General features: G+C 45.5%; 50 protein-coding genes and 1 tRNA gene. 28 read left to right on the forward strand and 23 right to left on the reverse strand.

Features of this window, described 5'->3' with window-relative positions; genetic code table 11:
* Nucleotides 1–139 precede the first annotated feature (139 nt).
* The 3 genes from E7588_09745 to murC form a co-directional block, all read right to left on the reverse strand.
* Nucleotides 140–574 carry a threonine/serine exporter gene (locus E7588_09745; GenBank protein ID MBE6689534.1) on the reverse strand — a complete coding sequence of 145 codons (435 nt, stop codon included), beginning with the start codon at nucleotides 572–574 and terminating at the stop codon, nucleotides 140–142.
* On the reverse strand, nucleotides 571–1,383 hold the full coding sequence (locus tag E7588_09750; protein ID MBE6689535.1) for a threonine/serine exporter family protein: 813 nt from the start codon (nucleotides 1,381–1,383) through the stop codon (nucleotides 571–573). The genes E7588_09745 and E7588_09750 overlap by 4 nt, the downstream gene beginning before the upstream one ends.
* Before the next feature lie 274 nt (nucleotides 1,384–1,657).
* The gene (gene murC, locus E7588_09755) at nucleotides 1,658–3,043 is read right to left on the reverse strand and encodes a UDP-N-acetylmuramate--L-alanine ligase (protein MBE6689536.1); all 1,386 of its coding nucleotides are present in this window, start codon (nucleotides 3,041–3,043) and stop codon (nucleotides 1,658–1,660) included.
* A 95-nt stretch (nucleotides 3,044–3,138) separates the two neighbouring features.
* Here murC and spoVG point away from each other — a divergent pair, with 95 nt between their 5' ends.
* Together spoVG and putP are read left to right on the forward strand one after the other, a co-directional pair.
* A complete protein-coding gene (gene spoVG / locus E7588_09760) occupies nucleotides 3,139–3,435 on the forward strand; it encodes a septation regulator SpoVG (protein MBE6689537.1) in 297 nt (98 codons plus the stop codon).
* 272 nt (nucleotides 3,436–3,707) lie between these two features.
* Entirely contained in the window at nucleotides 3,708–5,270 is a 1,563-nt protein-coding gene (putP, locus tag E7588_09765) for a sodium/proline symporter PutP (GenBank protein MBE6689538.1), read from the forward strand.
* Between the two features lie 325 nt (nucleotides 5,271–5,595).
* Here the strand turns inward: putP and E7588_09770 are convergent, their stop codons facing one another.
* From E7588_09770 to E7588_09780, 3 genes are read right to left on the reverse strand one after another with little or no spacing between them, the layout of a single operon-like run.
* On the reverse strand, nucleotides 5,596–7,068 hold the full coding sequence (locus E7588_09770) for a serine hydrolase (GenBank protein MBE6689539.1): 1,473 nt from the start codon (nucleotides 7,066–7,068) through the stop codon (nucleotides 5,596–5,598).
* Complete coding sequence (locus E7588_09775; GenBank protein MBE6689540.1) at nucleotides 7,065–9,455, reverse strand: hypothetical protein; 2,391 nt, start codon at nucleotides 9,453–9,455, stop codon at nucleotides 7,065–7,067. Before E7588_09775 ends, E7588_09770 begins: the two co-directional genes overlap by 4 nt.
* Before the next feature lie 6 nt (nucleotides 9,456–9,461).
* The gene (locus E7588_09780; GenBank protein ID MBE6689541.1) at nucleotides 9,462–10,292 is read right to left on the reverse strand and encodes a helix-turn-helix transcriptional regulator; all 831 of its coding nucleotides are present in this window, start codon (nucleotides 10,290–10,292) and stop codon (nucleotides 9,462–9,464) included.
* A gap of 154 nt (nucleotides 10,293–10,446) precedes the next feature.
* Here E7588_09780 and E7588_09785 point away from each other — a divergent pair, with 154 nt between their 5' ends.
* Nucleotides 10,447–11,883, forward strand: a complete 1,437-nt coding sequence (locus E7588_09785) for a hypothetical protein (GenBank protein MBE6689542.1) — start codon at nucleotides 10,447–10,449, stop codon at nucleotides 11,881–11,883.
* A gap of 92 nt (nucleotides 11,884–11,975) precedes the next feature.
* On the opposite strand, the gene E7588_09790 is transcribed toward E7588_09785, so the two are convergent.
* From E7588_09790 to efp, 3 genes are all read right to left on the reverse strand, one after another.
* Nucleotides 11,976–14,774: a hypothetical protein gene (locus tag E7588_09790; protein ID MBE6689543.1), complete on the reverse strand. Its 2,799-nt coding sequence runs from the start codon at nucleotides 14,772–14,774 to the stop codon at nucleotides 11,976–11,978.
* Between the two features lie 341 nt (nucleotides 14,775–15,115).
* Entirely contained in the window at nucleotides 15,116–15,541 is a 426-nt protein-coding gene (locus tag E7588_09795) for a hypothetical protein (protein ID MBE6689544.1), read from the reverse strand.
* Nucleotides 15,542–15,581: 40 nt separating this feature from the next.
* Complete coding sequence (gene efp / locus E7588_09800; protein MBE6689545.1) at nucleotides 15,582–16,139, reverse strand: elongation factor P; 558 nt, start codon at nucleotides 16,137–16,139, stop codon at nucleotides 15,582–15,584.
* 218 nt (nucleotides 16,140–16,357) lie between these two features.
* On the opposite strand from efp, the gene E7588_09805 reads away from it, so the two are divergent.
* Nucleotides 16,358–17,137, forward strand: coding sequence for an RNA methyltransferase (locus E7588_09805; protein ID MBE6689546.1), 780 nt, complete (start codon nucleotides 16,358–16,360; stop codon nucleotides 17,135–17,137).
* Between the two features lie 315 nt (nucleotides 17,138–17,452).
* Here the strand turns inward: E7588_09805 and E7588_09810 are convergent, their stop codons facing one another.
* Entirely contained in the window at nucleotides 17,453–18,814 is a 1,362-nt protein-coding gene (locus tag E7588_09810) for an MATE family efflux transporter (protein ID MBE6689547.1), read from the reverse strand.
* Nucleotides 18,815–18,951: 137 nt separating this feature from the next.
* On the opposite strand from E7588_09810, the gene E7588_09815 reads away from it, so the two are divergent.
* From E7588_09815 to E7588_09845, 7 genes are all read left to right on the forward strand, one after another.
* Nucleotides 18,952–20,958: a hypothetical protein gene (locus E7588_09815; GenBank protein ID MBE6689548.1), complete on the forward strand. Its 2,007-nt coding sequence runs from the start codon at nucleotides 18,952–18,954 to the stop codon at nucleotides 20,956–20,958.
* 237 nt (nucleotides 20,959–21,195) lie between these two features.
* Nucleotides 21,196–21,561 carry a four helix bundle protein gene (locus E7588_09820; protein ID MBE6689549.1) on the forward strand — a complete coding sequence of 122 codons (366 nt, stop codon included), beginning with the start codon at nucleotides 21,196–21,198 and terminating at the stop codon, nucleotides 21,559–21,561.
* A 336-nt stretch (nucleotides 21,562–21,897) separates the two neighbouring features.
* The gene (locus E7588_09825; GenBank protein MBE6689550.1) at nucleotides 21,898–23,241 is read left to right on the forward strand and encodes an MATE family efflux transporter; all 1,344 of its coding nucleotides are present in this window, start codon (nucleotides 21,898–21,900) and stop codon (nucleotides 23,239–23,241) included.
* Nucleotides 23,242–23,607: 366 nt separating this feature from the next.
* Entirely contained in the window at nucleotides 23,608–24,684 is a 1,077-nt protein-coding gene (locus tag E7588_09830) for a sugar kinase (protein MBE6689551.1), read from the forward strand.
* A 277-nt stretch (nucleotides 24,685–24,961) separates the two neighbouring features.
* Nucleotides 24,962–25,174 (forward strand): DUF1653 domain-containing protein, encoded by a 213-nt coding sequence (locus E7588_09835; GenBank protein ID MBE6689552.1) that lies wholly within the window; start codon nucleotides 24,962–24,964, stop codon nucleotides 25,172–25,174.
* A gap of 37 nt (nucleotides 25,175–25,211) precedes the next feature.
* Nucleotides 25,212–26,432 (forward strand): Gfo/Idh/MocA family oxidoreductase, encoded by a 1,221-nt coding sequence (locus E7588_09840; GenBank protein ID MBE6689553.1) that lies wholly within the window; start codon nucleotides 25,212–25,214, stop codon nucleotides 26,430–26,432.
* 476 nt (nucleotides 26,433–26,908) lie between these two features.
* On the forward strand, nucleotides 26,909–28,150 hold the full coding sequence (locus tag E7588_09845) for a Fic family protein (protein MBE6689554.1): 1,242 nt from the start codon (nucleotides 26,909–26,911) through the stop codon (nucleotides 28,148–28,150).
* Nucleotides 28,151–28,186: 36 nt separating this feature from the next.
* Here the strand turns inward: E7588_09845 and E7588_09850 are convergent.
* Nucleotides 28,187–28,259 (reverse strand) — tRNA-Gln (locus tag E7588_09850).
* 303 nt (nucleotides 28,260–28,562) lie between these two features.
* The gene (locus E7588_09855; protein ID MBE6689555.1) at nucleotides 28,563–28,781 is read right to left on the reverse strand and encodes a helix-turn-helix transcriptional regulator; all 219 of its coding nucleotides are present in this window, start codon (nucleotides 28,779–28,781) and stop codon (nucleotides 28,563–28,565) included.
* A gap of 107 nt (nucleotides 28,782–28,888) precedes the next feature.
* Between E7588_09855 and E7588_09860 the strand changes: the two genes are divergently transcribed.
* Together E7588_09860 and E7588_09865 are read left to right on the forward strand one after the other, a co-directional pair.
* Entirely contained in the window at nucleotides 28,889–29,224 is a 336-nt protein-coding gene (locus E7588_09860; GenBank protein MBE6689556.1) for a DUF4190 domain-containing protein, read from the forward strand.
* A gap of 19 nt (nucleotides 29,225–29,243) precedes the next feature.
* On the forward strand, nucleotides 29,244–29,576 hold the full coding sequence (locus E7588_09865; protein MBE6689557.1) for a zinc-ribbon domain-containing protein: 333 nt from the start codon (nucleotides 29,244–29,246) through the stop codon (nucleotides 29,574–29,576).
* 118 nt (nucleotides 29,577–29,694) lie between these two features.
* Here the strand turns inward: E7588_09865 and E7588_09870 are convergent, their stop codons facing one another.
* The 6 genes from E7588_09870 to E7588_09895 all read right to left on the reverse strand — a co-directional run bounded on the left by E7588_09870 (nucleotide 29,695) and on the right by E7588_09895 (nucleotide 34,978).
* A complete protein-coding gene (locus E7588_09870; protein MBE6689558.1) occupies nucleotides 29,695–30,675 on the reverse strand; it encodes a phosphate ABC transporter substrate-binding protein in 981 nt (326 codons plus the stop codon).
* A gap of 19 nt (nucleotides 30,676–30,694) precedes the next feature.
* Nucleotides 30,695–32,347 (reverse strand): hypothetical protein, encoded by a 1,653-nt coding sequence (locus tag E7588_09875; protein MBE6689559.1) that lies wholly within the window; start codon nucleotides 32,345–32,347, stop codon nucleotides 30,695–30,697.
* Nucleotides 32,348–32,456: 109 nt separating this feature from the next.
* Nucleotides 32,457–33,248 carry a hypothetical protein gene (locus E7588_09880; protein ID MBE6689560.1) on the reverse strand — a complete coding sequence of 264 codons (792 nt, stop codon included), beginning with the start codon at nucleotides 33,246–33,248 and terminating at the stop codon, nucleotides 32,457–32,459.
* A gap of 9 nt (nucleotides 33,249–33,257) precedes the next feature.
* On the reverse strand, nucleotides 33,258–33,623 hold the full coding sequence (locus E7588_09885; protein MBE6689561.1) for a metal-dependent transcriptional regulator: 366 nt from the start codon (nucleotides 33,621–33,623) through the stop codon (nucleotides 33,258–33,260).
* A 136-nt stretch (nucleotides 33,624–33,759) separates the two neighbouring features.
* Complete coding sequence (locus tag E7588_09890; GenBank protein MBE6689562.1) at nucleotides 33,760–34,476, reverse strand: DUF554 domain-containing protein; 717 nt, start codon at nucleotides 34,474–34,476, stop codon at nucleotides 33,760–33,762.
* A 22-nt stretch (nucleotides 34,477–34,498) separates the two neighbouring features.
* Nucleotides 34,499–34,978 carry a metallophosphoesterase gene (locus E7588_09895; GenBank protein MBE6689563.1) on the reverse strand — a complete coding sequence of 160 codons (480 nt, stop codon included), beginning with the start codon at nucleotides 34,976–34,978 and terminating at the stop codon, nucleotides 34,499–34,501.
* Nucleotides 34,979–35,060: 82 nt separating this feature from the next.
* Here E7588_09895 and E7588_09900 point away from each other — a divergent pair, with 82 nt between their 5' ends.
* Genes E7588_09900 through E7588_09910 form a run of 3 tightly spaced genes read left to right on the forward strand, consistent with a single transcriptional unit; the run spans nucleotide 35,061 to nucleotide 36,019 of the window.
* On the forward strand, nucleotides 35,061–35,303 hold the full coding sequence (locus tag E7588_09900; GenBank protein ID MBE6689564.1) for a hypothetical protein: 243 nt from the start codon (nucleotides 35,061–35,063) through the stop codon (nucleotides 35,301–35,303).
* Between the two features lie 14 nt (nucleotides 35,304–35,317).
* Nucleotides 35,318–35,674, forward strand: a complete 357-nt coding sequence (locus E7588_09905) for a hypothetical protein (GenBank protein ID MBE6689565.1) — start codon at nucleotides 35,318–35,320, stop codon at nucleotides 35,672–35,674.
* Between the two features lie 12 nt (nucleotides 35,675–35,686).
* Complete coding sequence (locus E7588_09910; protein MBE6689566.1) at nucleotides 35,687–36,019, forward strand: hypothetical protein; 333 nt, start codon at nucleotides 35,687–35,689, stop codon at nucleotides 36,017–36,019.
* A gap of 3 nt (nucleotides 36,020–36,022) precedes the next feature.
* On the opposite strand, the gene E7588_09915 is transcribed toward E7588_09910, so the two are convergent.
* Genes E7588_09915 through E7588_09930 form a run of 4 tightly spaced genes read right to left on the reverse strand, consistent with a single transcriptional unit; the run spans nucleotide 36,023 to nucleotide 40,126 of the window.
* Nucleotides 36,023–36,757: a hypothetical protein gene (locus E7588_09915; GenBank protein ID MBE6689567.1), complete on the reverse strand. Its 735-nt coding sequence runs from the start codon at nucleotides 36,755–36,757 to the stop codon at nucleotides 36,023–36,025.
* Between the two features lie 15 nt (nucleotides 36,758–36,772).
* Nucleotides 36,773–37,873 carry an undecaprenyl/decaprenyl-phosphate alpha-N-acetylglucosaminyl 1-phosphate transferase gene (locus E7588_09920; GenBank protein ID MBE6689568.1) on the reverse strand — a complete coding sequence of 367 codons (1,101 nt, stop codon included), beginning with the start codon at nucleotides 37,871–37,873 and terminating at the stop codon, nucleotides 36,773–36,775.
* Between the two features lie 33 nt (nucleotides 37,874–37,906).
* Nucleotides 37,907–38,911, reverse strand: coding sequence for a tryptophan--tRNA ligase (gene trpS, locus E7588_09925; GenBank protein ID MBE6689569.1), 1,005 nt, complete (start codon nucleotides 38,909–38,911; stop codon nucleotides 37,907–37,909).
* Between the two features lie 18 nt (nucleotides 38,912–38,929).
* Nucleotides 38,930–40,126 carry a PLP-dependent aminotransferase family protein gene (locus E7588_09930; GenBank protein ID MBE6689570.1) on the reverse strand — a complete coding sequence of 399 codons (1,197 nt, stop codon included), beginning with the start codon at nucleotides 40,124–40,126 and terminating at the stop codon, nucleotides 38,930–38,932.
* A 251-nt stretch (nucleotides 40,127–40,377) separates the two neighbouring features.
* Between E7588_09930 and E7588_09935 the strand changes: the two genes are divergently transcribed.
* From E7588_09935 to E7588_09975, 9 genes are all read left to right on the forward strand, one after another.
* Complete coding sequence (locus tag E7588_09935; protein MBE6689571.1) at nucleotides 40,378–41,253, forward strand: aspartate carbamoyltransferase catalytic subunit; 876 nt, start codon at nucleotides 40,378–40,380, stop codon at nucleotides 41,251–41,253.
* Nucleotides 41,254–41,268: 15 nt separating this feature from the next.
* Nucleotides 41,269–42,537: a dihydroorotase gene (locus E7588_09940; protein MBE6689572.1), complete on the forward strand. Its 1,269-nt coding sequence runs from the start codon at nucleotides 41,269–41,271 to the stop codon at nucleotides 42,535–42,537.
* A gap of 17 nt (nucleotides 42,538–42,554) precedes the next feature.
* The gene (locus E7588_09945) at nucleotides 42,555–43,283 is read left to right on the forward strand and encodes a dihydroorotate dehydrogenase electron transfer subunit (GenBank protein ID MBE6689573.1); all 729 of its coding nucleotides are present in this window, start codon (nucleotides 42,555–42,557) and stop codon (nucleotides 43,281–43,283) included.
* Nucleotides 43,268–44,173 (forward strand): dihydroorotate dehydrogenase, encoded by a 906-nt coding sequence (locus tag E7588_09950; protein ID MBE6689574.1) that lies wholly within the window; start codon nucleotides 43,268–43,270, stop codon nucleotides 44,171–44,173. The genes E7588_09945 and E7588_09950 overlap by 16 nt, the downstream gene beginning before the upstream one ends.
* 3 nt (nucleotides 44,174–44,176) lie before the next feature.
* The gene (locus E7588_09955; protein MBE6689575.1) at nucleotides 44,177–46,921 is read left to right on the forward strand and encodes a hypothetical protein; all 2,745 of its coding nucleotides are present in this window, start codon (nucleotides 44,177–44,179) and stop codon (nucleotides 46,919–46,921) included.
* Nucleotides 46,922–46,931: 10 nt separating this feature from the next.
* On the forward strand, nucleotides 46,932–47,627 hold the full coding sequence (pyrF, locus tag E7588_09960) for an orotidine-5'-phosphate decarboxylase (GenBank protein ID MBE6689576.1): 696 nt from the start codon (nucleotides 46,932–46,934) through the stop codon (nucleotides 47,625–47,627).
* Between the two features lie 16 nt (nucleotides 47,628–47,643).
* Entirely contained in the window at nucleotides 47,644–48,276 is a 633-nt protein-coding gene (locus E7588_09965) for an orotate phosphoribosyltransferase (GenBank protein ID MBE6689577.1), read from the forward strand.
* A 172-nt stretch (nucleotides 48,277–48,448) separates the two neighbouring features.
* The gene (locus E7588_09970; GenBank protein MBE6689578.1) at nucleotides 48,449–49,225 is read left to right on the forward strand and encodes an alpha/beta hydrolase; all 777 of its coding nucleotides are present in this window, start codon (nucleotides 48,449–48,451) and stop codon (nucleotides 49,223–49,225) included.
* Between the two features lie 351 nt (nucleotides 49,226–49,576).
* Nucleotides 49,577–51,553: a hypothetical protein gene (locus E7588_09975; GenBank protein MBE6689579.1), complete on the forward strand. Its 1,977-nt coding sequence runs from the start codon at nucleotides 49,577–49,579 to the stop codon at nucleotides 51,551–51,553.
* A 409-nt stretch (nucleotides 51,554–51,962) separates the two neighbouring features.
* Here E7588_09975 and E7588_09980 read toward each other — a convergent pair whose 3' ends face one another.
* The gene (locus E7588_09980; GenBank protein ID MBE6689580.1) at nucleotides 51,963–52,352 is read right to left on the reverse strand and encodes a hypothetical protein; all 390 of its coding nucleotides are present in this window, start codon (nucleotides 52,350–52,352) and stop codon (nucleotides 51,963–51,965) included.
* 143 nt (nucleotides 52,353–52,495) lie between these two features.
* On the opposite strand from E7588_09980, the gene E7588_09985 reads away from it, so the two are divergent.
* The 3 genes from E7588_09985 (at nucleotide 52,496) to E7588_09995 (ending at nucleotide 54,288) form a co-directional block, all read left to right on the forward strand.
* Nucleotides 52,496–52,861, forward strand: coding sequence for a hypothetical protein (locus E7588_09985; protein ID MBE6689581.1), 366 nt, complete (start codon nucleotides 52,496–52,498; stop codon nucleotides 52,859–52,861).
* 158 nt (nucleotides 52,862–53,019) lie between these two features.
* Nucleotides 53,020–53,616, forward strand: a complete 597-nt coding sequence (locus tag E7588_09990; protein MBE6689582.1) for a recombinase family protein — start codon at nucleotides 53,020–53,022, stop codon at nucleotides 53,614–53,616.
* Between the two features lie 216 nt (nucleotides 53,617–53,832).
* Nucleotides 53,833–54,288: a DUF1273 family protein gene (locus E7588_09995; GenBank protein ID MBE6689583.1), complete on the forward strand. Its 456-nt coding sequence runs from the start codon at nucleotides 53,833–53,835 to the stop codon at nucleotides 54,286–54,288.
* Nucleotides 54,289–54,402: the final 114 nt, after the last annotated feature.

Genomic DNA, 54,402 nt, shown 5'->3' on the forward strand with positions numbered 1-54,402 from the left:
ACTACCCGGAAAAGAGCTTTGTTTTCTCTTCTTCGGGTAGTTTTGTCGTATACTGTTGCAAGCAGGAAATTTGTGTGCCAAATTTCGTTTATATTAAAGATAACTGTCCTTAGCAACCCTGCTCTTTCTCCTGCATTTTTTAACGTTTTCTTGTACTCACAAACACTCTGAGAAGCATTGGCGGAAGGGCGATGGCAAACGCCATTACCCCGGCGCATGCAAGGGTCTCAACGCATTTTGCAAGCCCCGCGGCAGTGTCGCCGTTAACAAAAAAGCGCATGGTATGATAAAGCCCAACTCCGGGGACAAGGGGTATAACACCGGGTGTTATATAAATGAGCGCCGGCATTTTCCTTATGCGCGCCAGTATTTCGGCACAAACACTGATAAAAAGCGTACCGAAAAAATATCCGAACATAAGAGAAATGTTCTCACAGCATATGTCATACACCACATAGCTCAGTCCGCCTATAATGCTTGAAGCGGCTATGGCTTTTACGGGAGTTCTGAAAAGAATTGCAAAAAACAGCGTTGCCATGGAGCAAATAAAGAAATCGTAAATAAGCTCTATCATAAAACTACCCCCTGCGACATGAATATTCCAAATCCTACCGCAGCGCCTGCCGCAAGGGCAATAGCCATACTCAAAGCCTCCATTACGCTGGCTGTACCGCTTACGTAGTCGCCGCTGATGGTGTCTCGGATGGCATTGGTCATGGCAAGACCCGGCAAAAGGGGCATCATCGCACCGACTATCACTGCCTCAAGATTTGTTTCAAGTCCTATCGGAGTAACGGCAAGCGACACAAGTATGGCTGCACCTGCGTCTACCAATCCGCCCAGAAGGTTATTTACAAAGCTGTATACCCCTGCCTTTTCAAAAAAGGACAGTATATAGCATATCAGCGCGCCTATCATGAAAGTAAGTGAAAAATCCCACACTCCGCCTCCCAACAGCAATGAGAAAAATGCCGAGGAAAATCCGGACGCCGCCACATTGACTATGTCGCTGTTAGCAGGCGAATTTTCTATTTTGCGAAGTGCTTCTTCCGCCTGAGCCAATGTCATTGTTCCCGATGTAAGAGCGCGGGAAACGTCATTTATACTGTTAAGCTTACTGAGATTTACACCTCTTCTTTTTATACGGAAAACGGTGCTGTAACTCTGTCCGTCTACCGACAGCGCAACCGAAAGATTGGTGCTGACGGCAGATATCTGCGCATCGTCCTCACCAAAGGCACTGCAAATACGGCAATACACATCCTCGGCACGGTTTGCACCTCCGCCGTACTGCAGAGTCATACGCGCCGCTTCGCCTGCCGTGCGCAATATCTGTGCGGGCAATTCACCGTTGTCATACCGTGATACGCCTGAAGAAGTCATATTTATGAAAATTCCTTTCTTTTTTCGTAAAGAGCAAACGAATTTGCAATTCACAATTGATGGAAGATTTTTCTTTGCAAAATCTATTGTTCTAATGCTTCGCGTGCATGATGTCTGTATTACGGCAGGCACGCGGATTGGCTCGGCGCCTACGCCGCAGGGTAAGCCCTGCACCCAATCCGCGTACCTATAACGCGGGAGTTTAAACTATAATTACCACGCGAGGTACTTTCGCGAATCGGCTCGGCGCTTACGCCGCAAGCTATGTTTTAAATCAAACCACCAGCTTATTTATGTCACCCGCGCCCATAATGAGGATTATGTCACCCTCCCGGGCAACACTGCGCAGATATGCTCCAATCTCCTCAAAGCCGCCGAGATACAGGGCATTGGGTGTTGCATCCGCAAGCATTTTGGAATTTATTCCGTAAATATCTGCCTCGCGCGCGGAATATATGTCCGCAAAAATCACCTGATGGCACCCCGCAAAGGCTTTTGTAATATCATCAAAAAGGTCTCGTGTACGGGTATAGGTGTGGGGCTGGAACACGGCGATTACGCGGTTGGAAATAGCGCACGCCGTAGAAACAGTGGCTCTTATTTCGTCGGGATGATGGGCATAGTCGTCAATAACCACTGCACCGTTTACCACACATCTGCGTTCGAAGCGTCGGTTTACTCCCCCGAACTCCGCCATTCCCTTTTCTACTGCCGAACGCGGTATACCGCAAACATACGCCGCACCCGCAACGGCAAGGGCGTTGGAAATATTGAATTTTCCGGGTATATTCAGCTTTGCGTGCGCATACACATCACCCGAAATACAAATATCAAATTCGGCATAGCCTTTATCGTACACAATGTTATCCGCATATATATCTGCCTCAGTTTGTGCTGAAAAGTACAGTATTTTACCTACATTTTCACGCGCCATGAGGGAAGCCTTAACGGCATTGGCGTTATCGCCGTTAACTATTGCCACACCGTTTTTTCCGCATTTGGAAATATAATCGGCAAAGGATTCTGTCATATCATCTATATCGGAAAAATAGTCGGTATGGTCCAGTTCAACATTAAGCACCACAGCTATATTCGGGCAGAAATCCAGAAAAGCGTCCTTATATTCGCAGGCTTCGAAAATAAAGTCTCCGCCTCTTCCGACACGGTAGCTGTCCCCCATTGCCGGAAGCTGTGCGCCTATCATTATGGTAGGATCAAGAGTGGGATCGGACAAAAATATCTGGGAAAGCATACCCGTGGAGGTGGACTTCCCGTGAGTACCCGCAATACCGATACGACGGCGGTCATTTTTCATTATTTCGCCCAAAAGCACAGGGCGGTCAATGGCGGTAATACCGTTTTCACGCGCCTTTACAAGCACATAGTGATCATCGCTGAGCGCCTTGGTATATACCACCAGCCCCACATTTTCAAACACTATGTCCTCAAATTCATAAGCAATTTCAATGCCCATAAGCTCCATTTTTTCGGTAAGCGCGGTACGCTTCATATCATAGCCCGAAACTATATAGCCATCCCTCAGAAGCATCTGGGCAAGTGCAGACATACTTATACCACCTATGCCGGCAAAAAGTACTGTTTTTGATTTGTTAACATTTTTAAGCGAAAATTTACAATTTAGCGACATTATTAAAACCATTTCTTTCTCAGTTTAGTATATAATATAAGATAGGTGTACATCGTACGTAAATTTATGTACATATGCCACAAAGTTTTTACTTTAAGGAGTTCAAAATGAAAATTACCGACATCAGAATACGTAAAGTATTCGACAACGGACCTATGAAAGCGGTAGTATCGGTCACATTTGACGACCAGTTCGCCGTCCATGACATCAAGGTAATTGACGCCGGAGGTAAAAATTTTATAGTGATGCCCAGCAGAAAGAACGCAGACGGTACCTATCGTGACGTGGCGCATCCCATCAACGCACAATTCAGAAGCGAAATCGAGCAAGCAGTTATGAGCGTTTACAACGCACAGAGCATCGAGGAAGATGCTTCCGACGGAACCGTCACCGCAGAGGAATAACTCAACTTGTCCGCAAAAGGCGGTGCCCGCTTCTATATACGGCAGCCGCTTGCAATAAGCCTTCGGTTTATCCGAGGGCTTTTTTGGTTTTTTGAGCCTTTGTTTAAGAAAAATATTACATCTTTAATATTATACACCAAAAAATCAAATAAATCAATATGCCTTTTCAAATATTATTCATGAAAATGAAACTTTATTCAACTAAAGTATTGATTTTTTTGAAAAATTATGTTACAATATGTATAATTCATATCTAAAAGGAGTTCTTTAACATGAACGGACAAATCGACATCCTGCTTTCTATGGCAGGCTATATGCTGGTAGTTATCTTTATCGGCGTATTTTTTGCAAAGCGTTCTCAGCAAAGCTCTGAGAACTACTTTCTCGGCGGTCGTTCCCTGGGTCCCTGGGTTGCGGCTATGAGTGCAGAAGCTTCCGACATGTCCGGTTGGCTTCTGATGGGTCTGCCCGGTGTTGCGTACTGGTGCGGCCTTGCTGATGCGGCATGGACCGCTATCGGTCTTGCAGTGGGTACATACGTTAACTGGCTTATCGTTTCAAGACGTTTGAGAAATTATTCTCAGGTTTCGGGCGATGCTATCACCGTTCCCGACTTTCTCAGCAATCGTTTCCACGAAAAGAAAAAGGTCATTCTGTCAATCGCTTCCATTTTCATTCTGGTGTTCTTCACCGTGTACGCGGCAAGCTGCTTTGTTACCTGCGGTAAGCTTTTTGCAGGTCTGTTCGGCACCTCGTATCACTCCATGATGATTTTGGGCGCTATCTTCGTTCTTATCTACACCCTCATCGGCGGCTTCCTTGCGGAAAGTGCCTCCGACTTCCTGCAGGCTATCGTTATGATATGCGCTCTGGTGGGTGTACTGGTGTTCGGTACCATCAACGCAGGCGGTATCGGCGCTGTTATTGAAAACGCAAAGGCTATCCCCGGATTTCTGTCGCTGGGCGAATTGGCCAACCCCGTCACCACCGAAGGCGTTCAGAATGTTGTTGACGGCATTGCACAGTTCGGCGAGGCTAAGCCCTACGCTTGGCTGACCGCTCTTTCCATGATGGCATGGGGTCTGGGTTACTTCGGTGTTCCCCAGGTTCTTCTCAGATTTATGGCTATCAAGGAAGCAAAACAGCTTAAGTCTTCCCGTCGCATTGCTACCGTTTGGGTTGTTATCTCTCTTGCCGCCGCTGTTATGATAGGTATTGTAGGCAGAGCGGTATTCCCCGTAAGCGAAGCTCTTTCCACCGCAAGCCTTGCGGAAAACGTATTTGCAGAGCTCGCAAGACTTCTGTTCCACCCCATTGTTGCAGGTATCGTAATGGCAGGTATTCTGGCGGCTACCATCAGCTCCTCCGACTCCTACCTTCTCATTGCCGCTTCCTCCGTTTCCAAGAACCTTTACCAGGGTATCATCAAGAAGGATGCTTCCGACAAGCAGGTTATGCGTCTGTCCAGAATCGTGCTTCTGGCTATTGCCGCTCTCGGCGTTGTCATTGCATGGGATGAAAACAGCGTTATTTTCAATGTAGTTTCCTTTGCATGGGCAGGCTTCGGTGCCACCTTCGGACCCGTCATACTGTTCTCGCTGTTCTGGAAGAGAGTAAACCGCGCGGGTGCAATTGCAGGTATGATTTCCGGTGCCGCAATGGTATTCTTCTGGAAGCTGGTGCTCAACCCCATGGGCGGTCTTTGGGCAATCTATGAACTGCTTCCCGCGTTCATATTCTCTTGCATTGTAATCGTAATCGTATCTCTCGCAACAGCAAAGCCATCTGCCGAAATCGAAGCCGAATTCGACAAGGTTAAGGCAATGAAGGACTAATTCCGAAAAAGATAATCAAGAATCCCTTTGTACTGATGTACAAAGGGATTCTTTCAGACTCTCGAGAAAGTCGTGATACCGCGACTTAAAAAATTATAATTCAAAAAGACGAGAATAAATAAAAAAAGAAATTAACAGCAGGTGATACATCGAATATCACCTGCTGTTTGTTGCTTTTTGCCACTTCAAGCCCTACCGTACCTTTGTACGCCGACAGGCCTGAATCAGCAAAATATCCCTGACTTTTCGAAAGCCTTGCAGTGTGTCGATAGGTTTCGACACACTGCAAAAATCCCCTTGTACGATGTACAAAGGGATTTTTATTTTACTCGGCAAGCTTTCCCAGGGCGCGTCCGTTGTATTCGTCAAGAAATGCCTCGGCGGTTTTTACCATAAGCACAGCCACACGATTATCCTTAAAGCTGAAGGTCATGCTCATGTTGCCGAAATATTTATCAATTATCTGGACTCTGATACGCAGTTTTTTCTCCTCGTCCCAGTCGGCACTGACAGCGCAATCGTACATATGACCTTCAACACCGCAGGTAGCCGTCATATCGGCATATCCCGTCTGAGGAAATTTCTGAAATTCGTTGTACCCCATACCGAAGCAAAGCTTCTTTTCACCCTGGGCATTTTCATAGGTCAATATGCCTTTTTCGCCCTCAAAATCAAATTTCACGTACTTGATGCCCATGGGATTTTCGTCAAGAATGTATTTTCTGCCGTCAAGCTCCTTTTGGAAATTGCTTGAGCTGGGTTTTAAGCTGAACAGCTTAAGACCCGAAATCCGCTTTTGCAATCTTTCATATGCATCAGGGTCGTCCGCAAGCGGCTCACCCAGCTTGTTTACAATGCAGTTTGTAAGCGCGTCGGACAGAATTTTCTCCATGGCAAGAGCGTCGCCCTGAGTGTCGGAATTTATTACAAAAATAAAATCCTTACCGGGCAGACACACAGCATACTGACTACCCATACCGTTAAAGGCAAAGCCGTCCTTTACAATCCATATCTGATAGCCGTAGCCGTAGCGCATATACTCCACAAAGCCGGAGTTGTTGTTGGATATCTGCTTGGTAGTGGCAGCGGTGAGGTACTCTTCATTCATGTATCTCACACCGTCAATAGTGCCCTTATTCATGACAAAGCGGGCAAAGGCGGCAAGGTCGCGGGTGGTACACATTACCGCAGAATCTCCGAAGGAATGTCCGCCGGGACACTTAAGGCAGTAGGAATCCGCCGAAAAGCCCGCTTTAATAAGGAATTTTTCCTTAAGGTATTCAAGAAACGGCTTGCCCGTCAGCTTTTCCACGATTACGCCCAGCATAAAGGAGCCGGGGCTGTCATAGTCAAAAACCGTTCCGGGAATTTTATTATTCTGCGTGCGGAAATACACTTCACAACGGTCTTTTGTTCCGCTGGCAAACCAGTTCACACCACCGGTGCGTGCAGTTGCCATCATGAGCATATCGCGTATGGTCTGCTCGCGAAGCAGGTCGTTGGTGTTTTCGTTCTGATATTCGGGGAAATAGTCTACCAGCTTGTCGTCAAGGCTTAAAAGCCCCTCCTCCTCGCAAAGTCCGATTGCCACACCAACAAAGGATTTTGAAACGGAATACATTCTGTGCTTGAAATCCTTGTGAAAGGGAGCATAGTAGCCCTCGGCAAAAATATCATTGCCGCGCATCATCAAAAAGCTGTGGGTGGATATACCCAGCTGCTCCAGGCGGTCAATAAAATCAATTACGCTTTGAGAAGATATACCCGCTCTTTCTGGAGTTACGGTTGAAAACATCATATTGTCCTCCGTTCAATGTATTTATTTTCAGTTTTATAAATTTTCACGCTGTTCATGAGGCCGCCGGGCAAAGCATTTTTTTCTTTTTTCTTCATGTTTTCGTGGTAAGGCCCCACATCAAGCTTATTCTGAATATTGAAAAATTCCGCGCTGTGAGTAGCATTGGCAGGAGTATCGGCAACAACTATTTTCAATTCGTCACCATCACCCGCTTGTATTTTAAGGCGGTAAGGCGGCAGTGTGGCTTCACCCTGCTTTATTCCGTTGACATAAACCTTGGCATAATGGCGAACCTCGCCCATATCCAGCATATATTCGCCGTTCTCTATGCCCTCAATGACGGCTTTATATGTAACCTCACCCGAAAAATCCTTGTCCCACTGACCGAGCGGCACGCTTTCTCCATTTTCAAAATACGTATTTACAACACCTTTGGTGGGATGAATTTCATATTTTCGGCTGATATATGAGGAGAAATCAGATATTTCCGTCACAAATTCATACTTCTCGGCTTCCACAGCATCTACGGCACTGTCGCTGAGTAATATCACCACACCCTCGCCACACAGCATTTCAAGCTCAATATATACCTTGCCATCCGCCTTTTTGTGTGGGCAACGGAAAACCTCTCCGCTTTGAAGATTTACGGTATACGGTGTCTTTATGCTGTCAAGTGCCACACTTTCATACACACCTTCGCCGTGGGTATTACAGATAAAATATACCTCGTCCCCATCGTCCGTCACAAGCTTACGCGCAAGGGTGGTTTTGTGCGTGCGCTGTATGCACGGGCTGATTTCACTTTTGCACATTTCAAGTTTTTCTTTTACATCGTCCGGCTCAAAGGCACCCGCAATGCCGAATACGTTTTCATAGGTCACAAATTCACCGCACAGACAACCGTTTTTAATTTCCGCGCTGCGCACAAATTCCTCATCGATTATATCAAAGCACACGCCTTTTTTCATAAGCATATGCCCCACTTGCTCAAATTCCTTTTCAGCTTTTTTGCCCCACTCACCCTTGGCACATATGGTGCGCTGAGGAAAATAGAGTGCAGTTTTTATTTCGCTTTTTCCGCTTTGCATTATACAGCTGAGACGGGCGGTATAGCTATTTATCTGCCCAAGGCAGTCCATGCCGGGATTTTCACCTATGAAATTTGGGCGGTACTGAAGACTTCGGGCATCACTTCGGTCATAAGAAATCACCATAAAATTAAACAGATTTATGCCCTGCACCGCCTGGAAATTAATGATAAAACGCATTTCATCCGGCACCAGGTGCGCTCCGTATACCGCAAAGCTTTCGCTCAGGCTCACAATTTTGCCCTGCTGACGTGCGGCGCTCGAGGCGAGAAGCGGGAAAAATTCAAACCCCTCAAAACAGCATTTTCCGTCCTTAGGATAGGTTATCTGGCTCCATATGGCATCTATTCCGGGAACATCGTACTCTCTCAGTGTCGCCAGCGTATTACCGTGACGGGTGATATATGGAAAATCTGACGTGTTATCTCCTCCGAGATGACCCACCGACAGCATATTATGGCGATTCAGCCAATCGCGCATTGGCTTGAAGTAATTCTCACGCACCAAATCTCCGCACAGCATAATATAATCGCTGTGTGCCTGTGCACTTTTCGGGCCGTCAATGGGTTTACCTGCGATATACGGCACAAAATCCGTTATATCGTAGCCGTATTTATCATAAAACAGCTTTTCAAATCCATCACTCCAGTTGCCCATGGAAGCCTCATCGTCAAACATCATGGTAACATCACTGCCCATCGCCTCACCGAAGCGTTTATACAGCTTTTCGTGCGTGAGGGCAAGAAAATAATCGGTGTTTTCCTTTTTTGAAATGTCGGTACGCATAGAGGTGGTGGGAGAATCGGAATCCACACATATGTACTGTGTAATTTGTGTATCATTTTCAAGAATATCGTTGTGGAAAACACGTCTTTCGCCATCAAAAGCACCGATAATTCCATCGGGAGCGTTGTACTGCTCACCTTTTTTCAGTGTTATACTTATTTTTTTAATAGTTTTAAGGGCAAGCTCGGGATGAGCATCACGAATCTGACCGCAAACCATGCCCGACGGAAATCCCCCTTCGTTATACAGCCAGGTGTACATGCCCTTACTTTTGGCATATTCATATGCAAAATACACCATATCCAGATATTCCGACGACATATAGTCGGGCTTTAAGAAAGTACGGCGCAGATTGGGACGGAAATTCTGCGGCTCTCCCAAAACGTAAAAAGCACGTATTCCGTTTTGGTACATTTCGTCTATCTGGCGAGCCGTCTCCTCTTTGGTAGCGGTACTGTTCCAGAGCCAGGTATAGGCAGGATGGTACCGGACAGGTATATTCTTGAAGTCCATAAAAGCTTAGTCCTTTCTGTTTTCCTTGCGGTAATGCGTTGGCGACATACCGTATTTTTCCTTAAAAACGCAGTAGAAGTAGTTCTCAGAACCGATATTTACACGAGCGGCAATATCGGAAATTTTCATATCCGTATTTTTAATGAGTATCTCGGCGGCATCCAGCTTTTTGGACTTGACGATTTGCGAAAGACTGCAACCGTACTCCGCAAAAATTATGCGGGAAATCTGCCGTGTGCTGAGAAAAGTGTGACGTGAAACATCGCCGAGAGTAATCTTTTCAAAAATATTGGCATTGATATATTGCTCAATAGCATTAATATGCTTTTTTTCACGTTTTATATTTTTACTTGCCGAATGGTAAAAGCCCAGCCCGTCAAGCACCTCATTGAGCACAAGTTCTATCAGAAATCGGACGTCGTTCTGCTCTTTTTCGCTGCTTTTTTCATACTTCTGAGCCGCGCGCCCGATATATTCACAGCACTCATCGGAAAGCGGAACCGCAGTTATATCCTCCGTCGTCTCGGAGCCGTTGCCCGATAACAACAGACAGTAGCAATCCCCGTCCGGCGCATAGGTATAATGTCTGACGCCCGGACGGATTATCACAGCTTTTCTTTCATAAACGGAGCTTACCGCATCGGTGGCTATTTCAAGTCTTCCGCAGGCAAAAAATATTTCATATGTAAAATGTGAATGTATGTCCTGCATGGTGTCGGGATGAGCGGCGGGAGTACGGGAATCGGTCAGCGTAAGGCTTTTTCCGGTACGGAACACCTTTATTTCCCGGTCGCGTATATTGAGCGTCAGGACATTTTTTAAGTTAGTGTTTTTCATGTTTTAAGTTTAACATAAAAAATCGGAAAAATCAATAAAAAACTACAAAAATAAGACATTTTATATTTTTTCGGTCTGTCCCGTTACTTGATTTTTGTATCGCACCGGATTATAATTAGTTCACATAAACTATATAGCATTGAAAGGAACCGAAATGGATATTCTCAAAATAGATTTAAAAGAAAAACACAGTATTTCACCGTACTTGTATATGCAATTCATGGAACCGCTGGGCGTCAGCGACGGCTCGGTTGATGCAGCATGGGATTTTATCGAAGAAGACTGGTATCCCACCGTAGTTGACGAAATCAAGCGACTGGCTCCAACCATGATACGCTTCGGCGGGGCATTTGCATCATACTACCACTGGAAAGAGGGCGTCGGACCGCAAAAAGACAGAATCCCCATGATAAACCACTGCTGGGGCGGAAAATATTTTAACCAGGTGGGCACGCATGAGGTTGCAAGTCTTTGCCGGCAAATCGGAAGTGAACCGCTTTTTGTTGTAAACATGGAGTCCGAAGGTCTGCCATTCTGGCAGTATCCCAAAAATGACACCGTCCGCAAGGGCACAGCTGAAGAAGCCGCCGAATGGGTCAGCTACTGCAATTCCCCCGACAACGTTCTTCGCCGTTACCACGGTATCCAACAGCCCTACAACATAAAATACTGGCAGGTGGGAAACGAAACCTCCTACAACGTGCTGGGTGTCTGCGGAATGACGGCTGATACCTGCTTCAAAACCACGCAGAGCTTTGCCCGTGCCATGAAAAAGGAGGACGACACTATCCGCATAATCGGCTGGGGTGACCAATCCACCTCGGGCGATAACTGGTGCAAAAAAATGAGCCGTATTGACGAAATTGATATGCTGGCTTTCCACCATCATTTCGGCTCGGGGCTTGACAATTCGCCTCTCACCACCACCGATTACCGCAAGGACACCCAAAACACCTGGGAGCATTTCATGAATGCTTACAAATCGCTGGATGAACACATTCTGAAAATGAAAGCCGACTGCAAAAGCAAGCGTCTTGCTATGACCGAGGGGCATTTTATCCCCGGCAGAGCACGCAATGAGTTTCTCTCCACCTGGGGTGCGGGTGTGGCTTATGCAAGATGCCACAACACACTTGTACGCCACAGCGATGTTATGGAAATAGCCACACTGGCGGACTTCATGGGTAATGTGTGGCAGTGCAACGCACTTATAATACAAACGCCCATGATTGAGAAAAACGATTGCTATCTCCAGCCCGTAGGCGAGGTAATGCGTTTGTTCTGTGCTCACAAAGGCGAAAAAGCGCTTGACATATCCTGCAATTCTGCAGTAGACATCACCGCTTCAAAAACAGGCAACAAAGTATTTTTGCACATGGCAAACACCTCAATGACATCCACCGCCGAAATAAAGCTTGACCTTGGTTCGCAAAGCATCAAGAATGCCGTTATGTACAGCATCACCGCCGACCCCGCCACCGAAATCACACCTGCAAATCTCGGATGTTTCAAGGAGACAGTTACACAAATTTCGGGTGACACAATCATTCTCCCCAAAGCCGCCGTCGCCGCAGTGGAAATTGAAATATAAAACAACCTGCAAAATGTCAGAATTTCATTGTAATTAGAAAAAACTGTCCTTCAGGGCACACCCCTGAAGGACAGTTTTGTTATTATGCTTTATTATTTGTTGCAATCGTCGTCGTAAACAGTTTTCTCAGACCAGCTGTTATTAACAAGGTCGTAGCTGCGCTCAATGGGGTTGGAGTAAACGTAAGTAACCTTTCCTGTTTCGGTTTCGGTAATCTTAGCATAAGCACGTGCAACAAGTGTGATGCTTTCCGAACCATCGGGAATTCCGCTTACAACAGCAGTGTAGGTGAAGGAGTTTTCGTCTGCCTCATAAATGTTGGTAGCCGCAACATCCGCAACCTCATAATCACCCATGAACCATTTTTCGCCTTCCTTAGCGATATTGATATGGTTAAGAGCCATTGCGTCAGCGTTGAATGCTTCAAGTGTGGTGCCATATGCAACAAGTGCTTGCTTGGGAGCAATCAAAGTACCGAAGGTAATGGTTCTTTCGCCGGATACAGTAATACCCAGATCTTCAAAATTGTTTGTTTCTGTGTTAATAACGCTGTCGGCAATTGCACCGCTGAGGAATACTTTTGTACCAAAGCGGATAGCGCGTTCACCGTCGTTGGCTCTCAGCTGAGCACCCAGCATTTCAGAAATAATTTCCGTACCGCCTATAAGCTGTACAACTATTTCATCAGACTCGACAAACTCACCGTTCATGAAGTTGTTGCCGAATACAACCGTAAAGGAGGTGTAGGAGTTTCTTGTGTTATTTACGGCACTTGCTGTATTGTATGCCGCATTGTAATGCTTCCTGAAAGAAATATAATAGTCCTCGCCCTCGGTGTAGCCCTCAAGAGCTTCCGCAACAAGACCTCTTACCCACGATTTAACGTCAGTGATTTCGACACCGGAAACCACGTCGGAATACTTCGCGGTATAACCGTCAAGTGCATTTACTGCCTCGATTTCATCGGCATAGCTGTCGGTTACATCGCCGTCAAGTACGGGATTTTCAATAAATTCCTTAGCTGTCTGCTCGTCGGGGAACAAACCGATGTAGTCGATATCTGCCCACTCAAAGACATTGTTAGCGCTACGCATGAGACTGAAACGAATAGCCTTAATCTGGCTCTTCCAACTCAATTTTACTATCTGTGTTGTCCAGGTGCCGTCATTTTTATCATAGTCTTTATCGCTTCCCGCCGCATTTAAACTAAACTGCTCGTAATATTTGCCGGTATAGTTTGTTTCACTTTCGGGAATATAGAACACCTGCATTGAATCAGCAAGAGCTGCTCTTGCGCGGACAACAAGCACGGGGTATTTTTCAAGGTCAATATACTTGGGAATCACACTGCCTTTGTCAAAGCACAGATTAAGCTCGTTGCTTTTGTTATCAAGCTTGCCAACGTGCATATATGCACCGCCAAGTGCATCGTTATCCTTTACAAGTCTGGCTTCCATGCTTGCATCCGTAGCACTCATTGAGCCTACAACAGCAGGGTGTCCGAAATTGAAAATTATACGCTCGGTGTTTGTAGCCGCAGGAAAATCAACGGTTATTTCGTCTGAAATATCGAAAAACTCGCCGTAGGTCGCCTTAAACTTGAAGGTAAAGGAGCCCGGGGTACCTGCATAGGTATTTTGGCCACCGGAAACAGGGGCCACAAAGGTAGTATCAATAAATTCAACTGTTGCATTACCGTTGATGGAAAGCACGGAATTGATTATATCTGCCATGCGGCTTTCAGCCTCTGCCTGAGTTTGGGAGCCTACGAGAAGCATAGGATCTATTTCCATATTTTCCAGACCTGCGATAACGTTTCCGGGAACCTTCTCGGCATCAGCAGGTGCTTCAACATCATACTCAAGCACAATCTGCTCATACAGCGCACCGCGCTGAATTACAGTGAAAATGGCGGTTCTATCGGTGTACTTTGTAAGGTCAACGGTAGTAACACCCGATTCGAGAGCCTTTCTCTTTGAGGAACGGTCGTCGCCGTATTCATAAAGGGCAACAGCTTCTCTGTCATAATTTTGAAGAGTATAAACAGTGTTGGCGTAGCCCTGATATGTTTCAGCTGCGTCGGAGGTTACGGTGAATACGGGAGCAACTGCGGTAAGCGCTGTGCCGTAAGGGAAGGTCACAGTCCATGCAGTGGGGTCGCCCGGTGTTTTCTGCACGGGAGTTGCCGCTATATCCGCACCGTCGGCGGTCTTGAAGCCGGTAAGGCTGAAGGTCCAGTTGGCACCTGCACTCTTTTCGGTTGCAACGGGATATTCACTGGCAGCCGCCTCGGTCTTGAAGAAGCCTACATCGTAGATATAGAATTCGTAGTATTCAGTTGCCTTCGCGTCGTTAGGCATATCAAAACGGTTACTGTCGACAACACCGCAGTTTGTGGCGTCATTGGTTACGGGACCTACAATAAACTGGCTCCGCGTTCCGTCAGCAACATAAGTTTTGGATATGTCATCCATAGCCTTTGCAATACCGCTTGTTTTGTGAACATTATAGTAAATTCTGGCGCTGGTATTAGTACCCGCTTTCTTTCCGTCGGGAACATTAAGCTCATCCCCGGTAACAGCGCGGTAAGTTATGCGGTAATAGGGATAGCCTTCTGCGCTTACATCCACAACCTTACCATAGTTAAAGAACACATTGGTGTCAAGTCCGCTTTCGGCACTGGTACGGGGGCTGTAAAGAATAGCGCCCTCCTCGGCGTCATACTTGTAGTTGACATCTGAGCCTGCTGTAAAGTATTTGTCAACATTTTCCTGGCTGTTGAAGCGGATATAGGGACCTATATCGCTGTCCTGGTATGCGGCGCAAACGCCCACAGCAAAAGCCACGCACATCAGTAAAGAAACAATAATAAGTGCTAAAGTTCTTTTCATGATATGTACTCCTTATAAAATTTATTTACGAAGCAAAAAACACGGTAAGCTGACATAATAGTGACTATTGTATGCAGTGTACTGCATACAAGTAAAAGTGTACACTTTTACTTCGCATTTTGTATATTGATACGTAGTTAATTATAATACTAAATTAACGATTTGTCAATAGTTTTTGCAAAATAATTAATGCTTATTACTTACATAAATTACAATGAAAAAACTGCCCACGGCAATATCACTGCGAAGCAATACCACTCGGCGCAAGCCGGATAAAACTCGCCGTCAGGCGAATAAAACTGCCGAGTGTTCCTAAGAACACTCGGCACAAATACTTAACTTCAGTCCTCGGTCTTATCGCTGAACTCTGCATGGCAGGAGGGGCAGATAACACGGGAGGGATCGATGCTGTCATCCAGGAACACGGGCTCTCCGCAGGAGGGGCAATCCACCTGGTAGAATTCGCCGATGTCGTCTTCGTCGTCGCAATCGCAGTCGCAATCACAGTCATCGTCGCAATCGCAGTCACAGTCGCAATCGCATTCATCGTCATAGAAATCGTCCTCAAGAGCACCAAGGTCCTCGTCGATTTCTTCAATATACTGGTTAAGGGTATCGGTCTCTTCTTCAAGGTCGGTTACCGAAACAGCCATATCCTCAAGAATATCAACGATATACTTGAAAATCTTGCCGTTCTTGGAGCCCTCGTCAACCTCGAGGCCTTCCATAAGTCCCTTGAGATGTGCAACCTTTTCAGTTAAAGTCATAACAATTCTCCTTTCAGAATGGGGAATTCAAGATGCAGAATTATACTCTTTCCAGGTATTCGCCTGTACGGGTATCAACCTTAACAACGTCGCCCTCGTTAACAAACAGAGGAACCTTGATCTGAACGCCTGTTTCGAGAGTAACGGGCTTGGTAGCACCGGTAGCGGTGTCACCCTTTACGCCGGGCTCAGCCTCGGTAACGGTAAGCTCCATGAACATGGGAGGCTCAACGCCGAATACATTGCCCTGGTAAGAAAGGATTTTACAAGTGGTGTTTTCCTTAACGAACTTGAAAGCATCGCCCAGGATATCGCCGTTGAGGGGGGTCTGCTCATAGGTTTCGTTATCCATGAAGTAGTAAAGCTCTCCGTCGGAATAGAGATATTCCATTTCGCGGCGCTCAATGTGTGCAGGAGGATATTTATCGGTAGGGCTGAAAGTCTTTTCAATTACCGCACCGGTTATTACATTTCTGAGTTTTGTACGAACAAACGCCGCACCTTTGCCGGGCTTTACATGCTGGAATTCGATTACCTGCATTACGCTGCCGTCCATGTCAAAAGTCACGCCGTTTCTGAAATCGCCTGCTGTTACCATTTTGGTACCTCCAAAAAAAATATACATTTTTAGTCTTTGTAAATATATTACACCATTTTCAGAAATAATTCTATATCATTTTTTGAACAAATTAAGAATTTGTACGAAATTTATTAAAAAATATACTTTTTTATGTCCAAAAATTACTTTCTCTTTACTTTTTTCCTTTTTTATTGTATACTATATTAAATAAATCACCCCCGATAAGGAGAATCGTTTTGAAAAAAGAGCAAGAGAAGCAAAAGGCTTCATCATATATAGAAGGTCATATTTCGCTGGAGGCGGTATATCAGACATCAAGCCGTAAGGTGGAAAAGGTTTTCATATCAAAGGACAAAAAGGATTTTGATACCGACCGTAAATTCCGCAGACTTCGTGAATACATAAAACAAAACCAAACACCCGCGGAGTATGTAACCGCCGATTTTTTCCAAGCCAACGCCATCGGCACCACCCACGGCGGAATAATGGCAAGTGTGGGAGAAAGAAAAATGATGTCTCTCGGAGAGCTGTTGGACGCTTCGGACGGATTTATCGCCATACTGGAGGGCATAGAGGACCCCTATAATTTCGGATATTCCGTGCGTTCGCTGTATGCGGCGGGAGCAGACGGCATGATACTGACCCCGCGCAACTGGCTGAGCGCGGCGGGAGTATGTATACGCGCCTCGGCGGGTACCAGCGAAAAAATCAACTGTGCCGTGTGCGAGGATTACGCCCTTCTGAAAGAGGAATGCCGAAAGCGCGGATATACGGTGTACTGCGCGGTAGAGCCATGCGAAGACAGCGTTTCCATATACAATGCAGATTTCAAAAAGCCCATGGTACTGATCATAGGCGGTGAAAAGCGGGGCATTTCGGAAAAGCTGATGGAATGCTGTGACAAAAAGATAACCATAGAATACGGCGGCGATTTTAAAAATGCGCTTACCACAGCGGCGGCATCGGCAGTCATCGGTTTTGAGGTGTTAAGACAGACAAAAGAAAAATACAGGTGAATTAGCGCAGTGTCCCTTGGGACACTGCGCAGCGATATAAATTCCTGCGGAATTTGATATATGTGCTTCGCACTCGATATGCCGTAAGCGGCGCGATATGTCACTTCGTGACGAGAATTTATATTATATCGCATTCGGTTTTTTAAACCGAATATATCGCATTTGCGTAAGCAAATATATCGCGTTGTCGCAAGACAACATATCACCGGATAAATAAAACCTCTGAATTCGGCTTTTCATGCCGTTTTCAGAGGTTTTTTCTTATTTAACTATCCTTTAGAACACAATACCTTTTCACCTGTATTTTTTTATTTATCATGCCTCGTACATTCTTTTCATAGCTTTCTTTTTGACCGCAAGAATAGTCACGGCGTGCATTATAACAACCACTATCCACGACAGCGGCCAGCACAAAAACAATGTACTTATGGTACGGTGAAGCGGTAAAACGGTGGCTACCCACAAAAGTCTGAATCCGCATGCACCGATAAGCGAGCTGACGGCGGTAATGGTAGAATAGCCCAGACCGCGCAGTGTACCGGTCAATACCTCCATTATTCCGCACAGAAAATACGGCAGACCCGAAATTAACATACGGCTTTTTGCAAATTCTACGGCAAGAGCATCATTTTTAATATATATACTCAAAAGCGGTCCGGAAAAAACCACCGTCAAAAGCCCCAGTGTAAAGCCTACAACAGCAACACTGACAGTGGCGACGCGGATAGTTTTGTTGATACGTTTTTCATCTTTTGCGCCGTAGTTCTGACCTACGCAGGTAAGGGTTGCCTGATAGAAGGAGTTCATGGCAGTGTACACAAAGCCCTCAATATTTGCAGCCGCGGCACAGCCTGCGATAGCACTTTCGCCGAAAGAGTTGATGCCCGACTGGATAACCGTGTTGGAAAGTCCGAACACCGTACTCTGGAGTCCTGCCGGAAGACCTATTTTCATAATATCGGCAAACTCCTCTTTATAAATTCTCAATTCCTTTATGTAAAGCTTATATACCCCGTCAGCACCCATAAGCGCATAAATAACCATAGCCATGGACATATAGGTTGCGACGGTGGTAGCAATGGCAACACCCTCTGCCCCCATACCGAAGCCTATAACAAAAACAAGATTAAGTACAACGTTTACCGCACCTGTAAAAGCAAGGATATAAAGAGGACGTCTTGTGTCACCCACCGAGCGGAGTATCGCCGCGCCGAAGTTGTAAACCATAGTTGCAGGAGCGCCCAGAAAGATAATGGTCATATACATTGAAGCGCCTTCCAGCACACTGCCCTCGGGCGTGCCCATAAGCACAAGCAGCGGTCTTGCAAACAAAAGACCGACAACCATTGCCAGGATACCGATAAAAACACTGAGAAGTACCGAGGTATGCACCGCACGATGCACTCCCGCATGGTCCATTGCACCGAATTTTTTGGATACCAGAACAGCCGTACCGATGGAAAGACCCACAAAAAGGTTGGTCAGAAGCGAATACAGCGAACCCGTGGCGCCCACAGATGCCATAGCATTATTTCCTGCCCAGTTGCTTACTACGATAAGGTCGGCGGCGTTATAGAGAAGCTGAAGAATATTTGAGAACATCAGCGGAAAAGCAAACGCCACTATATTTTTGAATATTGACCCTTTTGTCATATCCAGCTCGAATTTTGAAGCCATACCGTTACCCCCTGCATAATCGTATTATCATTGTATCACTTTTTAAAGTCAATTTCAATATGTATATTAAATAAATCTTGGAAAATTGAAGATTATTTTTATTGACAGTTATGTTTATTTATGATAAACTGTAATTAATGTACACTCATCGAAAGGGAACCATAATGAACTACACACAATATGTCGATTTATTTCACGGCTGCGGACTTATAAAGCTTCCGCGTCCGCAGGGCATTGCAAAAGGCTGGCATTTTATAAAGGCACTTTACGGCAACACACACCCCGGTGCCACACTTCCGTTCGGAAAATACTCGGTGTGTCCCTTTACTGCGGGATATGCCTCCGGCTACGGCAATAACCTTACAGACCCCGAGAAATGCGTTCCAAACGATACCTCGCTTTTGCGTCTGAGGGGATTTTCTCATTTTCAGCAAAGCGGAACGGGATTTATCGTTATTTTTTATAACTACGCAGTCACAACTCCTTTTTACGGCGAAAAGCGCCTTGACTACGGTGCAAAGGATGAATATGCCCGACCCGGTTATTACCGCGTAACACTCGAAGAAAGCGGTATTTTATGCGAGCTTACTGCCGCCGATGACGGAGTGCTGCACCGCTATACCTTTGACCGTGACGGCGGAAAGATAGCCATAGATTTTCTCAACGACGGACTTTATTTTCCGCGTACCCGCGGTGAAGCAAAGGATCTTTCCGTTAATATAAAAAGCCCCACGGAGCTTATTGCCGAGGTCACACTGAGGGGTATACGCTTTTCTTTTGCCGTAAGCTTTGAGGGTGACGGCGCTCTTGATGAAAACGGTGTATTCATGCTTAACGGTGCGGGAAGCGTTGTTATGCGCCTTTCGGCAGTGAACACGGGCGCAGAGGATGCAGTAAATGAGCTGAAAAGAAACAGTGCCGACTTTGATTCGGCATGTGCAGCCGCGCTTGATAAGTGGGAAAACGCACTGAGTGCCATCGAAATTGAAAGCGACGATGTTGTGGAAAAACAGATTTTTTACTCCAATCTGTATCACACTCTGGTAAAACCCGCAATATGGAAAAACGGCGGAGGATTTTTGTGGAGCGATGCGCCTTTCACGGTGGATTTTGCCACAATGTGGGACATTTACAAAACTCAGCTTCCTCTGATATACTCTCTTTACGGTGAGGCTTCTGAGCACATAACCTCATCCATTCTGAAAATTGCCCAAATTACAGGCAGGCTGCCCCATGCTTTTCTCATGGCGGACAACATGAATCTTGAAAGCGGGCAGGGCCGTCTGAATGCGGTTCACACACTGTATGATGCCTTTATCCGCGGTGTAAAAGGCGATTGGAACAAAGCGGCAAAAACGGTTATAAATGAAATTGACCGCGATGTGTACAGAGAATTCACCACAGACGGCGAATGTGCGCGTTCCACCCACCAGCTTGACATGTCACAGGGCTGTGCGGCGGCGGCTGATATGGCGCGTTGGGCAGGCTTGCAGGAAGATGCCGAACGTCTTGAAAAGCTGAGTGAATTGTGGATACGTGCCTTTGACCCGCAAACCGGTCTTTTGTGGGAGGACAGAGAATACTACGAGGGCAACCACTGGAATTATTCCTTCCGTCCGCTCAGGTGCATGGAAAAGCGCATTGAGCTGTGCGGAAAGGAAAAGTTCGTTCAGCTTCTGGACAGATTCTTCGGCTTTACTCATACCGATGATTTTTCGGCACGCTTTGAGGGCTTCAACAACGAAAGCGACATGGAATCCCCCTATGCCTACTTATATGTCGGTCGTCAGGACAGGCTGAGCGAAATCATAGACACGGCAGACAGATGCATATTCCGTCAGCGTGACGGCGGTACCGGCAGAGGAGGGCTTCCGGGCAACAACGACAGCGGAGGTCTTTCGGCATGCTTTATATGGAACACACTCGGACTTTTCCCCGTAACGGGTCAGGATATGATATTCATAACAAAACCAAAATTTAAAAAATCAATAATGCATCTTGCCGGCGGAAAAGACCTTGAAATACGTCGTGAGGGCGATGGAAATTACGCAAAGCGTGCCGTTTTCAACGGCAAAAGCTGTGAAAATTTCACCATAAAGGCCTCGGAAATGATGGACGGCGGAGAGATAGTAATTTATACGTGACGGGTTTTGAATTAAGTGTTCCTTACGGAACATTAAGTGCCTTACGGCATGAAGACGCTTATGCTTATGAAGTGTGCCTGCGGCACGAAAAGGAACATTTTGCTTCATTAATCCGCAAAGCGGGTTTGCTTCATGACAGCAACGCTGTCACTTCATACTTACCATCGGCAAATGCTTAATTCTCAAAGCCGCGATTTTGATAATACAAACATTTGAGAATCGGGAGATATATCCTATATGCGTAATGATAAATTATCCACACAATCCATGGAGTTTTCAATAGACATAATCAACCTTGTAAAAGAATTGAATACAAAAAAAGAAAATATTATTTCCAAACAAGTAGGTAGAAGCGGTACATCAATAGGTGCCAATATCCGCGAAGCGCAATATGCTCACAGCAGAGCAGACTTTATTGCCAAACTGCAAATTGCATTAAAAGAATCAAATGAAACCGGTTATTGGCTGGAACTGCTTTACAGAACAAATTACATAAGCGAAGCTGTGTATAAAAGCCTTGATTCAAAATGTACCGGTATTCGTGTTATGCTGATTTCTTCAATCAACACTTCCAAGCAAAATGCAGACAAACAAATTTTTTAAAAATGAAGTGTACCTGCGGCACGAAAAGGAACATTTTGCTTCATTAATCCGCAAAGCGGGTTTGCTTCATGACAGCAACGCTGTCGCTTCATATTTGCCATCGGCAAATACTTCATTTATATTTTAAGGAACATTTTGCTTCATTAATCCGCAAAGCGGGTTTGCTTCATGACAGCAACGCTGTCGCTTCATATTTGCCATCGGCAAATACTTCATTTATATTTTAAGGAACATTTTGCTTCATTAATCCGCAAAGCGGGTTTGCTTCATGACAGCAACGCTGTCGCTTCATATTTGCCATCGGCAAATACTTCATTTTTATTTCACGGAGAAAATATGTCAAAAATCACAGATATGACCTCGGGGAATCCGTTAAAGCTGATGCTGAGCTTTGCATTTCCCGTGATACTTACAAATTTCGGACAGCAGTTTTATCAGATAGCGGATGCCGCCATCGTAGGACGAGGAATCGGTGTTGATGCACTGGCGGCGGTAGGCTGTACCGACTGGCCCTGCTGGCTCATAATATGGAGTATGGGAGTCATGACAGCGGGTTTCGCCACCTTTGTTTCCAGATTCTTCGGAATGAGGGACTATGAGGACATGAACCGCTCCATAGTCATTTCGGCGGTAATATCCGGACTTATCGCTGTTATTCTGACGGTAACGGGACTTGTCATCGCCCGTCCCATGCTTATATACATGGGCACGCCCGAAAATATTCTCGGGGATGCCGTAACCTATTTTTCCACCATGGTATGCGGCACGCTGATAGTCAGCTTTTACCACCTTTCAGCCTCCGTACTGCGTGCCTTCGGCGACGGAAAAACACCCCTTGTCGCCATGGCGATAGCTGCGGTATTAAATATATTTCTTGACCTTTTGTTTGCAATAGCACTGGGCTGGGGTGTTTTCGGAGCAGCACTTGCTTCTGTAACGGCACAGCTGGTTTCGTTTGTTTTCTGCCTTATAAAAATACTCAGAATCCCCTGCGTAAAAATCGATGCATCGGCACTGAAATGGGATATGAAGCTGGCTTGGGAAATATTCCGCTTCGGGCTTCCGCTGGTAATACAGTACATTATAATCCACCTCAGCGGTATAATAGTGCAGGCAACGGTAAACACTCAGGGAAGCGGATTTATTGCGGGCTACACCGCGGTAAACAAGCTGTACGGGCTTTTGGAGTGCAGTGCCATTGCACTGGGAAACGCCTTTACCACCTTTTCCTCCCAAAACTACGGTGCAGGTAACTACAAAAGGGTTAAAAAGGGTGTAAATTATGCCATACTGCTCGCTCTGGGAGCTTCTGCTTTACTTATTGCAATCGTTCTGCCCATGAACCGTCTGCTTCCTCAGCTTTTCATGGATTCTTCACAGCAGGGCGCATCTCAGGCACTGGATGTGGCGAGCCGTTATCTTATTTACATGATACTGGGTATGCCCGTACTTTACCTTGTATATGTGCACCGCAACAATCTGCAGGCTATCGGCATCGCAAGCTGGTCTTTGATTTCGGGTATCGCAGAAGCGGCAATACGTGTAGTTATGGCAAAGCCCGTGTTTGACGCACTGGGCAGTGAGGTGCTTTACTACATCGAGCCGGCGGCATGGCTGATGGCATGGCTGTTCGTTCTTGCGCCCTACTATTGGTATCAGAAAAAGAGACTTGGTGTATAGCCGAAAAGAGTCGGATCCAGAGGTTTTCGTTTGTTTATTCGGTAATATGTTGTCTTGCGACAACGCGATATATTTGCTTACGCAAATGCGATATGATATAAATCCCCCAACGCCCCGCAGGGCATATCGCTTGACGCAGGCAAATATCGCTCCCCTCCGGGAATATCGCAAATCCGGTAATGGATTTATATCGCTGCGCAGTGTCCCAAGGGACACTGCGCTAACCATATGGCAATTTTATTATATGCTTTTACTGTTATTTCAACAAAATTATAAATTTGGCAAAAATGTATTGAATTTACCGATTATTTGTTGTATAATGTTAATTGTAAATGATTTTAACTTAATTACATTTTGGAGGTCACAATGAAAGAACTTAAAAAGAATTGCAAATACGCCCTTGTTGTTCCCACAAGTATGGGCGTGCGTATTACCCCCGAAAACGGTCAGCCCGTTGCTTCATCTTCTGTTTTCCACATGCAGGCTACCAGTGCAGAGACCAACGTTGCCAGCATCAGCTCCTATCTCGGTCTGCCCGTAAAGGTTCTTACCACCTTTGTTAAAGGCAGTCCCATCGCAAGCTTTATAAAGAGCAATCTTCTTTCCCGCGGAATGGTTTTCGAGGGCAAAGAGGTTGAGCAGGGCGGTCCCTGGGGTTACCGTCATCAGTTCAATATTGCAGACAGCGGCTACGGCACCAGAGGTCCCCGCGTTCAGAACGACCGCGCAGGCGAAGTAGGACGTACCCTTAACATCAAGGACTTTGACCTTGAAAGAATTTTTGGTGAAGAAGGCGTTCAGATTCTGCACCTTTCCGGTCTTATAGGCGCTCTTTCCCACGAAACCAGTATGTTCTGCCTTGAGCTTGCACGCGCCGCAAAGAAATACGGCACTCTCATTTCCTTCGACCTTAACTACCGCGCTTCCTTCTGGAAGGACAGAGAGGACGAGCTTCGTGAAATCTTCACCGAAATTGCTTCCGTTTCCGACATTCTCATCGGTAACGAGGAGGACTTCCAGCTTTGTCTGGGCATTCAGGGTCCCGAAGCAGGCGGCAAGGACATTGCTTCCAAGATTGACGGCTTCAAGGAAATGATTAAGCGAGTTAAAGAAAAATTCACTCAGACCTCTGTTTTCGCAACCACTCTGCGTCAGGTTGTAAGCGTTAACAGCCATCTTTGGGGCGCTATCATGCTTCAGGGCGACACCTGGCAGGTAATCGAACCCAGAGAAATCACCGTTCTTGACCGTATCGGCGGCGGCGACGGCTTTGTGGGCGGTCTCTTGTACGGTATTCTCAAGGGCTGGGAACCCGAAAAGCAGATTCAGTTCGGTTGGGCAAGCGGTGCTCTGGCTACCACCTTCCTCACCGACTATGCACAGCCTGCCGACGAGGAACAGGTTTGGAGCGTATGGAGCGGTAACGCAAGAGTTAAGAGATAAATTCAAACGAGCTGTTTTCAGGGAGTCGAGGATGAAAATCCTCGGCTTCTTTGTTTTTATATCGTTTTGATTTGTGTGTACCGCATGCCGAAATACGGTGAATAATCGAAATGTCTATGTAATATCCCACATATTTGGAAAATAGTGAATTTTTAAATCCGATTTATCCATATACGTCCGATAAATCCATTGACATTTATATAAAATGGGTTATAATGAAATCAATCCGTGAAGCGTTATATTCACAGAACATTTTTAAATTTTCAAAGGAGCACTTATGGAATATCCGAAGCCCGGAAAATACCGTCACTACAAAGGCAATGAATACCAGCTTATATGCATCGCAAACCACTCCGAAACGTTGGAAAAAATGGTAGTCTACAAGGCACTTTACGGTGACGGAGAGGTATGGGTACGCCCGCTTTCCATGTGGGAAGAGGAAGTAAATACAGGCAGCACTGCTGTAAAGCGCTTTACATATGTAGGATAAATTCTAATTTTCAAATCCGCAATAAAGGAGAAAAGTTATGAAAACAAGAGTTGCATTTCTCGGCTTCGGACCGAGAGGTCAGAGTCTCATCCCCAATCTTCTGGACATGGACGACGTGGAAATAACCGTTGTGTGCGAGTTGCGCGACGACCGCCTTGAGCTTCTGGAGAAAAAGGTTAACGAAAAATACGGTGGCTCCGTCTATGCCACAAAGGATTACCGCGATGCCATCAGTCGCAACGATGTAGATGTAGTTATTGCCCCCACCTCCTTCAACTCACACCTGCCCATTGCCATTGAAGCAATGAAAAACGGCAAATACTGCGGCTTCGAGGTAGGACCCGCGGGCACCGTTGATGACTGTATTGAGCTTGTAAAGGTACGTGAGCAAACAGGTACACCCTGCATGGTTATGGAAAACTGTTGTTACGGTCAGTACGAGCTTACGGCATTGAATGCAATCAAGAAAGGGCTTTTCGGCGAAATAGTCCATTGCCGCGGCGGATATCAGCACGATTTGCGTTGCTTTGCCACACTGGAAAGCGAATGTGAACGCTCCTACCACTATATAAACCGCAACGGCGATATATATCCCACTCACGGTCTGGGACCCGTTATGAAATACCTCAATATCAACCGCGGAAACCGCATGACCTCGCTCAGCTCAATGTCCTCAAAGTCAAGAGGCTTTCTTCTTAAGGGAATTGAAGCCGACGGCGACAACAGCATCTGCAAAAACGGCGTAAAGCTGGGCGATATTGTAACCACCATGATAAAATGCGCAGGCGGTGAAACCATACTTATCACCCACGACACCTCTCTCCCCCGTCCTTATTCCCGTTGCAATCTTGTGCAGGGCACCAAGGGCCTGTGGATGGAGGATAAGGACGCCATATACATTGAAGGTCGTTCCGAGCTCGACAAGTGGCAGCCTATGTCCGAATACATGGACGAATTCGAGCATCCTTTGTGGAAGGAGTTCAAAAAGGACGGTGTAAAGGGCGGTCACGGTGGCATGGACTGGCTTCTGCTCCGTTCGCTTATAGATGCGTTCCAAAACAAAACCGATACCCCCATTGACATATACGATTCCGCATGTATGATTGCCATGACCTGTCTTTCCGAAAAATCCATCGAGCTGGGCGGTGCGGCAGTGGAATTCCCCGATTTCACAAGCGGAAAATGGTTACGCCGTGAACCTGCTCCCAAGAGCAAATACTCTCTCGATGCGGTGCACGATGACCTGTTCAATTTATAATCTGCCGACCGCGATATTTAACTATTTTTAGAAAAATCATTGACAAAATTACGAAAATATGATATAATTGATTTGTCCTGCAAAAACAAAATTCCGCAGTGGGCGACTGCGGATGAATGAAAGGACAGATTAATGAATCAAGAACAACAGGAAATTCTCGACAGGCACACCGACGAGCTGTGCAACATGCTGTCGGACTATGCCGAGGAATTGAAATCCGCACTGCGTGCGGAAATGAGCGTAATGCTTGCCAACCTGCGCTTTGAGTATGCAAAAAAGCTCAAAGAACTCAAAAACGGAGAATAACATATTCCGACAAGAAAAGCACTTGCTTTTGCAAGTGCTTTTTATTTTGGCAATTATGCAAATTTTATGCTTATCACAAATCAACCATTTTACAATTCGGTTTACAAAACGGTTGACAAAATTAAAAAAACGGTTTATAATATATTATAACAAATACTAAAGGTGAGATAATGAACAAAGAATTTGCACAAGTTATAATGTTGCAGGATGATTACTATTCAATCGACGATTTACGATACAATCAAAAAATCGGCATAATGCTTTCCAAGGACGAATTTGAAGAATTCTTAGACATAAAAGACCAATTAATTGACGAAAAAAATGAGCTCATGGAAGAGCTGCCTTTGAAAACCTTCAATTCGAAGCATTGTTTTTTTGTTAAAGCAAATTATTTGCTGTCCGTATACAACGAGTATCTCCGCATACATTTATACGATATTGAGCTCAATCACAGTTGTCTGTTTGACAGAAATACAGAAGATATGTTGAAGTCAAGGTTGTTTTCCGAAATAGAGGGAACTTTAAACGTGGAAAATGTTCCGACAACTCACAAGCGGATAGCCGAAGTATCTAAAATGGAAAACCCCACAGAAACCAACGATATAATCATAAAAAATATGTTTGATGCGGTGAAGTTTATTGTTAAAGAAAAGCCGGAGTTCAACAAACAAAACCTCTTTAAATTATACAGCATTCTGAGCAACAACTGCTTGCCGGAGGACAAAAAACTGAAAAAAGAGTTTTATTACCGTCATGAGCCGGTATACATCGGTAAATACGAGGGTGCTGATCATGCTATTATCGACGAATGTATGAACAGCTTGTTCGAATTTGCAAATGATAAGAATAACATTAAAGTTTATGACCACTTGTTACCGTATATTTGCCATTATTATATACTGTATATACATCCGTATTTTGATTTTAACGGAAGAACTGCAAGAATGGTTTCGTTCTGGCTGAATTACGTCAATAAAATAAAAGCAGCACCTTATTTTATGAGCGAAGCCATAAATGACAGCAAAAGCGGATATTACAATGCTATTGTAAATACAAGAGAATGCAGAAATGATTTAACTTATTTTTTAGGTTATATACTTGAAACGTCAATAAAATACAGTTTTGTATACAAAAATCTGGAAGAAATAAAAAAAGAACTCTCCAAATCAGGAGAATCTTTAACCTCTGCCGAGTGGGTATATGTGAAAAAAATAATAATCCACAATCCGGAAAACTTCTTTAACTATAAAATGTTTTTGACTTATATAGGCTCCGACATGACCAAACAAGGCGCTTTGAAGGCTTTGAACAAATTTGAGTCTTACGGAATTCTGGAAAAGTCAAAAAACAAAAGGAACGAAACAATATTTAAAATGGCTTCAAATATGATAACCTACAAATACAACAAGTAATCCAAAAAAGCCAACTCTTGCGAGTTGGCTTTTTTACTGGGACGGCTGGATTCGGACCAGCGAGATGACGGAGTCAAAGTCCGTTGCCTTACCGCTTGGCTACGCCCCAATGTATTTTATTGAATTAACCTCTGCATACTTGTGTATTATATCACAATCTGTCCGATTTGTCAATAGTTTTGATAATTTTAGCCTGCCGCAACGGTAGTTTGGCTTCATTTCTCCGTATGTCATTCTGAGCGCAGTGCGAAGCACGTAGTCGAAGAATCTTTTTTCATTTTATTCACTATGCGCGTTAAAGATGTTTCGACTACGCTACGCTTCGCTCAACATGACAGTATAGATACACACATAGCTGAGAGTATTTCTTTCTCCTACAATTTTAATAAATATTTGAGAGATGGTCATGTAATCATTTATAAGATCTAATTTGATCGGTTAACCCCAAAATATAATCAACAGAAACATTGTATATCCTTGCCAACATAATTACCAATTCGCACGGGAGATCACGAAGTCCGCTTTCATATCGGAAATATTGCGGTTGTGTTGTGTAAAGCATATCTGCTATTTGTTTTTGCGTATAATTGTTATCCTCACGCAAATCCTTTAATCTTTTATAATAAGCCAATTCAAAAAACTCCTAAAATATCTATTTGGATATATTGACATTTTAACATTAGTGTGATATAATGATGTGTAATTATATCCATTTGGATATAATTAGATTCAAAAATCATGTATTTAGGAGGACAAAAAATGTATTGCAAGCAATGTGGAACTCAATTGGTTGAGAGTTCTGAGTACTGCAGTAAGTGCGGAGCAAGTGTAGACGTAGACTCTAAAAAAGAAAAAACCAACATATTAGCATTGATTGGTGTTATCCTTGCAGGTGTGTCAATTTTTTTGAATTTTTGGGGAATTGTCGGTATATCAGCCATAGTTTTATCCGTTATTGGTCTGATTCAGATTAACAATTCAAACGAAAAAGGAAAGGCGATGGCAATTACGGGGATTTCGATAGGTGCATTTTCGGTGCTTTATGCTTTTATTATGATTCTGTTGTTAATATAATTATGTAAGGAGATTTATTATGAACTACTGTCAGTATTGTGGCACAGAAATTAATGACAAGGATGCGTTTTGCGCAAATTGCGGTAATTCTGTTACCGGTCCGTCAAATAAAAAGAATTTAAAACCTAAAACTTTATTTATTATTGCCGCAGTATCATTGATTCTGTCTGCTGTTTCGGCATTAATCACAGGATATCTCAATTCCACGGCACTTTCGGGAAATGCTGCTGCCCTTTCAGGTGGAGGAAATGACAATATGCAACTTGTTTTTGCGTATGCTTTTTTATTGTTCTTGGTTTTCGGTCTGGTTGCGCTGACAATCGCTATCATTAAAAAGATTAAATCAAAATAATGTAAAACATATGCTCAAAAGTGAGTAATAACCAAACTCGGCAAGGGATATATACGATTAAACAAATAAAACCGCGGACTATGTCCGCGGTTTTATTTAACAATCAAGTTGCTTTTTATTATTCCGGCTTTACAACGTAGTTTTCGCGGCGGGCAAGCTCTTTGCCCTGCTCGGAAATTATCCAGTTATAAAGTATTCTTTCCGGGCTGTCGGGAGATGCATCCTTTCGGATAACAACGTAAAAATCGTTGACGTAAGGGTACTGTCCCTGTGCAATGGTATCATTGGTGGGAGCAACACCGTCCACCGCAAGAAGCTTAGAGGTGTCAAGCTTATCCTTTTCCATATTGGTGAGGTAGTAATAAACCGTATATCCCAGTGCATCGGCAGAGTTTTCATAATCTGCCACGGCTTCAAGAAGTCCTATCATAGAGCCTATTCTTGTTTCGGCAGGCGCTTCCATCAGCTCGTCGCCCAGATTTACAAGCTTGTCAAACAAGGTCTGGCTTCCGCTGTCCTTGTTGCGCTGATATGCGATTATATTGTGGTCTTTACCGCCCACGTCCTTCCAATTTGTGATATTGCCCTTGTATATTTCTTCAATCTGCTGTTTTGTAAGGCTTTCAACCTTGTTTTCCAGTGAGCAGATGAATACCAGCGCATCCGTGCCGATGGGAGTCATTTCCAGCTCAACCTGCTTTTCGGCGGCATATTCAACGGCTTCCTCACCCATTTCGTAGGCAAGAATTATATCAAATTCCCCGTCAACAAGCGCCTTATAGTTATCGGTGGTGGAGCCTTCAAAGGTTATCATTTCATTTGCTGTGGTGCGGTCTGTGCCCAGTACAGTGGCGGTTACCGCCTCACCCAAGGGGAGATTCGCAAGGCTTCCACCCATTTTGGGGTAGTTTTCGGTTGTAAATTCAAAACCGCGCTGAGCGGGCTGTTCATTCACATCGGACGGAGGGAGGTCGGGCTTATTATGTATGTCGGATTGAATTTGTGCGTTATTTAACTCAGGCATAACTGCGAAAAGGCAGGAATTGAGACAAAAAACACACATTGTAAGAAGTATTGCGCAAATTATAAGCTTTTTCATAGTCGGTCCCTTTCATAAATTAATCAAAGTATGTTTTGAAAACAACATTCATTTCATGGTCATACAGGGCGCAGTAATTATCGGTGCAGACATTAAACCAGCTTTTTCCGTCATTGGAAAAAGTACTTATAAGCCTTGCATTTTTAACGATATACTCTCCCTTTTCAAGGTCGTAAAGAAACTGGAGGCTTTGACCCGACATACTTCCGTCATACCGATAAGTAGACACTATGACGTATCTGTCGCCCGCAAAGGAGATGTAGCCGTCGCCCTCAAGGTCGATGATTACTTTGTCCGTCTCTGTGTCATACATCTTCTGACGGCTGTTATTGACCTGCTTATTGGTGTTGGTTTTGGGGTCATAAACGCTTTCCCATCTGCGCGAAACATAGGAAATATACCGTCCGTCGGAGGAAACGCCATTGAGCCTTTCAAAATCGTCCTCAATATATGCCACGGTGTTTCCCTCGCCATCCATGAAAACGGCGGTTTTTTTCTCCTCGTCCTTATATACATATACGTCAACGCCGTTGTCGTACTGATTGGGGCTGACGCCGTAATCCTTACTTACAACGGGTGTTCCGTCTATGAGATGCTTCCATGTAAAGGTGCCGTCATTATTGCGGTAGTAATATATAATATCTCCGTTTTTCTGCAGACAGAAGTTTAAGTGGGCACCGCCCTTCTGTTGTACAATAAAATTCCCGTTTGCATCAAGGATATCGCGTGTTGCATATTTTTCTTTTATGTTTGCACTGTAATAGTAGGGTTTATTCTCATCATAGCTTAACCGGTGTATGCTTTCGTAGTTACCGTGAGTAATGCGGTTACCCTTTGTATCTATCATGTAGCACTCTCCGTCAAGGTCGGTGACTATCGCCACCCCCTCTTTTGAAAAAGACTGGGCATATTTGTACGGTCCCAGCACCACATTTCCATTAAGGTCGATGTAGCAGGCAGAGGGAGAGGAGCTGTCACTTCCCCACTTTTCCGCGTTAAACATACCGTGGGAATAAGTACCAAGGCTGTCATAGCCATCGATTTTGCCCAGCTTTTTGCCGTTATAGTCGTAAAGCTCGGTGTAGGTCTGATAGTTTTCGTTGTCCTTTACCACATTGATACATATAACGCCGTCACCCACCGAGCCGACCCAGCCTCTTTTAATTTCCAGGCTCCAGGAGCCATCGCGGGGAACGATCAGTGTGCGCGCCGGCGCAACATCGAAATCGCTTTCGTTAAAGGACACCTGGTAATACTCAAAGCCGTCGGGACAACGGTTCAGCCAGATATGAGGCACGTTCTTTGATGCATCCATAACTATTTTGCCCTCCGGAGTGCAAAATCCGTAGGAGGCATAGTACATAGTGTCAAAGTCGGTGGAAAACTCCTTATATGCACCGATATATGGAATTATTGTGCCGTATTCTTCGGATGGTATGAATTCCGTGGTAATATCCTCATAAAACCGCTCATTTTGCATGCCGAACTCACCTATATCCGGCCATTCGCCCTCTATATAAAAGACATTTTCATCTTTTTCACCTGTGTATTCGGGAGCGGTAACGGGAAGCTGCTGCACATCCTCAGGCATAAAGCCCTCGCCCACCTCGCTGTGTGACACGCAGGATGTAAGCATCAAAAGGCACATAATAAGTAAAGCAGTTTTTTTCATAGTATTCCCCCTTTGTCTGTTAGACGAAAAAAACAGGAAAAAGTTTCATCAAAACGATACACAAAAATCCCTGCGCAATTCTCTTGCACAAGGATTTTCAAGGTACATTTTATTTAACATCCGTAATTTCGGTGTCACCGTAACGGTTTATGTATTCCTTAAGTATTCTGTTAGTGGCAAGGGGTGCATCACCCAGAGTACCGGAACATAATATAACACCGCATATCTTATTTTCTTTAAGCAGTTCAAAATAGCAGGAAAGCTGTTTTTCAAACAATTCGGGCTTCATGGGGCGGTTGTTGTCTCCCGAATAATCCCAGGTATATACACCGAGCATTATCGGCTTGCCGTTTGCAACAGCATAAAGCTTTTCAAGATACTGCTGCATATTATCAATATTTTTGCTTTCCCAAATCCAGAAGGTTATGCCATCGAAGCATTCCATATATTTTTCAAGCTCGAAATCAAGCTGAAAATCGTACAATACGCACCAGAAATCAAGTCCCTTTCGGTTAAGTGCACTTTTAATCTTTTTCAGCACCTCGGGAGTGAACCGTTTCATTCTTTCCTCCGAAAAGAAGTCGTCCACCACACCGCCCGTTATATTGGGAAAGTCCGGCTGTATATCAAGAATATCGCCTGTATTACCTAATTCGTCCTCCGGCAGAGGCGTGCTTGCATCACCCAGAACAGACCACTTTACCTCTCTGAGCGCCGAAAATCGCTGTGCCATGCCGTCAAATGGAGGTTGAATATTTCCACCGTAGGATACTATAAAGGCATTGGGTATTCCGTATTCCCTTGCAAACTGCTCGGGTGTCATACTGCATTCCAGGCCTGTACATTTATTATGGGAGCCTTCAAGATGTCCCCAGTTCCAAAGCTTATCCTTAAGTTTCATAACTGCTCCTTATTTATTATTCAGCTTACTTTTCATAGCTTCAAAGGTTTCGTCACTGATAACATGCTCAACACGGCAGGCATCGGCGGCGGCGGTTTCCTCGCCAACGCCAAGGCTCATAAAATACTCCGTCAGCACCTTGTGGCGCTCGTAGGTCTTGGCGGCAAGCTCCTCGCCCGCGGGGGTCAGTGAAAGATAACCTTCGGCATCCGTCACAATATAACCGCCCTCTCTGAGTATTCCCAAAGCACGGCTGACACTGGGCTTTTTGTAGCCGGTATATTCCGCCACATCAATGGCGCGCACCTGTTTTGAACGGCTGAGCAGTACATGGATGCTCTCCAGATACATCTCGCCCGATTCGCGTATACTCATTTTTACCTCCGAGTCTTTATAATTTGCAATGTGCAATTATGGAAGCTTTTGCTTTGCAAAAGCTATTGCTGAAACGCTTCGCGTTTTTCCCCCTTAACGTTGCCGTCGGGCAACATATCACATCCGTAAGGATATATCACTGATTTTGGGCTATGCCTGAAATCAAACTGTATATCACCGGCACAACCACAGCAGGAAGCATATTCAGCGTTTTTATCTTATTTGTAACAAGAAAATTCAGTCCGATGCACATGATAATGGCATAGCCCACATAACACACCTGCTTTAAAAGCTCGCCCACAAGTATCTGACCCAGTGTGCCTGCAAGCAGTGTAATTCCGCCCTGATATATAAGAAGCGGAACAAAGGAGAAAATAACTCCCCATCCCAGTGTTGCCGCAAGAACTATGGCGGCGGTAAAGTCCAGTGCGCTTTTAATGAAAAGCACACTGCTGTCACCCGTCAGACCGTCGTTCACCGAGCCGATTATAGCCATCGCACCAACGCAGAACAGAACGGTAGAGCTGATAAAGCCTGCGGAAAATCCGCCGAAATTGAATTTTTTCTCCATTTTCTCGGTAAAGCGGGTGAAGCGTCCGTCAAGGTTCAGCACCTCGCCCGTCAGCGTTCCCAAAACAAGGCTGACAATGAGAATAAGCTCGCCCGAGGTAGAAAAACCACTGTCCGTGACTGTCAGCATATTGCTTAAAACGCCGTTTATTCCCACCACCAGAACAGCGATGCCCAGCGCTTTATTTATACCGTCCACCCAGCTTTGGCGGATGAGTTTTTTGAATATCAGACCGATAATTCCGCCCAGTATAACGGCAATACAGTTTACAAGTGTACCCATAAAAATCAAAATGCCTTTCAGGTCAAATATATGAAATATTGGTAAGATACTGTCCGCCCCGTATGGTAAGTGTGCCGAAGGAGGCTCTTTCTCCGCAGTGCGGACGTGAAATACTGCCGGGGTTGAACATTTTTATTTCGTCATCAAACATATCCACAGGTGTATGAGTGTGGCCGAAAATAACGATATGCGCTTTTTTCTGGCGCGCCACATTCAGCATAAAGGAATATGTGCTTTTTACGTTTCTCAGATGCCCGTGCATAATAAGCACGCGAAAGCCCTCAAGGTCAAGAACAAGCTCGTTAGGCTCGTCAGGACTGGGCCAGTCACAGTTTCCCGCCACATAGGTAACGGGGATATTGGGGAAAGTCTCGCGCAGAACCTTTGCATCCTCCAGGTTGTCACCAAGATGGATTATAAGGTCGGTGCCGGGGCTTTTTGAAATAATCTCACACATTTTATCGGTACGACGGTGAGAGTCGGAAAAGATAAGTACATTCATTTTGAAAATCCTTATGTCAGTAGCAAAATATCTGCCGGCGAATATAATAAAAACAAAGAGAACGGCAAAAAGAGGTGATTAAATGGACATAAACAAAGCGGATATCGACCGCCTTACAAATCTGGGAGACGGCGTTTTTGAAAAAAAGCTTCAGCAGGCATTGGACGCGGCAGGCGCAAGCGACGATACGGTAAAAAAGCTGAGCGCCAACATTCCCCAGATAAAAAAGACCCTTAAGTCACTGTCGCAAAGCGACCTTGAAGCGCTGGCAGACAAGCTGGATGAAAAAGCAATCGAAAATATCAAAAACAAGCTCAGTGAATAAAGGGAGGTACAGCCATGGACGAATTATCCGATAAGCTGAGTAAAATACTCGGCGACCCGAAGAGCATGGAGCAGATAATGGCGCTTGCGGGAGCACTGGCTTCAAAGGACACAGCCGAGCAGCCTCAAGCCTCTCAGCCTCAGACCGAGACACCAAATCTGCCGTCCGACCCCGCACCCCTTGTGGGAATGCTCAAGTCGTTGACAAACTCACCTGCGGGCAAAGCCTTTTTAAGCGGAGAAAAGGAGCGCATACAGCTTCTTACCGCTCTTAAGCCATACATGGGAAATGCAAAAAAGGAAAAGCTAAACAAGGTGATTTCCACCATGGAAAGTGTGGGCAGTATAAGCTCGCTGGCAAAGCTTCTTTAAGGGGGGACGGCAATGTACTCACGTCACACATCCTCGGACGGCTACACCGCCGACTATCTGCGTGCAAGATACGCCGAAAAAATATCTCCGCGGCGCAGTCCCTTCAAGCAGCCCGCTGAGGAACGCGTACCGCAAAACCCGGTGTCTCTCCCCGTTCCCGCCCCGATTGAGGATTCAAATCCAATTCAACCGACGGACTCGGGAATTTCAGGCTTTATTTCCAATCTTGAGGGGGATGACATTCTGCTTCTGGCAGTGCTGGCGCTTATACTCTTTGGCGACGGCGAAAAAAGGGACCTTGATCTCATTCTCGCCGCGGCGCTGATATTTATTGAGTTTTCGTAAAGACTATTCACTTACTTCAAACATAGTAGGGTCGGACGCATAATCCGCCGTAAAGCTGTCTGTTGTAAGCCGATAGCTCAACTCATCCGCCATGTATGTTTCGGCGGCAAGCACAATGCCGTGATCGGCACTTATATAAAACTTTTCAAGCTGGTCAAATTCGGGGTAGTAAAACTCGATGTATATTATATTACCGTCAGTTCTGCCCTTGGTTTCGGCAAAACGCGCACTCACAAGCTCATTATCGGTATTTTCCAGAAAATAGTCAATATCCGCAACACCGATCTGGCTTTCATAGGTGAAATCACTGCTGTTTTCCACAATGTTATAAGCGCCCGTAACACTGTTTACAAGCTTGACCCGTGCTCCGTCGCATATAATAAGTCTTTCCTGCGACCCGCCGGTCTGCACGCGGTACATATCTCCGCTTTTCCAAACGGTATTATCGGTAGTGTGAACCGTACCCTCCGAAAATCGTTCCACCGTGAAAACAGCGTAATAGTTTTCCCTGTGCCTTATCTGCCTTATAGCGTCCGCGGCATTGTCGGGTGTTATTTCGGCAAGGAAAAACTCGTCCTCCGTGCCTACGGCCGTAAGTGAGTTGTAAACTGCCTCGTCAAACTCATTTATACTGTCGGTAACGGGGGGCGTTTGCTGTGCATCATACCACTGCCGTGCAAAAAAAAGCGCACCGCATATTAACGCAATAACAACAAACAAAACCGAAAATTGTTTCATAAAGCCTCCGAAGCCTTACTTATTCTCTTCTTCCTTTTTTTCCTCGATTCGCTCGTGCATGTTAAGACCCGTATGCTCACGGGTTTCCTCGTTGCCCAGAAAAATGCGCCAGTTGAGAACGCTGAGAACTATTACAATAAGCACCAGTACCACTGCACCTATAAGCTTTTCGGCAGTGCAGATAATACCCGCAATGCCCATAAGCGCAGACAACGCGTAAAGGATAGTTACCGACTGCTTTTGGGAAAAGCCTATGTCAATAAGCTTGTGGTGCAGATGTCCGCGGTCGGGGTGGAAGGGGCTCTGTCCCTTTAAAAGACGGCGCACAATGGCACTCATGGTGTCTATAAGCGGCAATCCCAGAATAAGAAAGGGTGCCGCAAAGGAGATAACGGCGTTGGTCTTGAAAAAGCCCATTACCGATATGTTGGCAAGAAGAAAGCCCAGAAACAGTGCGCCCGTATCACCCATGAATATCTTGGCGGGGTTTACGTTGAAGGGCAGAAAGCCCAGACATGCGCCTGCAAGAACGGCGGTTATTATTGCCACATTGAAATCCACCACCGGGCTTAAAAGCGTGAACACCAGTATGGAAAATGCGGAAATGGTGGAAACACCGCAGGCAAGTCCGTCCAGACCGTCAATGAGGTTGACGGCGTTTGTAACGGCAACTATCCACAAAACCGTGACGGGTATGCTCCAGTCACCGAAGGTGATATACTCTCCGCCGAAAAGGCTGATGTGCTCAATGGTAACACCCATAAGTGCGGGAATGCAGGCGGCGATTATCTGAACAAAAAATTTAGGCAATGCGGGCAGTGCGTGAATATCATCAAATATACCCAGCACGACTATTACCGCCGCGCCCAGAAGTATACCTAAAAGCTGTTTATTTATGTCACAGAAAATAAGTGCGGTTATAACAAAGCCCAGAAAGATTGCCAGTCCGCCCATACGGGGGATTGGCTCTTTATGCATACGACGGTTGTCCTTGGGCACATCCACCGCGCCCAGCTTATATGCCAGCACGCGCACAACGGGAGTGCACACAAAGGACAGAAGTCCTGCGCAAAATATTATTACTATGCCGTAAATTATATCTCTGTACGAAGCCATATATAACATCCTCTGTTTTTGAAAAAGGGTTTATTACTTTCCTAACTGATAGAAGCCCACCTTGCGGTAAACCTTGGAAAGTGTCTTCTGGGCAAGATAAGATGCACTGCGCGCACCCTCCGCCATTATTTTTTCAAGCTCGTCCTTGTTTTCAAGCAGCATGTTGAATTTGTCCTGTACCGGCTTAAGTCCGTCAGCACACGCCTCGCCTACTGCCAGCTTGAAGTCTGCATAGCCTTTACCGTCAAACTCACGCTCGATTTCCTCGTGTGTCTTACCTGTAAAGCAGGAGTAGATGTTCATGAGGTTTGCAATGCCCATACGGCTTTCGTCGTATTTTACAAGTGCATCACTGTCGGTAACGGCACGCTTGAACTTGCGGATAATATCATCTCTGCTGTCGGTGAGAAATACAGCCGCATTGGGGTTTTCCTCAGATTTGGACATTTTCTTTTCCGGCTCGGCAAGCGACATTATTTTTGCACCCGCTTTTGCAAAATAAGGCTCGGGAATGGTAAATGTGGGGGAATAAACAGTATTGAAGCGCTCGGCGATATCGCGGGCTATTTCAATGTGCTGCTTCTGGTCTGCACCTACGGGTACCATGTCCGCCTGATACAGAAGTATATCCGCCGCCATCAAAACGGGATAGGTGAAAAGACCTGCGTTGATATTATTGGCATTCTTGGCGGATTTATCCTTGAACTGTGTCATTCTGGATAATTCACCGAACATTGTGTAACAGCTGAGCACCCAGTTAAGCTCAGCATGCTGATGCACGTGACTCTGCACAAAAAGGGTGTTTTTTGCAGGGTCAAGTCCGCAGGCTATGTATATTGCCAGTGTTTCCAGTGTTCTGCGGCGAAGCTCGGCAGGGTTCTGACGCACCGTGATGGCGTGAAGGTCAACTACGCAGTACAGACAGTTATATTCGTCCTGCAGAAGCTCCCAGTTGCGCAGTGCGCCCAGATAGTTGCCTATTGTGAGTGTTCCGCTGGGCTGAACGCCCGAAAGTATTGTCTTCTTGGTGTTTTCCATTGTGATTTATCCTTTCAATCAGAGCATTTCCTTAATTGTCTGCGCCAGTGCCGCCACACCCGTGACAATCTGCTCGTCGGAGGGCATGGAGTAGTTCATGCGGAAGCAGTGGGTAGTTTCAGTCTCGTCCGCGAGGAACGCCGCGCCCGTAACAACCGCAACCTTCTTTTCCAGTGCCTTTTTGACAAAAGCGGCGACGTCAATGTGCTCCGGCAGTGTGCACCACAGGAACAGACCGCCCTGAGGACGGGTGAATTTAACGCAGTCGGGGAACTGCTTATCCATTTCGCTCAGCATGAGACGGCATTTTGCGCCGTACATATCGCAAATAGAGGCAATCTGTGCATCCAGGTCATACTGCTCCATAAAGCGGTCACACACCATCTGGAAGAATATATTTGTGTGAACGTCGTTAACCTGCTTTGCGACAACAACCTTCTGAATGACCTCCTCGGGTCCCTGCAAAAAGCCTATACGCATACCTGCGGACAAAATCTTGGAGAAGCTGGAGCAGTAGAGCACCAGTCCGTCCTCGTCAAAGGATTTCAAAGAGGGCACATGCTCACCTTCAAAACGAAGCTCGCCGTAGGGATTGTCCTCAAAAATAAGTATGCCGTATTCCTTGGCGATATTATACACCTCGCGGCGTTTTTCAAGCGACATTGTGATGCCGCTGGGGTTCTGGAAATTGGGGATTATGTAAAGAAGCTTTACCTTACCCTTATTCTTTTCAATAGCTTCACGCAGTGCGGCGGTGTCGATACCGTCATCCTTCACCTCAACGCCCACAAGCTTTGCGCCGTTGGCGCGGAAAGCGTTCATAGCACCGATAAAGCTGGGGTTTTCGCATATTACCACATCGCCCTCATTGCACAGAACCTTGCACACAAGGTCTGCCGCCTGCTGACCGCCTGTGGTGATGATAAGCTTGTCAAAGTCTTTGCCCATGCCGAATTTTTGTTTCTGGCGGGCGGTTATTTTTTCGATAAGTGCGGGATAGCCGTCGGTAATGCTGTACTGCAGGGAGGCAGCAGCACTTTTGGGGTCGGCAAAAATTTCGGCAGAAATTTTTGCAATGGCGTCCACGGGGAAGGATTTGGGATTGGGGTTTCCGCCTGCAAAGGAGATGATGGATGGGTCGGAAAGAGACTTGAAAATCTCACGTATTGCGGAGGGTTTTAAATTTGCCACTTTATCGGCGAATGTATAATTCACAAAGACACTTCCTTTACATTGATACTATTATAACCAATACATTGTATCACAAACCTTTCAAAAAATCAAGTCACACACCCAAAAAGTTACAATATATAATATTTGTGTAAAAATACTTCAAATGTATTGACAATACAGGCGATTTGTGATATAATATTCGGGATAAAAAAGCGCTGAAACGATGCGGTTAAAATAAAGATTGTGGGTCTTTTCGGTGCGCCGAAAAGACTTTTTTTGTAACGGAGGTTTAAATGAAGAGCTTACTCACACTTAAGGATCTTTCAACAGACGAAATTTTCTCCATTCTGGACCAGGCCGAGAAATTCCGCGGCGGCGAAAAGTGCAATTGCGGCGAGGGCAAAATTGTTGCCAATCTGTTTTTCGAGCCATCCACCAGAACCCATTACAGCTTTGAAGCGGCGGAATTGCGTCTGGGCTTGAGTACCATGGATTTTCTGCCCGAGGCATCTTCCATGAAAAAGGGCGAAACCTTTTACGACACGGTAAAAACCTTTGAAAGCCTGGGTGTTGATGCACTTGTAATCCGTCACAGCGTAAATGAGTTCTACAACGAAATAAAGAATGTCATTCCCCCCATACTCAATGCCGGCGACGGAACGGGTAACCACCCCACTCAGAGCCTTCTTGACCTTTTGACCATACGTGAGGAGTTCGGAAAATTTGAGGGGCTGAACATCGCCATTATCGGTGACGTAAAGCACTCACGTGTTGCTCACACCAACTTTGAGGTATTCAAGCGTCTGGGCATGAACACCTTCTACTCCTGCCCCGATGATTTCAGCGAGGATATCGCCCATGCTCACCCCATAACAATAGACGAAGCGGCAAAGGAAATGGATGTTGTAATGCTTCTCAGAGTTCAGCACGAGCGCCACGGCAAGGGCATGGTCATGACGGATGCGGAATACAACACCAGATACGGCATGAACAGAGCACGTCTGGACATGATGAAAAAGAACGCCATTATCATGCATCCCGCCCCCTTCAACCGCGGCTGTGAACTGACCGACGAGGTGGTGGAATGCGACAGAAGCCGTATCTTCAAGCAGATGGCTAACGGCGTATTCGTAAGAATGGCAGTGCTCAAGCGTGCCTTTGAGGACTGATTTTCGGAGGAAAAAATGAATCAACTTATAAAGGGTGCAAATATATATTACCGCGGCGCGTTCAAAAGGCTGGACGTGCTTATTTGCGACGGAATCATCAGCGATATAGCTGACAGTATCTCTTTTTCGGACAACACCCAGATTATAAACTGTCCGGACTGCTTTATGTTCCCCGGTTTTGCGGACGTTCACGTCCACTTCCGCGAGCCGGGATTTTCTTATAAGGAAACCATCAAAAACGGCTCAATGTGTGCCGCAAAGGGCGGATATACCGCCGTATGTCTCATGCCTAACCTTATCCCCGCTCCCGATACCCCCGAGCACATACAGGAGCAGCTTGACATAATCGAAAGAGACGCGGTTATAAAATGCTATCCGTACAGCTCCATAACCGTTGGACGCAAGGGCAGAGGCGAGCTTGTGGATATGGAAAAAATGTCGCGTTATGCCGTGGCATTCACCGATGACGGCACCGGCATCCAGGAAAAAGAGCTGATGGACAAGGCAATGAAGCAGGCGGCTAAAAGAAAGCTTCTCATTGCCGCTCACTGCGAGGACGAAAGCCTGTTAAACGGCGGATATATCCATGACGGCGAATATGCAAGGCTTAACGGTCACAAGGGAATAAGCTCCGAAAGCGAATACGCTCAGGTCGACCGTGATATAAAAATCTGCGAAAAGTACGGCACGCGTTATCACGTCTGCCATATTTCCACTGCCGAAACGGTAGAGCTGGTGAGAAAAGCAAAGGCGAAGGGTCTTAATGTTTCCTGCGAAACGGGTCCCCACTATCTTACCATGTGCGATATGGACATTGAGAACGAGGGCAGATTCAAAATGAACCCGCCTATACGAAGCGCCTCTGACCGCGATGCGCTGGTGCAGGGCATCGTTGACGGCACAATAGAAATAATCGCCACCGACCACGCTCCCCACTCCAAAAATGAAAAGAGAGGCGGACTGCGCGAAAGCCTTATGGGTGTTGTGGGTCTTGAGACCGCATTTCCCGTTCTGTACACCGAGCTTGTAAAAAAGGGAATTATAACGCTTGAAAAGCTTGTTGAGCTTATGTCGGTAAACCCCAGAAAGCGCTTCGGGCTGGAAAGTGCCGAAATTGAAAAGGGTGCCGAGGCAAACCTGTGCATCTGGCGTCTGAGCAGTAAATATACCGTAAACTCCGAGGATTTTATATCTGCGGGCAAGGCAACTCCATTTGAGGGCAAAGAGGTGTACGGTCAGAATCTTATGACCATTCTTGGTAAAAACACCGTGTGGAAAAGATAAAGCCGAAAGGAAAGAATATGAGTAATTTTAAAATAATATCGCAAAGAAAGCTGTGCGATGCGGTATATGAAATGATACTCGAGGGTGACACCTCCAAAATCACCGTTCCGGGTCAGTTTGTAAATATAAAGCTTCCCGAATTTTATCTGCGCCGTCCCATTTCGGTGTGCGACGTGCAGGAAAACAGACTTACTCTTATCTATAAGGTGGTAGGTAAGGGAACCGAAAAAATGGCGGCTCTTGCCGACGGATACGAATTTGACGTACTGTGCGGACTGGGCAACGGCTTTGAGGTGAGAGACGAAAAAAGCTGTGTACTGGTAGGCGGCGGCGTAGGCGTTCCACCCATGTACCTGTTGTGCAAAAGACTTATTGAAAAGGGCATAAAACCCACTGTTGTAATGGGCTTTGCAAGCAAAAAGGACGTATTTTACGAGGACGAGTTCAAGGCGCTGGGTGTTGAAGTAAAAATCGCCACCAACGACGGAACATACGGCACAAAGGGCTTTGTCACCACTATTCTCGACGGCATGGATTTTAAAGCTCTGTACGCCTGCGGACCTATGCCCATGCTGAAAGCACTCACAAAATACGACGCACACTGTCAGTTAAGCCTGGAGGAACGCATGGGTTGCGGCTTCGGTGCCTGCATGGGCTGCTCCATACAGACCAAAAACGGCTACAAAAGGGTATGCAAGGACGGACCCGTATTCAACAAGGAGGAACTGTTATGGGATACGATTTAAGTGTTGAGCTTTCGGGTGTAAAGCTGGATAATCCCGTAATTCCCGCCAGCGGAACCTTCGGCTTCGGTGCGGAATTCAACGAATATTACGACATAAACATTCTGGGCTCTTTGTCCTTCAAGGGTACAACCAAGGAACCCCGCTTCGGCAACCCCACTCCCCGTATCGCCGAGACTCCGTCGGGTATGCTCAATGCGGTAGGACTGCAAAACCCCGGTATAGAGTCGGTTATAAAAAACGAGCTTCCCAAGCTGAGAAGCTTCTTCAAAAAGCCCATTATTGCCAATATTTCGGGCTTTTCCCCCGAGGAATATCTGTACTGCTGTGAAAAAATCGACAAAGAGGAGCAGGTTGCCATTATCGAGGTCAACGTAAGCTGTCCCAACGTCAAGCACGGCGGTATGAGCTTCGGAACAAGCCCCGAAAGCGTTGGTTTTATAACAAAGGAAATCAAAAAAGTCACCAAAAAGCCCATTTACATAAAGCTTTCCCCTAATGTTACCGACATTGTTTCCATCGCCAAGGCATGTGAGGATGCGGGCGCGGACGGCGTCAGCCTTATAAACACTCTTATGGGCATGAGAATTGACCTTAAAACCCGTAAGCCCATTATCAAAAATGTGACAGGTGGTCTTTCGGGTCCTGCGGTATTCCCCGTAGCGCTGAGAATGGTATATCAGGTTGCACACGCGGTATCAATTCCCGTTATCGGCATGGGCGGTATTTCAACTGCCGAGGATGTCATCGAAATGATGATGGCAGGTGCGGATGCAGTTCAGGTAGGCGCGGCAAATCTTGTCAATCCCTATGCCTGCAAGGAAATAATTGAGGACCTTCCCCGTGTCATGGAAAAGTACGGAATAAAATCTCTTAAGGAATTAAAAGGATAAAATATGCATTACACTTCATTTTCTCTGGGCGGAAGCTGGACAATGGACTACTCCCCCGAGGTATACAACAAAAAAACAGTTCCCGAATTTACAGGCGCACAAATCGAAAACGCCGTTCCCGGATACTGGGAGGATATGACCGAAAGGTTTCTTGAAACTCCCTTTTTCCGCAATTTTGTAATAAACCCCGAGTATGGCTTACAGCAGTACCCCATCGCAGACGGTGTGCCGGATATGGCGCTTCCCAACATTGTGGGCAACTTCTTCTACCGCCGTACATTTATCCGTCCCGACGCAAAGGGCGAAGCGGTAATTCACTTTGAGGGCGTACAGAACTCGGTTTCGGTATGGCTTAACGGCGAATTTCTTTCAAGACATGAGGGTTACAGCACACCCTTTGACATAAAAATCCCCGACGGAATTCTCACCGACGTCGAAAACACTCTTGTGCTGTCGGTATCCAATATTCGCCTTGAGGGCTATGCCGGCGAGCCGGTTTCGGGAATTACCTCCCGCGCCGCAAGCGAATGCACAGGCGGTATCACGGGTGAGGTGGAATTGAGATTTTACCAAAGCCCCCTGCGTGATGCGGCACTGCTGGTTTCAAGCGACCTTAAGGAAATAAACGTTCAGCTGGATTCGGTAAGCGATGCAAAGTACACCTGGCAGGTATTGAAAAACGGTAACGTTATAAAAAGCGGAGAGGCTGAGGGCAATTTCACCTTCGACACCCGCGGACTTGCCCGCTGGTCACCCGAATGCCCCGAGCTTTACACGCTGAAAATCGCCTGCGGAGACAGCGTTCTTGAAAGAAGCTTCGGTGTACGCCGTCTCACTGCGGACGGAACGCGTCTTTTGCTCAACGGCAAGGCCTGCTTCCTGCGCGGCGTAACCGAGCATTGCTACTATCCCGAAACCGTAAATCCCCCTCACGATATCATCCATTACAGAAATGTCATAAAGAACCTAAAAAAGCTGGGCTTTAACTTTATCCGCTTCCATACCTACATTCCCACCGAGGAATATATGCAGGCGGCAGACGAATTAGGTATGCTTCTGCACGTGGAAAGCCCCAACAACACAAGTCTTTGCGAGTGGCGCGAAATAGTTGATTTCTGCCGCCGCCACACCTCTGTTGTGATATACTGCTGCGGTAACGAATTGTATATAGACGATGCCTTTATCGACCATCTGCGCCTTTGCGCGGAAGAGGTTCACCAAAAGACCGATTCTCTGTTCAGCCCCATGAGCGCCATGCGCGGACTGGAATACTGCTGGGAATGGTCTGAGCTTGAGGACGAGGCAACAATTTACGAGCCCTTCACTCACAACCCCAGAAGACTTGCTCTCACAGGCGAATTCTGCGATATGTACAGCAGCTATGCACGCGGTCTTCTCAGCTACACCTCGCTGGATGCCGACCCCGAAAAGCTGGATGACTGGTCAAAAGTGTACAACAAGCCCCGTGTAAGCCATGAAATATGCATCGACGGTACCTACACCGACCTCAGCTTAAAGTCGCGTTATGAGGGCACACGCATCGGCAAAATCGATATGTTCAATTCCATTGAGCGCCATCTGCGCGACAAGGGATTGCTTCATAAAGCTCCGCTGTACTTCAAAAACTCCTGTGAATGGCAGAGAAGAGTGCGCAAATACTGCTTTGAAGCGGCACGCCGTTGTAATAAGCTTGCAGGCTTTGATTTTCTGGGTCCCATCGACACCCACTGGCATACCTTCGGCTACGATGTGGGCATGATGAATGAGTTTTACGAGCTCAAGCCGGGTGAAACGGTACGCAACGTACTGATGTACAACTCCGAAACAGTACTCCTCACCGACCTTGGTACAGATGTTAACTTCACAAGTGAGGGTACCCTGTCCTGCGGAATATATGTCTCCCACTTCGGCATAACACGTCTTGTGGACGCAAAACTTTCCATCCGACTGGAGCTTGACGGAAGGATAATTCACCGCAATACCGTTCAGATTACAAATGGCGGTGTGGGCGGTGTGTTCAAGCTTTACGACCTTTCCACCGCTCTGCCCAAGGTTTGGGTGCCCGGCGAACTGAAGCTTTGCGTTGAACTGGACGACTGGAACACTCACGCGGAAAACGAATGGGAGCTTTACATTTTCCCCGAAACCGAAACTCCCCACGCCCCCGAGCTTGTCATTTCGGACGGCATGAGCGCCGACGAGCTTGAAAAGGCACTTTGCGACGGCAAGGATGTGGTTATATTCGGCGGTACTCCTTTTGCAACACTGCCCACCTCTTTCCGCATATCTCTTGCGGGCAGAACCTCGGGTAATCTTGCCACGGTTATTGCCGACCATCCCGCTCTTGGCGGACTTCCCCATGAAGGCTTCTGCGGCTGGCAGTTCCGCAGACTTATGGAAGACGGCAGTGCGGTATGCTTTGAAAGCGACAATGTACCCTTTGACCCCATTATCGAGGTGGTTTCCACCCACAAATATGCCATCCGTCAGTCGGCACTGTTCGAATTCAGAGCGCTGAACGGAAGACTTCTGGTGTGCAGTTTTAACTTCTCCGACAGCGACCCTGCGGCAAAATGGCTGAAAAACAGACTTATCTCCTATGCCGCAAGCGACAGCTTTGACCCTGCAAACACCATTGATGCCGACGGCTTGAGGGCACTTATAAACGGCAAGGTCAAGAAAACCGCCGCAAATACCAATCTTGCCGCAAACCTCAACGACAAGACCATGAGAAGAAAGAAAAATTAAGGAGTAATATATGAAAGACGTTATTATTGCCTGCGACTTTGACAGCCGCGAAAAAACCATGAGCTTTCTCGAAAAATTCGAGGGCAAAAAGCCGTTTGTGAAAATCGGCATGGAGCTTTTCTACGCCGAGGGCAGAAGCCTTGTGGAGCAGATTAAAAACAGAGGTCACAAGATTTTCCTGGACCTCAAGCTTCACGACATTCCCACCACCGTTAAAAAGGCTATGTCGGTACTGAGTGCCATGGATGTGGACATAGTAAATCTCCACGCCGCAGGCACCTCCGCCATGATGAGTGCCGCTCTGGAGGGTCTTACCCGTCCCGACGGAACACGCCCTCTGCTTATTGCGGTAACCCAGCTCACCTCTACCTCGCAGGAGGTAATGACCAACGAGCTGTACATTGACCGCGACATTAATGAGGTGGTTGCAGGCTATGCCGCAAACGCAAAGAGCGCAGGTCTTGACGGTGTTGTATGTTCTCCTCTGGAGGCAGGTCTTGTAAAGGAGCGTTGCGGAAAGGAATTCCTTACCGTTACTCCCGGCATACGCTTTGCCGACGGTGATGTTGCCGACCAGAAGCGTGTTACCACCCCCGCAAAAGCGCGTGAGATAGGCACTGATTTCATCGTTGTGGGACGTCCCATCACCGCCGCCGACGACCCTGTTGCGGCATACGAAAGATGCATGAAGGAATTTGCATATTAATAAAGGAGTAAAAGCCATGAAAAATATTATTGCAAAAGATTTACTTTCCATCGGCGCGGTATTTCTGCGCCCCGAACAGCCCTTTACCTGGGCAAGCGGTATCAAAAGCCCCATTTACTGTGACAACCGTCTCACTCTCAGCGATGTTAATGTCAGAAAGGATGTCGAAAAAGGCCTGAGCGACCTTATCAAAGAACACTATCCCGATGCCGAAATACTTATGGGTACTGCTACCGCAGGTATTGCGCATGCGGCTATCTGTGCCGAAATTCTGGGTTTGCCCATGGGCTATGTACGCTCGGGAGCAAAGGATCACGGCAGAGCCAACCAGATTGAAGGCAAGCTTGAAAAGGGTCAGAAGGTGGTGGTTGTTGAAGACCTCATCTCCACAGGCGGAAGCGTTATCGAGTGTGTTGACGTACTGCGCGAGGCAGGCGCCGAGGTGCTGGGCGTTGTCAGCATTTTCACCTACGGCATGAAAAAGGGTCTTGTAAGACTGGAAGAAGCAAAGGTAAAGAACGTTTCTCTGTGCAATCTTGATGCTCTTCTTGAGGTTGCCGCCGAAAACGGCTACATCAAAACCGACGACATCGCGCGCATCAAAAAATTCCGCGACAATCCCTCGGACGAAAGCTGGATAGGTAAATAACAACTCAAGAGGCTGTCTGATCAGGCAAAAAATGTATAAAAAATGCAACTTGTAGGGGCTGATGCCCACATCAGCCCGAAAGCGGGTCGATGCAGGCATCGACCCCTACATTTTTTCATATTTATACAAACAATGTGTCTGATGAGACAGCACCTTCAACAAGAGGATTAATATGAAACACACATATACTTCCTACTACCTTGACTGTCCTTTGGTCAAAGGACGTGTTTTTGACGTGTTCGAGCCCAAGACCATCACAAAGGATGCGGCGCTTTTCATAGTCCACGGCGGCGGATGGCGTGCAGGAAGCCGCGAGTCCTTCCACGAAATAATGCAGGCCTTCAATGACCGCGGATATATAGTCGCCTCCACCGATTACCGCCTGTATGCAAAGGACGCCTTTGAGCAGATTTCCGACATCCGTCAGGCTTATGACCGCTTTGTCACTTTGCTGAAAGAGAAAAAAAGACCGCTTAAAATAGCTGTTTACGGTGAATCGGCAGGTGCCCACCTTGCATCCATGGTTATCTGCACTCAGCCCGACAGTGACACAGCACTTGAAAACGAATGGATAGTGCCCGCCATGGGTATTTTGCAGGCGACACCATATGATTTTCTGCCCCGTGAGTATATGATGAGCCAAACCTGGGCAATGTTCACAAGCATCGCGGGTGTGCCATACGAAACCCACCCCGAGATTTACGAGCGGTTATCCCTCAAAAACCATATAAACGAAAGCAATCCGCCCTTATTTTTTATGGAGGCGGAGTATGAAAACATGTTCCCGTCAGACCTGACACACGAGCTTTACGAGAAACACCTTTTATGGGGCATCCCCTCGCAATGGAAGGTGTACGAAAAAATGGAGCACGGCTTCTTTTACGAGCTCAGACGTCAAGCCCAGCTTGAAGCCTTTGAGGATATCTGTGAATTTATGGACAACAGGTAAGTACTGATGCAATTCGAAATTAATGTTGAAAACCGTGGATTTTCCCACGGTTTTTTCGTTAAAAAGGCTTTCACTCAAGTGTGGAAGGCTATTGAAGAAAAGACTTATCACCAAAAATGAAAATTATTAAATTTTGTATGAAAATTATATAATTTTCATTGACTTTTTATAGGAATTGTGCTATCATTATCATGTGCAATAAGAAGATTATAGAAGTAAGGGTACCCTTACTTCTTAATTCCCATGGGAATTAAGAATTTTTGATGTGAACACCCTACACCACGGGGTGATTACATATATAAAACGTGTTTCTGATACAAACACTTCAATAACTTGCAAGGAGACAAGAACATGAAAAAAGCAACCTTTTTACGCATTGCTGTTTTCGCTGTTGTTATATGCGCACTTCTTGTTGTAAGCGCTTTCGCAGACGATAACGCAAAAATCATCCGCTTTGACGGCACCGGCAATGTAGGCACCAACGCATCCGCCACTGCTACCGCAAACGGATATTTCCACATTGAAGCACCTGTTACAGGTGACAATCGAGTAACCATCACTGTAAACGAAGCCGAGCGCTTCACTTTGTACGAATACCCCTATTTCAAAATCAAGTACCGTACAAATTACCCCATGAGCAATCAGTTCTATTTTGATTCAAAATATCACTACTATATTGACTTAAGTGAGCTCGACGGCAAAAACTATAATCCCGTCACCAGCGACGGTTCATGGCAAACCTTTGAAGCAAACTACAAGGTTGATGCTCCCTTAGGCAAATTCAGCAACACCTACATCGCAAGCAACGGTTACCAAAGAACCGCCTGGGCTTCCAGCGGAAACGGTGCAACGGGCTTCCCCTCTGAAGAAACTCCCGTTACTGTTGACAAGATGTTGTTCCTTTCCCGCTCTGCCGCCGCCAACAATGTTGACTTCTTCATGGATGTTGAGTACATTGCTTTCTTTAAGACCGAAGAGGAAATGAAAGCATATGATGCTTACCTTGATGCAAAAATGATGCGTTTTGACGGACTTGGCAACAAGTTTACCAACTCCGCCAATACAACTGCTGTTGTCGATGAAGGATACACAGTAGGTAAAATTACACTTAACGAAGGCGAAACCAACTCCTATCCCACATTCTCAGATGATAACGGCAAGTTCAAGCTCAGCCAGTATCCTTATGCCGCTATACGCTTCAAGGCCGATTTCGACGTAACCAGCTCCGCAGGCTCTTATTTCTACATTGCCGACAACGCAATCATCGGTGGTCAAAACAAAATAGTAGGTCACATTCAGACCACCCTTAACACAAACATCGAAGCCGATAAGTACTACACCACCGAGCTGTACTACCCCAATGACGCAAGCACTGAGCCTGAAACCTATCTTTCCTCCGACAACAGAAGTAACAAAGTAACTCTTACCAACTACGATTATTATGCGAGTGTGAACGGCACCTCCCTTGAGGAAAAAACACTGCTGATGCACTTCCCCGGTGTTATTGACCCCGTTAACAACATTGTAAAAGAATTCAATGTTAATGGTTTCCACATTCAGTTCAAACACATCCCCGATGCAAACAGTGCTATGTACGTTGACTACATCGCTTACTTCGCCAACGAAGGCGATATGAAGGCTTATGTTAAAGACTACAACGATATCATTAAAGCAATAAAAGTCATCAGCGATGAAAACTACACTGCGGATATGCACCAAGCAATGGACAAAATGTATATCCAGAGCCAGCTCCGCGCAGCTATCCGCGAAGATATTGACGCAGATATTGACATCGGTGTAAAAATAACCGACTACACCCTTGGCGGCGATACTGCTTCCGCAAGCGTTACCCTGAAAAAAGGCGACGCAGTAAAAGTTACCGACATCACTATCGATGTAGAAGATGCAGGCAGATTTGACCTTAAAACTCTGGGTGCACAGGTTCGTGCAGATGCAGGCGACGGCAAGGGTCAGGGTCTGAGATTCGGTTTCACTCTTGACACCGCAAACGTTCCCGCAGGATGCACTATCGTTGAATACGGTGCTGTTATCGGCAAAGGCGGAAGCAAGCCTGTTATCGGTGATGCTGTAAACTATGCTGTTATCGCCTCCACCAAAGAAGGCTTCAAATCCAACGCCCAGGGCGGTATAACCTCCTATAATGCAGTTATTACCAACATCCCCGAAGGTCAGGAAGGCACTCAGGTTACCACCAGACCTTATGTTACCTACAAATTCGGCGGTGCTGACTACACCGTGTACGGCGAGGCTTTCACCCGCAGTGTAAACGAAGTTCTGCACAACGCAATTAACGGATGGGATAAATAACCAAACAAAAACAAAAAAGATGTGAGCTAGGGGTTGTATCCTTACAGATACAACCCCAGTTTTATTCGCCTTACGGCGAGTTGTATTGCTTCGCAGTTATATTCGGCTAAAAGCCGAGTGTTATTCGCTTTGCGAGTTTAGGAGCGAATAAAATATCACTAAAACCGAAAGGTTTTAATATCACTTTGCCGATAGGCAAAATAACACTGTGAGCCCTGTCTCACAATATCACTTGAAAAATAAACTAAAATTTTATATAATAGACCTAGAGGTGATTTTATGGGTTTGTTTGATATCTTTAAGAAAAAGATGTGAGCTAAACGTAGTGTCCTTAAGGATAGTAAAATTATACGCTTATTACAATATTAAAAAACAAATCAGACTACTGTTAAATAGTCTGATTTGTTTTTTATTCAACTATAAAAGCATTAGAAATACTTGTGAACGAAGACAAATTGAGTTTTCCTACTACAGTAATTTTTTTATATTTATCTAATTCTATAATATCTTCATTACTTAAGTACACTGTTATTGCATTTAACGGAAGTCCATTATACGTTTCATTTGCCATCGTAACAGATTTGTCGCTGATGTCATAAATTTTGGCTGTCCACTTTACAACTTTACCATTATAATTGTTTTTTGCTCTTGCTTCATTAGCAAGAAATTCGCTGTAAACATCACTCCAATTCAGTTCAATTGCATTTGCCAACATATCCTCTTTGCTAGCTGTTTTTCCACAAGCACAAAGACACATAATTAAAGAAATTAACAAAAACAGACTAATTGCTTTTTTCATTTTACTCACCTCCCTTTCCCTAAAATGGTAACTAAATAAAAAATGCGCCTACCGATGTTAAATGACGGTAAGGAAGACGGAAAAAACTTGTTATACAGCCGGATTGATATGATATTGTAGAATATAATATATCGGAGAAAATAATGAGAAATATTTATATCTACAAAAATGAAAGTCAGATTGCTAATTTCTTTGAAAACGCAGATGAAAAACTGAAACAGAAATTCAAAATTATTCTTATTTACATTTCTAACGAGAAAAATCTACTGTGCGAGCCTTATGTCAAGCACATTTCGATCGGCAGATATAGGCAACTTTACGAAATCCGTATGAAGGCATCCGGAAATATGGTGAGGGTGTTGTTTGTGAAACAAGAAAACAATATTGTACTTCTATATGCTTTTTACAAGCGAAATGGCAAAGATACGGAGAAGGCACTTGAAGTAGCGTTTAAGATACATAATAAAATGAAAGAAAAATGCGAAGTGGAGAAAATATTGGTTGCATAATGCTAGTTAAGAATAATTGTAAATAAGATGATAGGGATACTACTGTTTTTGATGGTAGTATCCCTTTTGTATTCTCCAAATTTGCTATTGTTTGTGGTTTTGAAAAATGGCTCAATGGTATAATATATTCATTGATTTTTATCCGGGAGGAAAAAACAGTGAGTATATACGGATACGTAAGAGTTTCGGCTGTAGACCAAAATGAAGCGAGACAACTGCTTGAAATGCAGCAATTAGGTCTAAAACCTGAAAACATTTTTATTGATAAGCAATCCGGCAAGGATTTTAACAGACCTGAATATATCAGGCTAACAAAGTTGCTGAAGAAAGGAGATTTACTGTATATAAAAGCCATAGATAGACTCGGCAGAAATTACAAGGAAATTCATGACCAATGGCGAATTATTACTAAAGAAATGGAGGTTGATGTGGTGGTTATAGATATGCCTTTACTTGATACAAGAGTATACAAGGATTTGATGGGCACATTCATTGCCGACCTTGTTCTTCAGGTGCTTTCGTTTGTTGCTCAGAATGAGCGTGAAAATATAAAGAAACGCCAAGAGGAGGGCATAAAAGCTGCTAAGCTACGAGGTGTAGTATTTGGACGTCCCGTGAAAGTTCCACCCGATGATTTTGCACACATTGTCGGCAGATGGGAAAGCGGTCATATTTCGGCACAGGATGCAGCACGGCTTAGTGATATGAGTATAGCCACATTTTATAGGCGTCTTCGAGAGTTTCGTGGACGATAAAAACGCTATCAAAAGGTACACATTTTGATAGCGTTATTTTTTTGCAAATTTTGGGGTTCAAGGGGCTGAAATCCCTTGAATTTACTTGATTATTATATCAAAAATCCCGATTTTTGTCAACGAAATCAACCTATAATTTACAAAAGCGTAAATTTACAGGTTTTATCAATTAGTGTACCTTTTGGTAAACCTATATGGAGGTGAGGACATTCAGGGATGAATAAAACGAAAATACGATGTACTTTTGCCGGACACGGCGAGATTCATAACTCAAATCTTGTTGAGGCAATAAAAACTACGGCAAAAGAATTGATTACCGAATACGGTGTCAATGAATTCTGGGTAGGTCACTACGGTGATTTCGATCATTATGCAGCAAAAGCTGTACGGGAACTGAAGCAGGAGTATGACATAGAGCTTGTTCTTGTAATTCCGTATCTTACAAAAGAAATCGAAGAATACAAGGAAGAATACTATAGAAACTTCGATGCAGTACTTATGGCGGATATCCCGGAAAAGACACCAAAAAAACTAAAGATTATAAAAGCAAATCAATATATGGTCAACGAGTCAGAATTTTTGATTTGCTATGTAAAAAACTCTTGGGGAGGTGCTGCAAAGACTTTAGAATACGCAAAGCAAAAGAAAAAGAATATTTGTAATTTAGCATAACTATCAAATCATTGACAGCTCATATTGTGTGATAAAGTTTAGAATTGTGGATATGGTAAAATATATACACAGATTATTCTGTAAAATCAAAACAAAGGAGTTGTCAAACAATGA

It is taken from the genome of Oscillospiraceae bacterium (genome assembly GCA_015065085.1).
Classification (GTDB): Bacteria; Bacillota; Clostridia; order Oscillospirales; family SIG627; genus SIG627.

What these genes read in the sequence shown, in the direction of transcription:
- E7588_09745 (MBE6689534.1), bottom strand. Translation starts at nt 574, where the DNA reads ATGATAGAGCTTATTTACGATTTCTTTATTTGCTCCATGGCAACGCTG.
- E7588_09750 (MBE6689535.1), bottom strand. Translation starts at nt 1,383, where the DNA reads ATGACTTCTTCAGGCGTATCACGGTATGACAACGGTGAATTGCCCGCA.
- murC (MBE6689536.1), bottom strand. Translation starts at nt 3,043, where the DNA reads ATGGTTTTAATAATGTCGCTAAATTGTAAATTTTCGCTTAAAAATGTT.
- spoVG (MBE6689537.1), top strand. Translation starts at nt 3,139, where the DNA reads ATGAAAATTACCGACATCAGAATACGTAAAGTATTCGACAACGGACCT.
- putP (MBE6689538.1), top strand. Translation starts at nt 3,708, where the DNA reads ATGAACGGACAAATCGACATCCTGCTTTCTATGGCAGGCTATATGCTG.
- E7588_09770 (MBE6689539.1), bottom strand. Translation starts at nt 7,068, where the DNA reads ATGATGTTTTCAACCGTAACTCCAGAAAGAGCGGGTATATCTTCTCAA.
- E7588_09775 (MBE6689540.1), bottom strand. Translation starts at nt 9,455, where the DNA reads ATGGACTTCAAGAATATACCTGTCCGGTACCATCCTGCCTATACCTGG.
- E7588_09780 (MBE6689541.1), bottom strand. Translation starts at nt 10,292, where the DNA reads ATGAAAAACACTAACTTAAAAAATGTCCTGACGCTCAATATACGCGAC.
- E7588_09785 (MBE6689542.1), top strand. Translation starts at nt 10,447, where the DNA reads ATGGATATTCTCAAAATAGATTTAAAAGAAAAACACAGTATTTCACCG.
- E7588_09790 (MBE6689543.1), bottom strand. Translation starts at nt 14,774, where the DNA reads ATGAAAAGAACTTTAGCACTTATTATTGTTTCTTTACTGATGTGCGTG.
- E7588_09795 (MBE6689544.1), bottom strand. Translation starts at nt 15,541, where the DNA reads ATGACTTTAACTGAAAAGGTTGCACATCTCAAGGGACTTATGGAAGGC.
- efp (MBE6689545.1), bottom strand. Translation starts at nt 16,139, where the DNA reads ATGGTAACAGCAGGCGATTTCAGAAACGGCGTGACTTTTGACATGGAC.
- E7588_09810 (MBE6689547.1), bottom strand. Translation starts at nt 18,814, where the DNA reads ATGGCTTCAAAATTCGAGCTGGATATGACAAAAGGGTCAATATTCAAA.
- E7588_09815 (MBE6689548.1), top strand. Translation starts at nt 18,952, where the DNA reads ATGTACACTCATCGAAAGGGAACCATAATGAACTACACACAATATGTC.
- E7588_09820 (MBE6689549.1), top strand. Translation starts at nt 21,196, where the DNA reads ATGCGTAATGATAAATTATCCACACAATCCATGGAGTTTTCAATAGAC.
- E7588_09825 (MBE6689550.1), top strand. Translation starts at nt 21,898, where the DNA reads ATGTCAAAAATCACAGATATGACCTCGGGGAATCCGTTAAAGCTGATG.
- E7588_09830 (MBE6689551.1), top strand. Translation starts at nt 23,608, where the DNA reads ATGAAAGAACTTAAAAAGAATTGCAAATACGCCCTTGTTGTTCCCACA.
- E7588_09835 (MBE6689552.1), top strand. Translation starts at nt 24,962, where the DNA reads ATGGAATATCCGAAGCCCGGAAAATACCGTCACTACAAAGGCAATGAA.
- E7588_09840 (MBE6689553.1), top strand. Translation starts at nt 25,212, where the DNA reads ATGAAAACAAGAGTTGCATTTCTCGGCTTCGGACCGAGAGGTCAGAGT.
- E7588_09845 (MBE6689554.1), top strand. Translation starts at nt 26,909, where the DNA reads ATGAACAAAGAATTTGCACAAGTTATAATGTTGCAGGATGATTACTAT.
- E7588_09860 (MBE6689556.1), top strand. Translation starts at nt 28,889, where the DNA reads ATGTATTTAGGAGGACAAAAAATGTATTGCAAGCAATGTGGAACTCAA.
- E7588_09865 (MBE6689557.1), top strand. Translation starts at nt 29,244, where the DNA reads ATGAACTACTGTCAGTATTGTGGCACAGAAATTAATGACAAGGATGCG.
- E7588_09870 (MBE6689558.1), bottom strand. Translation starts at nt 30,675, where the DNA reads ATGAAAAAGCTTATAATTTGCGCAATACTTCTTACAATGTGTGTTTTT.
- E7588_09875 (MBE6689559.1), bottom strand. Translation starts at nt 32,347, where the DNA reads ATGAAAAAAACTGCTTTACTTATTATGTGCCTTTTGATGCTTACATCC.
- E7588_09880 (MBE6689560.1), bottom strand. Translation starts at nt 33,248, where the DNA reads ATGAAACTTAAGGATAAGCTTTGGAACTGGGGACATCTTGAAGGCTCC.
- E7588_09885 (MBE6689561.1), bottom strand. Translation starts at nt 33,623, where the DNA reads ATGAGTATACGCGAATCGGGCGAGATGTATCTGGAGAGCATCCATGTA.
- E7588_09890 (MBE6689562.1), bottom strand. Translation starts at nt 34,476, where the DNA reads ATGGGTACACTTGTAAACTGTATTGCCGTTATACTGGGCGGAATTATC.
- E7588_09895 (MBE6689563.1), bottom strand. Translation starts at nt 34,978, where the DNA reads ATGAATGTACTTATCTTTTCCGACTCTCACCGTCGTACCGATAAAATG.
- E7588_09900 (MBE6689564.1), top strand. Translation starts at nt 35,061, where the DNA reads ATGGACATAAACAAAGCGGATATCGACCGCCTTACAAATCTGGGAGAC.
- E7588_09905 (MBE6689565.1), top strand. Translation starts at nt 35,318, where the DNA reads ATGGACGAATTATCCGATAAGCTGAGTAAAATACTCGGCGACCCGAAG.
- E7588_09910 (MBE6689566.1), top strand. Translation starts at nt 35,687, where the DNA reads ATGTACTCACGTCACACATCCTCGGACGGCTACACCGCCGACTATCTG.
- E7588_09915 (MBE6689567.1), bottom strand. Translation starts at nt 36,757, where the DNA reads ATGAAACAATTTTCGGTTTTGTTTGTTGTTATTGCGTTAATATGCGGT.
- E7588_09920 (MBE6689568.1), bottom strand. Translation starts at nt 37,873, where the DNA reads ATGGCTTCGTACAGAGATATAATTTACGGCATAGTAATAATATTTTGC.
- trpS (MBE6689569.1), bottom strand. Translation starts at nt 38,911, where the DNA reads ATGGAAAACACCAAGAAGACAATACTTTCGGGCGTTCAGCCCAGCGGA.
- E7588_09935 (MBE6689571.1), top strand. Translation starts at nt 40,378, where the DNA reads ATGAAGAGCTTACTCACACTTAAGGATCTTTCAACAGACGAAATTTTC.
- E7588_09940 (MBE6689572.1), top strand. Translation starts at nt 41,269, where the DNA reads ATGAATCAACTTATAAAGGGTGCAAATATATATTACCGCGGCGCGTTC.
- E7588_09945 (MBE6689573.1), top strand. Translation starts at nt 42,555, where the DNA reads ATGAGTAATTTTAAAATAATATCGCAAAGAAAGCTGTGCGATGCGGTA.
- E7588_09950 (MBE6689574.1), top strand. Translation starts at nt 43,268, where the DNA reads ATGGGATACGATTTAAGTGTTGAGCTTTCGGGTGTAAAGCTGGATAAT.
- E7588_09955 (MBE6689575.1), top strand. Translation starts at nt 44,177, where the DNA reads ATGCATTACACTTCATTTTCTCTGGGCGGAAGCTGGACAATGGACTAC.
- pyrF (MBE6689576.1), top strand. Translation starts at nt 46,932, where the DNA reads ATGAAAGACGTTATTATTGCCTGCGACTTTGACAGCCGCGAAAAAACC.
- E7588_09965 (MBE6689577.1), top strand. Translation starts at nt 47,644, where the DNA reads ATGAAAAATATTATTGCAAAAGATTTACTTTCCATCGGCGCGGTATTT.
- E7588_09970 (MBE6689578.1), top strand. Translation starts at nt 48,449, where the DNA reads ATGAAACACACATATACTTCCTACTACCTTGACTGTCCTTTGGTCAAA.
- E7588_09975 (MBE6689579.1), top strand. Translation starts at nt 49,577, where the DNA reads ATGAAAAAAGCAACCTTTTTACGCATTGCTGTTTTCGCTGTTGTTATA.
- E7588_09980 (MBE6689580.1), bottom strand. Translation starts at nt 52,352, where the DNA reads ATGAAAAAAGCAATTAGTCTGTTTTTGTTAATTTCTTTAATTATGTGT.
- E7588_09985 (MBE6689581.1), top strand. Translation starts at nt 52,496, where the DNA reads ATGAGAAATATTTATATCTACAAAAATGAAAGTCAGATTGCTAATTTC.
- E7588_09995 (MBE6689583.1), top strand. Translation starts at nt 53,833, where the DNA reads ATGAATAAAACGAAAATACGATGTACTTTTGCCGGACACGGCGAGATT.